The sequence below is a fragment of the Streptomyces sp. NPDC059455 genome, assembly GCF_042750115.1.
Taxonomy (GTDB): domain Bacteria; phylum Actinomycetota; class Actinomycetes; order Streptomycetales; family Streptomycetaceae; genus Streptomyces; species Streptomyces endocoffeicus.
Genome location: NZ_JBHYVB010000008.1, coordinates 4051 through 59690 on the forward strand (window position 1 = coordinate 4051; position 55640 = coordinate 59690).

The window sequence follows — 55640 nt, forward strand, 5'->3', positions numbered from 1 at the left end:
GGCGGCCCCCGCGCCCGCGGCCAGGTCGCGGACGCCGATGGTGACCTCGGCACCGGCGGCGGCCAGGACGCGTGCGGTTTCGCGCCCGATGCCGGAGGCCGCTCCGGTGACGATGGCTCGCTTGCCGGTGAGGTCGACGCCGTCCAGTACCTCGGCGGCGGTCGTCCGGGCCCCGAAGGGGGTGGTGATGAGGTGGTCGGTCATGACGCGCTCCAGGGAGATGGTGGCATGGGGGCGGGCGCGCGGCCGGTGGCGCGGTGGCGGTGGGCCGTCGTACGCTCGTATCCGGAACGGGTTCCGGTTCGCCTCTCGACGGTAAGCGGAACTGGTTCCGGTTGCAAGTGATGGCGAGAGGGGACCCGGATTGACCGGCATCGAGGGGAACGCGGCGCGGCATCGCAGGCCGCTGCGCGCCGACGCGCAACGCAACGAGGACCGGCTGCTGGAGACGGCGGCGGCCGTGTTCGCCCGCGAGGGAGCGGGGGCCTCGGTCAAGGACATCGCCCGCGAGGCCGGTGTCGGCGTCGGCACGCTCTACCGCCGGTTCCCGTCGAAGGAACTCCTGGTCGAGGCGGTCTACCGACAGGAAGTGCGGCGCCTGTGCGAGGCGGCGCCGCACCTCGCCGCCACACTGCCGCCGGTGGACGCGCTGCGGACCTGGATGGAGCGCTTTATCGACTTCATGGCCGCCAAGAGCGGGATGGCCGACGCGCTGAGAGTGGTGCTGACCGACGACAGCGAGCGGCTGCACACCCGGGCCCTGCTCGCCGAGGCGATCGGCCACCTGCTGTCGTCCGGGGAGGGCCGGTCGGTGGCCCGGCCGGAGGTCGACGCCCAGGACGTGCTGATGGCCCTCGGCGGGATCAGCCTCATGGCCGCCGACGAGGACCGGCGCGACCTGGCCACCCGGCTCATCGACCTGCTCCTGCGCGGCGTCGTGAGGAGCTGACACGGTCCGCGCCATCGGGACGACAGAGGCCCTTCGAATACTCGGCGGACCCGCACCGGGATCCCCGAGAGTCATTTCTGGCGCCTTCACGACCCTGTTTCGCACCCCTGACGTCGTACCGACGCGGATTGGGCCAAGATGAGCGAATGATCTACCCAGCCGATATAGACCGGTCGACCGCGGATCAGACACGGCTGTTACTGGTCGAGGACGACCGGGAAACCGCAGATATGCTGGCCGAATTGTTCAACTCAGAGGGGTACGACGTCGATGTCGCATTCGATGGCCAACGGGGGCTTCATCTCGCTCTGGGACGACAACATCAGGTGATGGTCATCGACCGGATGCTTCCGGGTATCGAGGGCCTGGACCTGGTCAAACGATTACGAAGGGTCGGTGTCACCACCCGGGTGCTGGTGCTGACCGCGCTGGGCGCACTCGACGAGCGTGTCACCGGCCTCGACTCCGGCGCGGACGACTACCTGGTGAAGCCCTTCGAAGTGGACGAACTGCTGGCGAGGGTAAGGGCGCTGCGCCGGCGCGACCTCGTCGACGCGGAAGTCCTTCCGCTCGGCGACGGAGAGCTCGACCTCCGGCGCCGCGAGGTGCGCCTGGCCGACGGCACGGGCGTCGAACTCTCCTTGCGGGAATTCGGACTGCTCCACGCGCTCGCCGAAGGCCCCAGGATCGTGTACGAGCGCGCACACCTCCGGGAGCGTGTCTTCCCCGACACCTCGGCGGAGTCCATCGTCGACACCTATGTCTACTACCTGCGGCGGAAACTGGGCCGCGACGTCGTCCGCACCGTGCGGGGACGCGGCTACCAGCTGGGGGCGCTGTGAAGGCGACGCCGATCCGTTTCCCGCGCCGCCCGGCGCGGAGCCCCGAGCAGCGCAGGCTCGCCGCCGCCCAGTGGACGATCACCTGGCGGATCTCGCTGGTGATGTCGGTGATCATGCTGATCGTCGGGGGCATCGTCTACACCGTCGTGCTGTTCGCCCAGCGCGCCGACGCGGAGCGGGAGACCCAGTGGGGCATCGACCACAACACCGTCGACAGCCCGCCGGTCTGTGTGTGGATGACCGTGGAGCGGGACGGAGCGGTCAGCAGCACCCCCGGCACCCCCGCCGGACTGCCCGTGAGATCCAGCCTGGCCGCGGTCCGCGCGGGCGCTCCTCCGGTGCTGGAACGGGTGGAGCGAGGCGGTGAGCAGTACACGGTGCGCACCGACCGGCGTGGCTCGGAGCTCGTCCAGGCGGCGTACGGGGAACGGTTCCAGCGCGCCGACCGCAACCATCTGCTGCTCGCCTTCGCGGCGGCCGAGGCGGTCGGTCTGCTGCTCGTCGCGGCCGCCAGCGGCATGCTCGCGCGACGGTCGATGGAGCCGCTCTCCGAGGCACTGGACCGGCAGCGGCGGTTCGTCGCGGACGCCAGCCATGAACTGCGCACCCCGCTGACCCAGCTGCACACCCGTGCCCAGCTGCTGGCCCGGCGCTCCGGCTCGGAGACCCCCCAGCAGCTGGCCACCGACCTCCAGCGCCTGGTGACCGGCACCCGGCAGCTCGGTGACGTCATCGACGACCTGCTGCTGTCCGCGCGGCTGTCCCAGTCGCCGGGGTCCCGCGATCCGGTCGACCTGACCGCGCTCGCCGAGGAGGCGGTGTCCGCCGAGGACGCCCGGGCCCAGGAGATGGGGCTGGCCGTGCGGCTGCGGCCCGGGCCGGGGCGGCCTGTGGTGGTGGGCACCGCGCCGGCCCTGCGCCGGGTGATCGCCGCGCTGGTCGACAACGCGATGGGGCACACCCCGCCCGGCGGGGAGGTGGTGGTATCGGTGGACGCCCCGCTTCCCGGCATCGTGTCGCTGTCCGTACGCGACACCGGAGTGGGGTTCGCACCGGAGGAGACCGCGCGCCTCTTCGAGCGGTTCGCCAGGGGTTCCGCCGGCCGCGGCAGACGGTTCGGGCTCGGACTGGCGCTGGCCCGCGAGGTGGTCGAGAGCCATGGAGGGCGGATCACCGCCGAGGGGCGGCCGGGGCACGGTGCGCTGTTCACCGTGGAGCTGCCGGCGGCGCGGGGTGGGGGAGGAGGTTCCGCGGGAGCGGACGATCGCGTCGTGCCTCTCCGTCGGAGGCAGACGGCCCGACGTTCCCGGGGGCTGAGCCGGTCGGGTCCACGGCCGGGCTCATGAGGCGTACGGCCGGCGCCAGTCGAGCGCGCCGCCGTCGAGGTCCTCGGCGAGCCCGGCCAGCGGCGACTCGGCGTCCCACACCAGCCGGGTCCGGCGCCACAGCCGGCCGTTCGCCAGCCGCTTCAACGAGACCCCCGGGCAGTGGTCGCCCGGTGCGAAGAAGGCCCCGATCGCGTTCCCCGCGCTCACGATGGCCGCCGCGGTCGTCTGGTCGGCGCCGAAGTACCGGAACCGGGGGGTGAACCCCGCACGCTCACAGGCGATCCTCAGGCTCAGGCCGAGACCGTCGGAGCGGTCGCCGGGCGCGACCCAGGTGTCCTCGGCCAGTTCCTCGAGGGTGATCAGCTGCCGGTGGGCCAGCCGGTGGCCGGAGGACAGCCCGATCAGCACCGGTTCGGTGTCGAGGTCGCGGACGGCGAACTCGCGGACCGCTGGCGGCACGACGTCCGGGAACTCGCTGATGACCGCGAGCGCGATCTTCTCGGTGCGCAGCAGCTCCAGTACGGCCTGGGACGAGGGCTCCAGATAGGTCAGCTGTTCATGGTGCGGCAGCCGCTCCCGGACGAGCGCGGCGATCAGAGGCACCCAGGGGTTGTCCACTCCGCCCAGTCCGACGGCCCGCGGCGGCTCGGCCGGCTGGGCCAGTGCCCGCGCCGTGGAGAGCAGATCGCCGAACTCGTCGAGCAACTGCCTGGCCCTCCCCAGTACATGGACGCCGAGCTCGGTCGGCACCACGCCGTTCGGGCGGCGGCGGAACAGCGGCCCGCCGAATTCCTGCTCAATGCGTCTGAGCTGTGTGGACAGGCCGGATTGGGCGATCTTCAAGGTGGCGGCCGCATGGCTGATGCTGCCCGATTCAGCCACGGTGAGCACGATTCGAAGATGGCGCAGCCCCATATCCACTTGCTGCCTCCGTCGTTGATGGTCGCGGCCGGAAATATCCGATGACGAGGACGGCACCGGCCAGGGACAGCAGCGCCGTCCACGCGGCGGTGACGTACATGGCGTGCAGATAGGCCCGGTCCGCGGCGGCGAGGAGCTCGGGCCGGTTCAGCGACCTCGCCACCGCCCGGGCGGCCTCCGCGGAGTCCAGGGCCTTCTCCCGCGGCCCGGGAGGCAGTTCGGTGAGGGCGGGCCGGACGGCCCCGCGATAGGCGGTGGCGAGGACCGAGCCGAGCACCGCGACGCCGAGTGTGCTGCCCACCGGCCGGGCCGCGGCGTTGATCGCCGCGCCGGCCCCGGTGTACCGCGGTGGCAGGGCGGCCATCATCTCCGCCGTCATGGGCGCGACCACCAGCCCGATACCGACGCCTTGCGCGAACAGCGTCCCGGCGATCCAGGCCACCGGGGTGTCCGCGTCGAAGAGCAGATAGCCGCCGAAGGTGGCGCTCGACAGGAGTATCCCGGCGACCGCGCACCAGCGGACGGTCAGCAGCCGCGACAGGGCGGGGGAGACCTGGTTGCCGAGGACGATGCCGCCCGCGGCGGCCGACATCACGGCCCCGGCGGCCAGCGTCGACAGTCCGTGCACCCCCTGCAGATAGAAGGCGCAGTAGAAGAGCTGCCCCGCCAGGCCGAAGAAGAGCAGCAGCAGGGTCACGCTGCCGCCCGCGAAGCGCGCCTCGGTGAACAGGCGCACATCGAAACCCGGCACCGCCCGGCGGCTCTGCGACACCACGAACGCCGCCAGCAGTACGAGGCCGAGCGCCACGGGCAGCAGCGCGGCCGGGCTCGTCCAGCCGGACGGGCGGCCGCCCCGGATGACGCCGTACACCACAAGGCCCAGCCCCAGTACGGAGAGCGTCAGGCCCAGTGGGTCGAGCACCCTGCGCTCGGCGTAGCGCAGCTCGGGCACCAGGAGAGCCACGCCGACCAGGCAGACCGCCACCACCGGAAGGTTGACCAGGAAAACCGAGCCCCACCAGAACCGGGTCAGCAGCGCACCGCCCACCACCGGTCCGAGCGCGACGGCGGCGCCGCCCGCGGAGGCCCAGACCGCGATCGCCCGGGTCCGGTCGGCCGGCGCGGTACCGCGGGTGACGATCGCCAGCGTCGCCGGTGTGATCAGCGCCCCGCCCGCGCCCATGAAACCACGGGTGACGATCAACTCCGTGGCCCCATCGGAGAACGCGGCCAGCGCGGAGGCGCAGGCCAGCAGCGTCAGCCCGGCGACCAGCGTGCGACGCGGCCCGTAGCGGTCGGCGAGCGCGCCACCGGCGAAGCTGCCCGCGGCGAAGACCAGCGAGTACGAGGCGTTGGCCCACGCCAGGTCCGCCGCGCTCGCCCCGAGCCCGTGGATCGGATCGGCGAGGGTTTCCATCGCCACGTTGAGGACCGTGTTGTCCAGCAGGACCAGCGTCTGCGCCAGGACCGCCACGGCCACGGTCCACCACTGCCGGGCGGAGGCGGCCACGGCATGGTCCTCGTCCCCGGCCGCGGCCGACGCGGCGGGTCGGTGGCTCACGACTCCAGCGCTCGTCTGCCCGCGACGACGGTCCGGGTGAGCTCCGCGACCCGGTGTCCGAGATGTTCCGCGGTGGCGAGGTCGGACTTGTGCACCGTCCCCGTTCTGTCGTCCACGGGGGACTGCGCGGCGGCGCCCTGGTAGAAACCGAGCCGGTTCAGGTCGAACTCGCCGCCGCCGGAGGAGTTCCAGCCGGGGGCCAGCCCGAGGCTGACCCAGAGCATGCCGTGCTGTGCGGCGAAGGTGGCGAAATAGCCCAGGGTGCCGGCCTTGTCCCCGGCCATCGAGCCGGAGTTGGTGAAACCCGCCGCCAGTTTGTCCTGCCAGCGGCGGGTGAGCCAGCGTCTGGCGCTCGCCTCCGCGAAGGTGTGGAAGGCCGATGAGGCCGTGCCCATATAGGTCGGGGCACCGAAGATGATCGCGTCGGCGTCGTCGAGCCGATGCCATTCCTGATCGGTGATCCGGTCGACCTGGATGGATGTGACCTCGGTGTGTGGAACCCGGCTCGCCCCGGCTCGTACGGCCTCACCCAGCCTGGCGGTGTGACCACGTCCGCCGTGACAGGCGATCGAGATGCGAACCGGGTCGGTCAAGGCGGTCAAACCAGCCTCCTGGAAAACGCGGTTTCGGCTCCGGCGGAATAGCCGTCGGACAGCCTGTCAGAGCAATCTCAGAAATTCCTCAGAGTCACATAACCGCAGAGTTATGGAGATTCGATATCCGCTCGCTTTTGCATAGCCGTGCCATTCTGTCTCCGCAATCCTCTGCGTTCGTTCGCCCCTTGGGAGAGGTGTGCCTGGCACATGACCGATATTGGTAAATCATTCCGGATGCGGAGGCTCTCGGTCGCGGGGGACGGAAGATATCTTTTCGTCCCGCTCGACCACAGTGTGTCCGATGGGCCGGTGGTGTCCCAGGCCCGCTGGAACGGACTGCTGAGGGCGCTGGTGGACGGCGGCGCGGACGCGGTCGTCGTCCACAAGGGCCGGGCGCGGGCGATCGCACCGGACATCCTGCGCCACTGCGCTCTGGTGGTCCACTTGAGCGCGGGCACCGTGCACGCGGCCGACACCGACGCCAAGGTGCTCGTCGGCGACGTCGAAGAGGCCGTACGGCTGGGCGCGGACGCGGTGAGCGTGCATGTGAATCTCGGCTCGGACACCGAGCACCGGCAACTCAGGGATCTCGGGACCGTCGCGGCCTCGTGCGACCTCTGGAACATGCCGCTGCTCGCGATGATCTACCCGAGGGGGCCGCGGATCGCCGATCCGCACGACCCGGCGCTGCTCGCCCATGCCGTCAACATCGCCGCGGATCTCGGCGCCGACCTCGTGAAGACCTCGATCGCCCTGCCGATGGAGCGGATGGCCGAGGTGGTGAACAGCTGTCCGCTGCCGATCCTCGCCGCGGGCGGCCCGCCCGACGGCTCGGACCTGGTCAGCCATGGGACCTCGTTGATGCTCGCGGGCTGCCGGGGCCTCGCGGTGGGCCGCCGGATCTTCTCCTCGCCCTCACCCTCCTCGCTGGTGGCACGGCTCGCCGCCGTTGTGCACGCCGCCGAAGCCGGAACGACCCCCCACCCCTCGACGATCGCGACAGGAGCCGCATGAAGTTCGCATGGATCGACCTCCGCACCGTTCCGCAGGCCCGGCTCGAATCCGTCGTGGACGCCGCCATCCACACCCGGATGCAGGGTGTGCTCTGCGATGACGAATCCGTCCTCAAGTCGCTGCCCCCGACCGTCACCGCCGTCACCACCGCGGCGGTGACCGAGGAGAAGCAGCTGTACGGCCTCGACGCCGACGCGGCCTGGGTCGATGTGCACGACGAACCGTCGCTGCGACTGGCGTGCGCCGCCGCGGTCGCGCTGCCCCACACCGTGGTCCGCTTCGCCGACCCGACCAAGATCCCCCTGGAGATCGTGCTCGCCGCGGCGGACCGCTCCGCCGGAAAGCTGATCACCGTCTGCGCGGACCTGGAAGAAGCCGCCACCGTGCTGGACGTGCTCGAACGCGGCTCGGACGGAGTCCTGTTGGCTCCCTCCGACGCCGGCGAGGTGTTCGCGCTGGCCCGGCTGCTGGAGGCCGGAACCTCCCCGCTGGAGCTGACCACGCTGACCGTCGACCGCATCGAGCACCACGGGCTCGGCGACCGGGTGTGCGTGGACACCTGCACCCACTTCGCCGAGGACGAGGGCATCCTGGTCGGCTCGTACTCGACCGGCTTCATCCTGTGCTGCAGCGAGACCCATCCGCTGCCGTACATGCCGACCCGTCCGTTCCGGGTCAACGCCGGTGCCCTGCACTCCTATGTGCTCGGCCCGGAGAACCGGACCAACTACCTGAGCGAGCTGGGCTCGGGCAGCACGACCCTGGCCGTCAACTCCGAGGGCCGGACCCGGCCGGTCACGGTCGGCCGGGCCAAGCTGGAGTCCCGTCCGCTGCTGACCATCACCGCGCGGTCGGCCGACGACACCGTGGTGAGCCTGACCGTCCAGGACGACTGGCATGTGCGGGTGCTCGGGCCCGGCGGCAAGGTCCTCAACGTCACCGAGCTGCGGCAGGGCGACGAGCTGCTCGGCTACCTGGCCACGGACCAGCGCCATGTGGGCTTCCCCATCGGCGAGTTCTGCAAGGAACACTGATGAGCGTCGGCATGCGGGAGCTCCTCGACACGCTGTTCGACGCCCATCCCGACGAGCTGCCCTACCTCGTCCACGGCGACCACCCGGTGAGCCGTGGCGAGGTCCGGGCCGCCGTGGACATGGAGGCGGCGGTCTTCGCCGGGCACGGCATCGGCGAGGGGCATACGGTGATGCTCCAGATCCCGCCGAGCTGCACCCAGATAGAGGTGCTGCTCGCGCTGTGGCGGCTGGGCGCCCAGGTGATGCTGGTCGACCACCGGCTCAAACCGTCCGAAGTGGACGCCCTGCGCGCGCTGTGCCACCCGCAGTTCCTCGTCGACGCGGGTACGGTGGGCCGCTCACCGCTCAAGTTCGAGCCCAGGTACGAGGTGGTCACCTCCCGGTACCCGGACGGTCGCCCGGCGACGACCGAGCACAAGCTGGTGCAGTTCAGCTCGGGCTCCACCGGGCTGCCCAAGGTGATCGGACGGACCGCGGCCTCCCTGTCGGCCGAGATCGAGCGGTTCACCCGGATCGAGGGGATGCCGGTCCTGGGCGAGCGGGTGCTGCTGCTGAGCTCGACCGCGCACAGTTTCGGCCTGATCGCCGGGGTGCTGCACTCCCTCGCCGCGGGCGTCTCGGCGGTCTTCGCGCCACGGGTGTCGGCCAAGGACATCCTCGGCGCCGCCGGGCGCCATGACGTCCACGTGATCTTCGGTACCCCGTTCCATTACGAACTGCTGAGCACCGCCCGGGACCTGCCCGCCCTGCCCGCCCTGCGCGCGGCGGTCTCCGGTGGGGAGATCATGCCGCCGCAGACCGCCGCGCGATTCGCCGAACGGTTCGGCACCGGGGTCGGCGAGTCGTACGGGACCACCGAGACGGGCGTCATCGCGATGGAGGTGAGCGGCGCCTCGCGGCCCTCGGTCGGCCGGGCGGCGCCCGGTGTGCTCTTGCGGATCCGCGAGGGCGAGCTGGACGTCTGTCTGCCGGACGGCTCACCGTATCTGCACGCCTCCGGCGGCGACCGGTTCGCCGACGGCTGGCTGCGCACCCATGACCGGGCCGAGCTGGACCCCTCCGGCGCCGTACGGCTGCTGGGCCGCGGCGACTCCCTGGTGGTCATCGGCGGCCTCAAGGTCGACCTGACCGAGGTGGAGGCCGTACTGCGCCGGCACCCCGGGGTCAGCGGGGCCGTGGTCGTGCACGCCGGTGCCACCGAAGCCTATGTCTCGGTCGCGGCGGACGGCCCCTCGACGAGGGAGTTGCTGCACTGGTGCCGGGACCGGCTGGCCGACTACAAGGTGCCCCGCGTCGTCCACGTACTGGCGGATCTGCCCCGCACCTCCAACGGCAAGCTGGTCAGGCGCCGCGATGCCCTGCTCGCCCGCGCCCCCGACCGCTGACCCGGCTGACCGCCCCTTGCCGACCACCCCGCAACGACCCCCTGTGGCACAGAAAGGTTGCACACCATGGAGACGCAGACGGCCTTGCAGAAGGAGATCCGAGAGTTCGTGCTCAGCACGATCAGCGAGGAGATGAACCATCCGCTCGCCGCGGACGAGATCAGCGATGACAGCCCCATGGGCACCGGTGGAATCGACATCGACTCACTGGGCCTGATCGAGCTGCTCCTCCGCCTGGAGCGCCGGTTCGATGTGAAGTTCCCCGACAGCGACATCGAGCAGGCCGGCGCGATGAACCTGGGCGACCTGATCAACGATGTGGTGGAGCGGGGCGCCACGGCATGACCGCGGAATCCGAAGCCCGGCCGAGGATCACCACCGACGCCGTCCGGGAGCTGCTGTCCGATCCCAAGATTTTCGCCGATCTGCCGCCCGGCCTGGACGACGACGCCGAACTCGCCCTGGACTCACTGGGGCTGGTGTGGTTCCTGCACCAACTGGAGCTGCGCTACGGCCTGGAGATCGAGCCGGCCGACGCCTTCCTCGCCGAATTCACCTCGATACGCCGGATCACCGACTACCTGGTGGGCGTTCATGGACCGTGAGGTGCTGCTGACCGGATTCGGGGTGCGCACGGCCTTCGGCACCGGGGCGGACGCCGTGCGGGAGGGCGTGTTCGACGGGCGGCCCGCCTTCGCGCCGATCACCCGCTTCGACACCGGCCCGTACCGAACGGGCCTGGCCGCCACCGGCGGCCCGGCCGCCCCGCTGCGGGAGGTGCTGGCCGAAGTCGGCGGGGCGGCGGTCGCCATGGCCGGGCTGCCGACGGGGGCCGAGGCCGCCGTCCTGGTGGGGACCGCGGGCGACTTCACCGGCCTGACCCGCTTCTGGCGCGCCGCGGACGCACCTGGCGCTCCCGGCGCACCTGGCGCTCCCGGGGCTCCCGGCTCACCCAGCTCATCCGGCGCTCCCGGGTCTTCCGGTTCTCCCGGCGCGGTGGACTCCGGCGGCGCCGCGGAGACCGTGCCCGCGTGGCAGGCCGAGGCCCTCGCGGACACCCTCGGCGTGCGCGGCCCCCGGCAGGCGTTCACCAGCGCGTGCGTCGCCTCGGCCACCGCGATCACACACGCCTGTCGGCTCATCGCCTCCGGCCGGGCCGACACCGCGATCTGCGCCGGGGCGTATCTGGTGGAGGAGGAGAACCTGGCCAAGTTCGACTCGGGATTCGCCCTTTCCCGGGACGGGATGGTGCGTCCGTTCTGCGCCGACCGCAGCGGTCTGCTGCTCGGGGACGGGGCCGCAGCCGTGGTGCTCGAATCCGCCGAAAGCGCCCGGCGCCGGGGAGCGCGTGCGCTCGGCGCGCTGACCGGCTGGGGCGCCGCCGGCGACGCCCACCACGTCGCCCGGCCCCATCCGGAGGGTGCCGGGCTGGTCATGGCCGCCCGCCGGGCGCTGCGGCGTGCGGGCGGCCCGCGGATCGACTATGTGAACGCGCATGGCACCGCCACCCGGTACAACGACCCCGCCGAGACTCGGGGCTTGCGCACACTCTTCGGCGCGGCGGCCGCCCGGACGCCGGTGAGCTCGACGAAGAGCACCACGGGACATCTGCTGGAGGCGTCCGGAGTCGTGGAACTCGTGATCACCCTGCTCGCGCTGCGGGACGGGGTGCTGCCGCCCACCGCCGGGTTCACCGAACCGGATCCGCACTGCGACCTCGACTATGTGCCCAACCGCCCCCACAAGGCCGAGCTCCGGCGTGCCCTCACCGTCAACGCCGCGTTCGGCGGTGCCAACACCGCGCTGGTACTGGAGCGAGCATGATCGCCGCGATGTCCGGACCCTCCGCGCCGCCGGTCGCCGGTTTCGTGGAGTCCGCCTTCAACCCGATGGTGTACCAGGCCGTCGAGCGATGCCTGACCGCCCGGCCGGGCGACGGCGACCGGACCGCCATGGTCCTGGCCAGCACGATGGGGGACGCCGCCACCCTCGACCTCGGCAGCCGTCTGCTCGTGGCCGGGCAGGTGCACAATCCGCTGCTGTTCATGCAGTCCACCGCGAACGCGGTCCTGGGGCAGCTCAGCCGCGAGTTCGCCATCACCGGGCCGCTGCTCTGCCTGTCCACCGTGACGGACCCGGCCGATGAGCTGCTGGCCGCCGCGGAACTGCTGCTGGAGGACGAGGAGCTGGACCGCGTCGTGCTCATCGGGGTCGAGCTGACCGGCACCGAGCGCACCACGGCGGCGTATCGCGAGCTTCGTACCGGCCCACCCGCCGCGGACCTGGCCGTGGCCATCGTGCTGGACCGGGACGATCCGCTCCCGCGCCCGCAGTCCGACATCCCGCCCGCCCCCTCGGGGGAGTACGGCACCCTTCGCGGCCTGGTCGAGCTGGCCGCCCGAATCCAAGGAACCACACCATGATCACCAAACAGGAACGCGCGCGGATCAGCGAGGACGCCGCCCTGGGGGCCGGGAATGTGATCCACCGGCTGAAGGCGTACGGCAGATCGCTCGACGAGCAGGTCCTGTGGACCGACGCCACCTGGCAGGCCCCGGACGGCGGCCACCCCGAGGTACTGACCCTGGGAGAGCTGCACGAGGCCGTGGAAATCTACGCGAGCTGGTACCACGCACAGGGTGTCGGGCCCCGCGACCCGGTGGCGATCCAGACCTGGTCCAGCACCGAGTTCGCCGTCAACTTCCTCGCCCTCACCTCCCTCGGCGCGATCCCCTCCTTCGTCAACGGCAACCTCCGCCCGGAGATCGCACGCGAGTACGTACGGCGCCAGGGCGCGGTCGGAGCCATCACCGACCAGGCCCACCACGAGGTCCTGGCCCGTGACCGGGCCGAACTGGGCCTCGGCTTCTGCGTCACGGCGGCCGACATCCGCACGGAGAACCGCGAGCCCCTCCCCGCGGCCTACCCGTACGCCCACCACGCCACCGACCCGATCATCATCTCCCACTCCTCGGGCACCACCGGTATGCCCAAGGCCGTACCGCACACCCATGAAACCCTGCTGTACGCGCAGTTGCACCGGCTGAAGCTGTCGGTCGGCTCCGCGATGGGCAGGCTGCTGGTCGCGCTGCCCGGCTCGCACAACGCCGCCATCTCGGTCATGCTGTTCGGCTTCCTGCTGCGCTCGCCCGTCCGCATGCTGTCCAGCCAGCGGGGGGTCGACGTCCTGGACGCCATGGAGTCGTTCCGCCCCACCACGGTGTTCGCGTTCGCCGGAACCTACGGGGAGATGGCGGCCCAGGATCTCTCCGTGCGCGATCTGTCCAGCGTGGAGGCGTGGTACAACACCGGGGACGCGGCGCACGAGACCCATATCAGGGCGCTGATCGAGCAGGGCAGCCATGAGACGGTCGGCCAGGACCTGAAGCGGCGCCGGATCACCGGATCCGTCTTCACCGACGGACTCGGGTCCTCCGAGACCGGCTACTCGCTCTTCCACAACGGACACCGGCCCGGCAAGTCGGCGTTCTCCCGCTGCGTCGGCAAACCGATGAGCTTCGCCGAGGCGGCGGTGCTCTCGGAGGACGGCACACCGCTGCCGCCCGGCGAGATCGGCCGCCTCGGTGTGCGCTCACCCACGCTCACCCCCGGGTACTGGAACGACTCGCTGACCTTCCACCGGCTGCGGCTCGGTGGCTACTGGCTCACCGGCGATCTGTCCTATCGGGACGAGGAGGGAAACTTCTACCACCTGGACCGCGCGCCGGACGCGATCCGCACCCCCGCGGGCATCGTGTTCAGCACCCGCACCGAGGAGTTGCTGCTGCGCGAGCTGCCCGAGCTCGAGGACTGCACGGTGGTGGCGGTCGCGCCCGAGGGCGTACGCGCGGACTGGGACGGCGACGGGACGGCCGACGCCTACGCCCTGCTGCAGGTGCGCGCGGACGCGGCGGATGCGGGGGACACGGCGCAGGCGGACAGCGACGACGCCCGATGGACGGCCGACGTCAACCGGGTGCTGGCCGCCGAGGGCTTTCCGCAACTGACCGGAGCGCTCCGGATGGACGCGAGCGAGGTGGTGAAGGGAGCCACCGGCAAGGTGCTCAAGCGGGAGATGCGCGAACGGTTCCGGGCCCGGGTGGCCGACGGCGAGCTGGACGGGAAGGTGCGATGACCGCGCTCGACCACACGAGTCCCGGCACGAGTCCCGGCACGAGTCCCGGCACGAGCCCCCGTCCGAGGACCATGGACGTGTACCGGCAGTGGTGGCTGCACGACGCGCGCTGGTACCAGGGCGTGGCGAAGAGGTTCGGACACGACGTGGCGAATGAGATCAACGCCGAGGCGCTGCGGTATGTGGCCGTCCAGGTGGGCAAGCGGATCCGCCGCCAGTTCGGCGGAAAACCGGCCGCCGACCTCGAGGAACTCCGCCGCCGGTACGACGCCTGCTCCGAGTGGATGTTCCCGAACGAACTGCGCGACGGCGGGACCGCGGTGCTCCCGGACGGCGATATCGAGCTGACCATGCGGCAGAACTTCGCCGTGACCATGGTCCGGATGGCCGGTTCGCTCGACGGCTACGAGTGCCCGTGCACCGACATCCACGCCGGCTGGTCGGAGGGGCTCGGGGTCGAACTCACCCGCAACTGCGCCACCGCGTGTCTGCGGGACGGCGATCCCGCGTGCCGCCTGCTGATGCGGGCCCAGGGAGGCGCGGCATGACGGCACGGGTCCTCGTCGCCGGGGCCACCGGGGTGATCGGCCGGGCGCTGGTCCCGCTGCTCAGCGCCCGCGGCCACCATGTCACCGCGCTGGTACGGGAGCCGTCCGGGGCGGCCGGGCTGGGCCTGGACGGCGTCGTGGTGGCCGACGCGCTGGACGCCGAGGCGGTGCGCGCGGCGGTGCTCTCGGCCCGGCCCGAGGTGGTGGTGCATCAGCTGACCGCGCTGCGCGGGCCCACCGCGGAGGGCCTGGAGCGCACCGCCCGGCTGCGCACCGAAGGCACCGCACATCTGATCGCGGCGGCCGAGGCGGCCGGAGCCCGACGGATGGTGGCGCAGAGCATCGCGTTCGCCACGGCCCCCCGCGGCGGGCCGGTGCTCACCGAGGACGCGCCGCTCCATGTCGACGCACCGGATCCGGGCTGGGCGCTCACCGCCCGCGCGATCACCGAACTGGAGCGCCGGGTGCTGGGCGCCGCGAACCTCTCCGGGACCGTCCTGCGCTACGGGACCCTGTACGGGCCGGGCACCCTCTACCACCACGGCGGCGCGATCCGCGGCGCGGTGGCGCGCGGCAGGCTGCCACTGCCCGAGCCCGCCACCGGCGTCACCTCGTTCCTCCACGTCGAGGACGCCGCACGGGCCGCGGTCCGTGCCGTCGAGGCGGATACCGACGGCGTGTTCAACGTGGCCGATGACGACCCGGCGGAGGCCGCGGTCTGGCTGCCCGAATACGCCCGACTGCTCGGAGCACCCCCGCCCCGTACGGTGCCGACGCCACTGGCCGAGCGGCTGCTGGGCTGGCTCACCGCCCACCAGCTGACCGCCATGCGCGGCGCCTCCAACGACCGCATACGGCAGGCGCTCGACTGGAAGCCCTCGATACCCAGCTGGCGGACCCGACTGGCCACCGACTGACCGGGCGCGGCCGGGCCCACCGCGGGGCCCGGCCGCGCGCCGGTGGAGGAACCCCGGCCCGCGGTCACGCGGCGACCACGCCGGCCGAGTGTGAGCCGCTCAGCGCCGCTGAGAACTGGTCGACGAGCCGTTCGAGCGCTTCCCGGGTGCTGGGGTCCACCACCACGCCCCCGTCCTTCCCCACCTCGATGTGCTTGTCCAGCACGAACCAGCCGGGTGTGATGTGCGCGGGGCCCATGGAGGCGAGCACGGGGCGCAACCCGTAGTCGATGGCCAGCACATGCGCGGTGCTGCCGCCGGTCGCCAGTGGCAGCACGGTCTTGCCCTCCAGCGCGAACTGGGGCAGGAGATCGAGCAATGACTTCAGCAGTCCCGAGTAAGCGGCCTTGTAGACCGGGGTGCCGATGACCACACCGTCGGCTCGGGCGACGAGCTCCGTGGCGCGCACGATCTCCGGATGCCCGAAGTCCGCGTGCAGCAGCGCCTCGGCCGGAAGCGTGCGGACGTCCAGTGGGATCACCTGGTGTCCCTGGACGGTGAGCCGGGAGTCCAGGCCGCGCAGGAGCCGGGCGGTGCGGGAGGTGGGGGAGGGGCTGCCGGAGATGGAGAGGATGGTGGGCATGGCGGGGTTCACCTCGAAGTTGTCAGTGCGGAAGGAGCGGAGACGAAGGGGGGAGAGGGGAGGGGACACAAGGACCAGTGCCGACCACCGGCACGACGGCCCCGGCCACGGTTGATCTCATAGCGCCTTGCCCGGGTTGAGGATGCCGTGCGGATCGAAGGCCGCCTTGAGGCGACGCTGGAGCGCGTGCTGGTCCGGGCCGAGCTCGTCGCCGAGCCAGCGCCGCTTGAGGGTGCCCACGCCGTGTTCGCCGGTGAGCGTGCCACCGAGGCGGAGCGCGGCCGTGAAGATGTCTCCCGCCGCCCGCCAGGCGGCGTCCGGGACGGCGGGGAGGGCCGGGTCGAGGACGAGAATGGGGTGGAGGTTGCCGTCGGCGGCATGGGCGAAGGTGAAGATCCGCACCCCATGCCGGTCCGCCGCGGCGTCGATCTCCCGTACGGCGGCCGCCAGTTGGTTCCTGGGAACGGCGATGTCCTCGATCAGCGGACGGCCCAGCCGCTCCAGCGAGGGCAGGGCGAGCCGACGCGCCGCGAGCAGCCGTTCCGCCTCGGCCGGGTCCCCGGTGACCTCGACCGAGGTGGCCCGTCCGCGCAAGCGCCGTACGGCCGCGTCGGCCTCGGCGGCCGCGCCGCGCCCGTCGCACTGCAAGAGCAGCAGGGCGCCGCCGCGCGACCGCAGATCCGTGCCCTGGGCGTCGTCCACCGCGCCCAGCACGGGGCCGTCGAGCAGCTCGGCCATGGCGGGCTCGATACGGGCGGCGGTGAGCGCGGAGACGGCCTCGGCTCCTTCGGCGAAGGTGGCGAAGTACGCGGCGACCGTGACGGTCTCCTCCGGTGCCGGGCGCAGCCGTACGGTCGCGGCGGTGATCACGCCCAGGGTGCCCTCGGAGCCGGTGAGCAGGCCCGTCAGGTCATAGCCGGTGACGCCCTTGACGGTGCGCCTGCCGGTCCGTATCGGCGTCCCGTCCGCCAGCAGCGCGTCCAGGCCCAGGACGGCGTCCCTGGTCACCCCGTACTTGGCGCAGCGCAGACCGCCGGCGTTGGTCGCGATGTTCCCGCCGACGGTCGAGATCGCCGCGCTCGCCGGGTCGGGCGCGTAGCGCAGCCCGAACTCGCCCGCCGCGCGGTCCAGGTCGGCGGTGATCACCCCCGGCTCGACGACGGCGATCTGCTCCTCGGGGCTCAGCTCCAGGATCCGGTTCATCCCGGAGAGATCGAGGACGACACTGCCCGCCCCAGCGCTCGCGCCGCCGGACAGTCCCGTCCCCGCCCCGCGCGGCACGACCGGCACCCGCAGGGTGTGCGCGTGCCGCAGCGCGGTCCGGAGGTGCTCGGTGCGGGTGGCGTGCACCACCGCGAGCGGGAGGCCCGCCGGGCGGCTTCCGGAGCGGTCGGTGGCGTATGGACCGGTGGCCTCGGGGCCGGTGCCCAGTGTCCCGGCGGGCAGGTCGCGGCGCAGCGCCGCCAGCAGCGCGGCGGCGGCATCCGTATCGGTGGCATGCGCGGGTGCGGAGCCGGTGCGGTCGGCCGTATCCGGATCGGACAGCGGGACGGTCATGTCGGCCTCTCACTTCGTGTGCCGAGCGCGGCCGTGCCGATGGCGAGCAGCGCCGTGTCTTCCTGCGGGGCGTGCACCGGGGCGCACTGGACGTCCCGGAAGTGGCGCTCCAGGGGGTTGTCGCGGGACAGCCCCGGATTCCCCAGCAGCCGCAACCCCAGGGCGACCGCCTCGGTGGCATGCCGGTCCGCCAGGACACGGGCGCCCAGCGCGTGTTCGGGGGAGTACGAGCCGTCGGCCGCATCGACCCGCTCCGCGCCCGTGAACACCAGATGCTCGGCGGAGTCCAGCCGCAGCGCGATCTCACCGGCCACGCGCCGGAAGCGCTCGGTACGGGCCACCGGATGGCCGAGGTTGGCGGGGATCCGCTCAAGGGCGAAGCGGTGGACATAACCCTGGGCGGCCCGCGCCACGCCCAGGTAGAGGGCCGCGAGCGGCAGGTGGAGGGCCGCGCCCGCGCGGTTGTCCTGCTCCGCCGCGGCGCCGTGCTCGGCCAGGTCGATGACGTTGCCCTTGGGAATCTCGACGTCGTGCAGCGCGATGTCATGGCTTCCGCTGGCGCGCAGCCCCAGATGGTTCCAGCGGTGGCTGATCTCGATTCCGGGTGCGGTGCCGGGCACCAGGAAGGTGCCGACCCGCGGCGTGGGCTCGTCCGTGGTGGCCCACACCAGCAGCCAGTCCAGCCCTTCCACCCCGGTCGCGAAGCGCTTGTGGCCGCTGAGCGACCAGCCGTCCGAGGTGCGCCGGGCCACCGTGGAGGGCAGCCCTCCCCGAGCGGGCGAGCCGAGCTCGGGCTCGACACGGATGTGGTTGAGCAGCACCGGCCGCGAAGCGGCCTCGGCCAGCACCTGCCCGTAGAGCTCTTCCGGCCAGTGCGGCCGCACGGCCTGGCGGCGGTGGACGGAGAGGCTCATGGCGGCGATCAGCGCCACCGACGGATCGCCTTCGCCGAGCGCGTGCAGGATGCGCGCGGTGGCCGCCACTCCGAGGGCGGGACCCCCGTACCGCTCGCCGACGGTGGCGGTGAGCAGCCCGGCCTCGTGCGCGGCGCGGATCCCCTCGGCCGGAAACGTGCCGTCGCGGTCGTACGCGGCCGCGGTGGTCGTGAGCCGTCGCGTCACGGAGGACAGTGAGGAGAGATCCGGGACGGGCAGCGATAGGTCAGTGGTCATGAGGCGAGGGCCTTCCGAAGTCGCGCGCTCAGCCGGTCGCTCCAGAATTCGCTCACCGTCAGCTTCCGCTTCACCGCCCCGAGGTCACCGAAGGCGTCGGCCACCTTCTGCTCGGAGGCGGTGGCCCCGGGGCTCACCGGCCGGATCCCGGTCCTGCGCTGGGCCTGCCCCTCTGTGAACTCCTCCAGCGCCTGATCCACCGGCTGGTGGGTGGCGGCGGCCATGACCTTCGCGTACTCCTTCTGGCGCCCGTCGCGCACATAGGCGTACGCCTTGTCGATACGGGCCAGCAGATCCGCCAGCGCTCCGCGCTCGGCCGCGCCGCCGAGGGTGTCGTCCGAGGCCGTCCACAGGAAGTTGCCGGAGAGGATGTCCTTGCCGGAACCGATGGTGCGGGCGCCCCGCTGATGGGCGGTGATGACCGCGTTGCCGTATCCGGCGAACGCGTCGATGGAACCGCCGTTCAACGCGGCGATCCCCTTGTCGGGATCCAGCGGGGCGGCCTCGATGTCGTCCCAGCCGAGCCCGGCCCGCTTCAGCAGTTCGTAGAGGAAATAGTGGGCGGTGGTGTTCTTGACGTAGCCGACCTTCTTGCCCCGCAGCTGCGACATCGAGGTGATCGAGGACCCCTTGGGGGCCACGACCTCCTGGTTGAGGGTGTTGCCGCGCCTCACGGCGACGACCTTGAAGTTCGGCTTTCCGTCGGCCGCCGCGAAGACCGGCGGGATCTCACTGGAACTCGCCACGTCCAGCGCACCGGCGCGCACCGCCTCCAGTTGCCTGTCGCCGCCCTGGAACAGGCTCCACTTCACCTGGTACGGAGTGTCGTCCAGGTGCGCGAACTTCAGCAGGGCCTCCTCCTCCTTCCAGCCGGTCGCACCGACCCGGAGGGTGACGGAGGATCCCTTCCCGTCCCCGTCCCCGTCCGCTCCCGCGGTGCCGCCACAGGCGCTCAGCGCACCGGCGGTCAGCGCCACGACGGCGGCGAGAGCGGTACGGGCGCGGGCGTGCCGGGAACGGGAGCGGGCCGGTGGCCTGGGCATTCGGATGATGCCTTTCATGAGGAGAACGGGAAGGAGACGGCGGTCGGACGTCAGGCGGCCGAGGTGGCGGCGCGGTGCGCCAGCTCCTGACGGACCAGCGGCAGGACGTGACGCCCGTAGTCGATGGCGTCGTTGAGCGGGTCGTAGCCGCGGATGGACAGCAGCTCGCAGCCGATGTCGACGTAGTCGAGCAGCGCCTTGGCGACCGTCTCCGGGGAGCCGACCAGGGCCGTGGAGGCACCGGCGGCGTTGGTGGCCGCGGCGGGCGCGGTCCACAGGCAGCGGTCGTGCACCTCGCCGCGCTCGGCGACGGCCAGCAGCCGCTGCGATCCGACGTTGGACGGGGCGCCCTGGCCGACGGCCGGGTAGTGGCGGCGCTTGGCCCGCTCGGCGTGATTGGCCTTGACCGCGCCCAGGGTGCGGTGGGCCTTCTCCCAGGCCAGCTCGTCGGTGGGGGCGATGATCGGCCGGAAGGAGACCCAGATGCGCGGCCGGGGACGGCCCGCGGCGTCCGCGTACGCGTTCACCGAGGCGATCTGCTCGGCGGTCTCCTTCAGCGGCTCGCCCCACAGCCCGAAGATGTCGCCCTGCCGCCCGCCCACCCGGTAGGCGTCCTCGGAGGAACCGCCCACCGAGATGGGGATGGTGCCGTGGTACGGGGCGACATCGGAGCGGAAGCCCTCGAAGCGGTAGTACGGGCCCTCGTGGGAGATCGGGCCGTCAGCCTCCCACACCGCGCGCAGGATTTGGATGTACTCGTCCGAGCGGGCGTACCGCTCGCTCTTGCTCAGATAATCGCCCTCGCGGCGCTGCTCCTCGTCGTTGCCGCCGGAGATGATGTGCACCACCAGCCGTCCGGCGCTGATCCGGTCCAACGTGGCCAGCGCGCGGGCCGCGTGGGTGGGGAAGACCACCCCGGGGCGGTGGGCGAGGACCGGTTTGATGCGCTCGGTGTGATGGGCGACGAACTGGGCCAGTTGCAGGGCGTCCGGGGAGGCCGAGTGGTAGGTGACGAGGGTGTAGTCGAAGCCGCCGTCGTCCAGGGCGCGGGCGTAGCGGCGGGCGTAGTCCACATCGATTCCGGCACCCGCGGTGGGGTCGCCCTCGGTGGCGGGGTTGGGGTGGACGGCACTGATGAACTCGACGGGCATGGTCGCGGTCACTCCTTGACGAGGCTGGTGTCGGCGTGGTCGGCGAGGACCGGCTTGGGGGTGAGGACACCGATGTCGTGCATGGTGTCGCCGACCTTCTGCACGGACCGGATCACCGGCTCGTTCACCGGCAGCAGCTCGCTGTTGGCCTGGTCGACCAGGGCCTTGGCGACCGTGGCCGAGGCTCCGTTGGTGCGCTGGATGGCCTTGGCGTACTCCGTGGGGTGCCTACGGGACCAGGCCAGCGCCTTGTCGAGGCGGCGCAGATAGTCGGTGATGGCCTTCTTCTTCGCCGGGACCTGAAGGGCCTTCTCGGAGGCTCCGATGAAGCCGTAGCCGCTCACTCGCCCGTTCGCCCCGTTGACCAGGAGGCGGCCCCCGTGCTGCTCGGCCACGGTCTTGTACACGCCGAACGTGGCCCAGACCTCGACCTTGCCGGAGGTGAAGGCGGCCTGGGCGTCGGTGGGCAGCAGATACTGCACATGGACGTCGGAGTAGCTCAGCCCCGCCTGCTCCAGGGCGTGCGCCAGCAGATACTCGGCGATGGACCCCTTGGCCGAGGAGACCACGACCTTCTTCCCCTTGAGGTCCTTGACGCTGTGCACCGGTGAGTTCTTCCGGACCACGATCCCGGTGTGTGTGCCGTCGTTGTGCAGCGCCGCGACGGCCTTCACCCGCACTCCGCCGGAGAGTGCCTGGAGCGTGGGCAGATCGGCGGCGTACGAGGTGTCGGCGGCCCCGGCCTGCACGGCCTGGAACAGCGGTGCGGCGCCCTCGAACTCGGCCCACTTCACCTTGTACGGCGTTCCCTCCAGGGTGCCGGAGGCATCGAAGAGCGTCTTCAGGTTCTTGGCCTGGTCACCGAGGGTCAGCGTCACCTTCGACGGATCGGTCTCGGTCGCCGCCTCGCTGTCCCCCGCGCAGGCACTGGTGGCGAGGAGGGCGGTCAGCGACAGCGCGGCGCCGAGCGCGCGCGCAGCGGCCGTGGCCCTGCGGTCTCCGGTGTGCGAGCGGTTCATGCGGTTCATGCGGTGCATGCGGTTCATGCGGTGCATGCGGTTCATGCGGTGCATGTGGTTCATGCGGTCACCTCTTCTCGATGGCGCGAATGCGCCGAGGCGTCGTCGACGCCCAGCCGTCGCAGGAGTTCGCCGCGCAATGCCACGAAGTCGGGGGAGCCGAGGTTGCGCGGGCGGTCAAGGCCCACCTCCGCCTCGTAGGCGATCCGCCCGCCGTCCATCACCAGCACCCGGTCGGCCAGCAGCAGCGCCTCCTCGACGTCGTGCGTGACCAGGAGGATCGAGCAGCCGTGCCGCTGCCACAGATCGGCCACCAGCCGCTGCGCCCTGCCGCGGGTGAGCGCGTCCAGCGCGCCGAACGGCTCGTCCAGCAACAGCAGTTCGGGCTCGCGCACCAGCGCGCGGGCCAGCGAGACGCGTTGGGCCTGACCGCCGGAGAGCGTCCGGGGCCAGGCACCCGCGTACTCCTCGATGCCGACCTCGGCCAGATAGCGCCCGGCGAGCGCGCGGTCTCCGGCCGGCAGACCGAGCACGACGTTGTGCCACACCCGCAGCCACGGCATCAGCCGCGGCGACTGGAAGGCCACCGAGCGCCGCTCCGGTACCTCCACCTCGCCCTCGGTCTCGCTGTCCAGCCCGGCGAGGATCCTCAGCAGCGTCGACTTTCCGCAGCCGCTCTGGCCGAGCAGGGCCACGAATTCGCCCGCACGGATGGTGAGGTCGAGCCCGTCGAGCACGGTCTTGTCGCCGAAGGCGCGGGTCAGTCCGCGGACCTCCACGCTGTCCGTGCCGTTCACCGGTGTCATGCTCCCTCCCCGTCGAACGAGGCCCGCCAGTCCAGCAGCCGCCGGGACAGCAGCCGCACCGCGAAGTCGCACAGCAGCCCCAGCACCGCGTACACGGCCAGGCACAGGACGATGACGTCCGTCTGGAAGTACTGCTGGGCGTTGCTCATCAGATAGCCGATACCGGCGTCCGCGTTGACCTGCTCGGCGAAGACCAGGGCCAGCCACGCGGTGGACAGCGCGTACCGCAGCCCCACCAGCGCCCCGGGCAGCGCGGACGGCAGGATCACGTACCGGATCAGCCCGATACGGCCCAGGCCGACCATCCGCCCGGCCTCGATCAGCTGCGCGTCGGCGGAGCGGATGCCGCCGTAGATGTTGAAGTACAGCGGGTAGGTGACACCGAGCGCCACCAGCGCGATCTTCGGTGTCTCGTCGATGCCGAACCAGACGATGAACAGCGGGATCAGGCCCACCCAGGGAATCGCCCGGAACATGCCCATGGACGCGTCGATGACGTCCTCGCCCAGCCGGAACAGCCCGGCGGTGAGCGACAGGGTGAGCGCCACGGCAGCGCCGATGAGGAAGCCGAGGGCCGCGCGCCGGCCGGAGGCGGCGATGGCCTGCGGCAGCTCACCGGTGCCGATGAGGTCCGCACCGCGCCGCACGACGTCGACGGGGGAGGCCAGCACGGTCTCGGGGAGCACGCCCGTGGCGGCGGCCAGGAACCAGAGCAGCAGCAGACCGACCGGCCCGGAGGCCCGGCGCACCCCGCGCGGGACCCGGAGGCGGGGCCGGGTGCGCGCGGCGGTGGGTCGGGATGTCCGCGCCGCGGCGGGTTTGGCGGGCGGCGTCGGGTCCTTCGCCGCACCGGGGGGTGGTGGTGCGGACGTGCGCGGGGGCGGTGAGGCCCCGGACACGGAGGAGTGCGGGGAGGGCATGGTGCGGCCTCTCGGTCGGGAAGTGTTCACAGGAGGTGTGCGGGCGGTGGATCAGCCCGCCGCCGCACCCACGGCCGCGGGGCGCGTGGTGTCGGAGGACCAGGCGGACCAGGAGCCGGGGTAGAGCGCGGCCGTGATGCCGACGCGGGCCAGGGCCGCGACCGTGTGGGCGGCCGTGACGCCGGAGCCGCAGTAGACACCGACCTCCGTCGCGCCATCGGCACCCAGCGCGGCGAAGCGCCGCGCGAGCTCGTCCACGCTGTGGAACGTGCCGTCCGGTGCCAGGTTGTCGCCCGTCGGGGCGGACCGGGCGCCGGGGATGTGCCCGGCGCGCGGATCGACCGGTTCGGTCTCGCCCCAGTACCGCTCGGCCGCCCGCGCGTCCAGCAGGACACCGGTACGTGCCACCTCGGCCGCCGCGTCGGCGTCCAGGACCGGGAGCCGCCCGGTGGTGAGCAGGACATCCCCCTCCGCCGGTGGGGCGGGCTCGCCCGTTTCGACGGGCAGTCCGGCCGCGCGCCACGCGGTCAGCGCCCCGTCCAGCAGCGAGACCCGTTCGACCCCGGCCCATCGCAGCAGCCACCAGGCGCGAGCGGCGGCGGTGTTGCCGTTGTCGTCGTACACCACCACCGGCCGGTCGGTGGTGAGTCCCCAGCGGCGCGCGGACCGCTGCAACCTGGCGGGGTCCGGCAGCGGATGGCGGCCGTCGGCCGGAGTGGGCGGAGCGGCCAGTTCGGTGTCGAGGTCGACGTAGCGGGCGCCCGGGATGTGCCCGGCGCGGTAGTGCTCATGGCCGTGCGGATCGCCGAGCCGCCACCGTACGTCCAGGACGACGGGCGCCGGACCACCGTGGAACAGCCGGGAGTACAGCTCGGCCGGAGTGGTGAGGACGGGGGCGGTCACGCGAGGGCCTCCGGCACGGCGATGGGCGTCAGGCCGGGATCCAGCCGCAGCCGCTCCAGGAAGAGGACCACGGTGGCGGCGGCGGTGCGGTGCGTCACGTCGTTGAGGACGTCGTGCCGGGTACCGGCCAGACTCACCAGCTCCGCGCGGGGCAGCTCGCGGAATACACGACGGACCTCATCGAGGGGGCTGACGGTGTCCTCGGCACCGTGCAGTCCGAGCACGGGAACGGAGATCCCCTCCAGCGTGGGCGGCCCCGGCGTCGGCGGGCCCGCCAGGGCACCGCGCCGGAACGCGGAGTCGGCGGTGAGCCTGCCCCGATGCGTGGGGCAGGCGGTGCGCAGCTCCAACTCCTGCTCCCAGTCCCGAGCGGCCGTTTCGGCGGGGCCCGGCCCGGTCGGCAGCCCGGCGAGGATGAGCCCGTCCAGCCCGGAGGCGTCGAGGGCGGCGAGCCGCACGGCGTGGGAGGCCCCGGTGTCAGAGCCGACCAGTACGCGGGGGCCCGGGAGCGTCTCGTCGCGCAACAGCTTGGTGGCCGCCTCGGCGACGGCCTCCGGGTCGGAGGAGGCGTCTCCCAGGGCGCGGACGCGATAGCCCTCGGCGGAGATCCGGCGGCCGAACCGCTCGTACACACCGCCGTGTTCACCCCGTCCGGGGAGAAGCACGAGGGTGCCGCGCGGGGCGATGCCCGCCGGTTCGTCCCAGGAGTGGACAGGCTGAGCAGAGGACATGAGAACTCGATTCATCGACAGCGGCGCCCGCCCGCACGCACAAGCGGGATGGAGCGGCCGTGCGGGTGCGAGGTGCGGAGGGGAAAGGACGAGGCGCAGGCGGGAAGCGCCTGCCGACGCGGAAGCGCGGAGGGGTGAACGGGCGGCGGCGAACGCGCGGCGACGGCGAGTGCGCGGCGACGGCGAGCGCGCGGCGACGGCGAGCGCGCCGGGAAAACCGTGAGTCAGTGACAGCGCATGGCGCCGGTGAGGCCGAAGTCGACCACGCGCCGCCGGGTCAGCCGGGCGCCCGTGGCGCGGCACACCGCCGGTCCGCCGGCCGACGGCCCGGATCCATTGCGGTGGGGGCGCGGCCCGCGGGCCGTCACGAACGCTGTACGCGGCATGACCTCAGGATGCACGAGGCCGGAGTCGGCCGTCCAACGATGATTTGCCATCAAAACCGATCGTGATTTCCGATCGATCGGTTGCTAGCCTGCGCACATGCGACCGGTATTGGACATCGTGGCGTTGCGCAGTCTCATTGCGGTCGCCGACTACGGAGGCTTCCACCGCGCCGCCGGCGCACTCGCCCTCAGCCAGTCCACCGTCAGTCAGCACATCCGGCGGCTGGAGAAGTCCCTCGGCCGCCCCATCGTCGAACGTGACGGCAGGAAGACCCGGTTCACCCCCCACGGCACCCGACTGCTGGAAGAGGCCCAGCAGATCGTCGGCGCACACGACGCGGCCCTTCGTCGGCTCCTGGGGGAGGGCCCGGCCGACGCGGCACCCGTCATCATCGGCGCCACCGAGCACGGCGCCGATCAGATCCTTCCCGTCCTGACCGCGGCCGTACGCGACACCCGGCCAGGCGCAGAGGTCCGGGTGCGCATCGACCGCTCGGCGCGGCTGACGGACGCCGTCGCCCGTGGTGAACTCGATCTCGCCGTCTACGTCACCGAGGCGGCGTCCGCCCCGGGCACTCCGGTGGGCGAACTCCCGCTGCGCTGGTACGCCGCGCCCGGCTGGGAACCACCCGCCGCACCGGCCCCCTTGCCCCTGGTGGCCATCAGCGATCCCTGCGTGATCCGCCGCCGCGCCCTGACCGCACTCGCTTCGCACCACACGGCCGCCACCGTGGTCGCCGAGGCCGGATACCTCGCGGGAGTTCTGGACGCGGCCCGTGCCGGGCTCGGCGCCGCCCTGCTCGCCGTCCCCGGCGGTCCGTACCCTGATGGCCTCACGCCACGCCATGACCTCCCCGCCGTTCCCCCGGTCCGTCTCAGCGCCCGAGCCCGCGGTGGCTGCGACCCCTCCCTGGCCGAAGCCACCATCGAGGCTGTACGAGCCCTCCTCGGCTTCCGCGAAACGGACACCGCGGGGACTCGATCCAGGGCCATGTAACGCGAACATGGCAGCCGTACGAAGTAGTCATTGCCGCCTTCCGGAAACGCGAACGCGCGCTTGACCCTTTCTTGACGTCGTGGGTAGCTTCAGCGGCATGCCGATCTCTCCGCGGTTCACGCAACGGCGCCCTGTCGATCTGATGCGCATCACCGTCGCACTGTGTAGCTGAAAACCAGCAGCGTAGCTGAAATCCAGCAGCGAACACCCCTCACTCGCGACGAATTCCCCCACGCGACATCAGTTCACTTCCGTACGCTCCGATGCCGTACGCCTTGCACCCGGGAATGTGTATGCCCAGGCTCGCGCCGCTCATCCTGACCGCTCTGACCTGCACATCGCTGCTGGTCGGCTGTGCGGACAACACCACCTCGTCGACTGCCGCCGACAGCAGGAACCTCGCCCACGTCAAGATTCCGGAGAAGGTGAAGGCGACTACGTCGATTACGGTCGGTGCGCCGGATACTCGGGTGGCGCTGAAGCTCTCGGGGCAGCTCGATAAGCTGCCCTTCAAGGTCAAGTGGGCCAATATCAGCGGCGGTCCGCAGTGCTCCGAGGCCTTCCGCGCGCATTCCCTGGATCTGTGCTCGGCGGCGGAGATCCCGTCCATACACGCCCACTGGACCGGTCTCGATACGAAGCTCGTGGCGACGGAATTCCGCAAGGACCCGTTGCGGCACCCCGTCTACGAACTCGGAATCGCTCCCGGGGCGGACGTCGACACCCTGGCGGATCTGCGCGGCAAGAAGATCGCCTACAGCCCGGGGCAGGCCCAGGGGGCGCTCGTGCTGCGGATCCTGGCCAAGGCGGGACTCACCAAGGACGATGTGCAGCTGGTCGAGCTGCCCAGCACGGGGGATGTGTACCCGACCGCGCTCGGCAGCCGCCAGGTGGACGTCGCGCCCCTCGGAGGCGTCAACATCAAGCGTTATCCGGCGAAATACGGCAAGGACGGCGGGAAGACCATCCAGCACGGGCTGCGTGACGACCCCGCACATCTGTGGGCGGTGACCGACGCCGTGAGCGATCCCCAGAAGGCCGCCGCGATCAGGGAGTTCATCACGTTCTGGGCGCGGTCGGAGGTCTGGGTCGAACAGCACCCGAAGCAGTGGATCGACGGCTACTACGTCAAGGACCAGGGCCTCACCCGCGCCGACGGTGAGTACCTGGTGAAGCAGAACGGCCATCCGGACATCCCGGCGGGCTGGACGCCGGCCATCGCGCGGCAGCAGAAGACCGTCGACCTGCTGGCGAAGGAGACGGGCAAGAAGAAGTTCGACGCGGGAATCCTCTTCGACCGCCGGTACGAGTCGGTCGCCGCCGACGCGGTCGCGGCAGCGCGGCGGCCGCGATGAGCACGGACGTCCCCAGCGAGCGGCTGTCGCTCGCCAAGACGACGAAGGCGGCCCCGGCCGCGGGGAACGCCGGGCGCCGTGTCGCCCGCCGGCGCCTCGGTCCCGGCCGGCCCATCCCGTACGGCCGGGCCCTCGGTCCCCTCCTGCTGCTCGCGGTCTGGTCGGCCGGCTCGGCCACCGGCCTCATCGACGCGCGCAATCTGTCCGCCCCCTGGACGGTGGTGACCACGGCGGGTGACCTCATCGCGGACGGCAGGCTCCAGTCCAATGTATGGACCTCCACCGGGCGAGCGCTGTCCGGTCTGGCGTATGGGACGGCCGCCGGGCTCGTGCTGGCGCTGATCGCGGGGCTCAGCAGGCTCGGCGAGGGGGTGATCGACGGCCCGGTGCAGATCAAGCGGGGCATTCCCTCACTCGCGCTCATCCCGCTGCTGATCCTGTGGTTCGGCATCGGGGAGTCCATGAAGGTCATCACGATCGCCCTCGGTGCCTTCGTCCCGGTCTACATCCACACCCACAACGGACTGCGCACCATCGACAGCCGGTATGTCGAGCTCGCCGAGACGCTGGGGCTGAGCCGCCCGCGCTTCCTGCTGCACATCGTGCTGCCGGGCGCGCTGCCCGGCTTCCTCCTCGGGATGCGTTTCGCGGTGACCGCGGCATGGCTGGCGCTGGCCGTCGTCGAACAGGTCAACGCCACCAGCGGGATCGGCTACATGATGGGGCTCGCGCGGACCTACGGGCAGACCGACATCATCATCGTCGGTCTCGTCGTCTACGGACTTCTCGGGCTGCTCTCCGACGGACTGGTACGGCTTGTGGAGAGGAAGGTCCTGTCATGGCGACGCACCCTGGCGGGCTGACGGTCACCGCTCCGGAGGCCGCGGTGGCCGTCCGTATCGAGGGGCTCGTGCGGGCCTTCGGCGGGCGCAAGGTGCTGGACGGGCTCGATCTGAGCCTGCGCGCCGGGGAGTTCGTGGCCATGCTCGGCCGCAGTGGCTCCGGAAAGAGCACCGTGCTGCGGGCGCTCGCCGGAGTCGACCACGACGCCGGTGGCGAAGGCGCGCTGAGCGCGCCCGCCCATGTGTCGGTCGTCTTCCAGGACGCCAGGCTCCTGCCGTGGAAACGGGTGCTGGCCAATGTGGCACTGGGGCTCACGGGCGGGGACGCCGACGAGCGGGCACGCACCGCGCTCGCTGAGGTGGGGCTGGCCGGGCGGGAGGACGCCTGGCCGGTGGAGCTGTCGGGCGGCGAACAGCAGCGGATCTCGCTGGCCCGCTCCCTGGTGCGCGAGCCCGAACTGCTGCTCGCGGACGAGCCGTTCGGCGCGCTCGACGCGCTCACCAGGACCCGTATGCACGCCCTTCTGGCCCGCCTGTACGAGCGGCACCGTCCCGCCGTGTTGCTGGTCACGCACGACGTGGACGAGGCCATCGCGCTCGCCGACCGGGTGCTGGTCCTGGACGGGGGCCGGATCGCCGCCGACCTCGCCGTGGAGGTTCCGGCGCCGCGTCGCCCAGCCGGTGCCGAGTACGCCGCGCTGCGCGAGCGACTGCTCGCCCGGCTGGGAGTGGACGCGGCCACCGAGCGGGAGGACGACCGTCCCGAGAGCCGCCACGCACCCCACGACTGACCTCGTCGAAGTCCCAATACCTTTCCAGGAGTTGCTGGTGAGCCCCTCAGCCACCCGACCGTTCATGCTCGCACTCGGAGCCGCGTCGCTGCTGGCCGCCTCGGCCGTGGGCCCGACCGCCGTCGCCGCGCCCGCCGAGCCCCGTCCATCGGTGGCGCTCGACTGGTACGACACCACGGCACAGACGATCGCGGCGGCCGGAGCGCCGACCCAGGTGACCAACAGCCGCACCTGGGCGGTGAGCTGGCTGGCCGGCGCACGGGCCGCCCGCGAGGTGCCCACGGGCGTCGATCGGGGCGACTACCAGGACGCGGCGCTGGCCTCCGCCGTGCACGGCTCCCTGGTCGCCCTCGTACCGACGCGCACCGAGCAATTGAACACCGCGTTCCGCCGCACCCTCGACGGGATCCCGGACGGCCCGGCCGAGGACCGGGGCGTGGCGGCGGGCGAGCGGGAGGCCCGGTCCGTCCTCGCCTCCCGGGAGGGCGACGGCCTGGACCCGGCATCGGTCGACGCCCCGTTCACCGTGCCCCCGGCCGCCCCCGGCGTCTGGCAGCCGACGCCGCCCGCGTACGCGCCCGCCACGCAGTACGGCAACCGCGTCGCGCGGCCGTTCGTGCTGGCGGCCCCCGACCAGTTCCGGCTCGGACCGCCGCCCGCGCCGGCCTCCCGGCGGTACCGGTCGGACCTGGCCGAAGTGCGTGCCTACGGCGCGGCGGACAGCACCCGGCGCACCGCCCACCAGACGGAGACGGCGAACTTCTGGTACGGCTCCTCGCTGACCCTCTACACCGAACCGCTGCGGGTCGCGCTGTCCCGCTCCGCAGGGTCGGTGGCGGTGCGGGCGAGGCTCGTCGCGCTGTTCCACATCGCCTCGGTGGACACGCAGATCGCGACCTCCGACTCCAAGTACGCGTATCTGCGCTGGCGTCCGGTCACCGCCATCCGCACCGGCGCCATCGACCCCGACCCCGACTGGACGCCCCTGCACAACACCCCGGCGCACCCGGACTATCCGAGCGGCCACAACACCTACGCGGGCGCGGCGGAGGGGATACTGTCCGCGCTCACCGGCCCGCGCACCGCGCCGTTCGAGCTGACCAGCCCCACCGCGCCGGGGGTCACCCGCACATACACGGACTGGCACCGGCTGACGGCCGAGAACGTCGACGCGCGGATCCTCTCGGGCATCCACACCCGCTCCGCGGACGAGGCCGGAGTCACCCTCGGCAAAAAGGTGGCCGGGTACGTGCTGCGCGCCTCCGGCCACCTCCTGCGGTGAGCCGCTGAGCCACTGAGCCCTTGTCCGGCGACCCGCGTCAGTCGCGTGTCGCCGGACGGCGGCGGGTGGCCGGGTCGGTGAGCGACGGGGGCTGGTAGCCCTCGTCGGCCGGGCTGATCGTGGTGCCGGGCGGCACGATCTCGTCGATCCGGTCGAGCACGTCCCGCGAGAGACGGACGTCGACGGCGCCGAGCTGGCTCGTCAGGTGCTCCTGGGTGCGCGGGCCGATGATCACCGTCGACACGGCCGGGTGCTCCAGCACGAACGCCAGCGACAGATGGATCAGCGACAGGCCCGCCTCGTCGGCCAGTTCGGCGAGGAGCTCCGCCGCCTCGCGCTTGCGCTTGTTGGCCGCCAGCTCCGGATCGTGCCGGTGCGGCTGGCGCTCCAGACGGCTGGACACGGTGTGTGCCGTGTCCCCCTTGCGGTAGCGACCGGACAGCCAGCCGCCCGCCAGCGGGCTCCACGGCAGGACTCCCAGTCCGTACCGCTCGGCGACGGGCAGCACCGCCCGCTCCGCCGCCCGGGCCAGAATGGAGTACGGAGGCTGCTCGGTGACGGGGCGCCGGCCGCGCAGGCGCTCGGCGATCCACTGGCCCTCGACGATCTGGTGCGGCTCGAAGGTCGTGGTGCCGAAGTAGCGGATCTTGCCCTGCCGTACGAGGTCGTCGAGTGCGCCGAGCGTCTCCTCGAAGTCGGTGGCGGGGTCGGGCCGGTGGACCTGGTAGAGGTCGATGTGGTCGGTGCCCAGGCGGCGCAGGCTGTCCTCGATGGCCCGGTGGATCCAGCGGCGTGAGTTGCCCTGGTGGTTCGGGTTGTCGCCGATCTGGCCGTGGAACTTGGTCGCGAGGAACACATCGTCGCGGCGGCCGCCCGCGAGCGCCTTGCCGACGATCTCCTCGTTCTCGCCCTGGGAGTACACATCGGCGGTGTCGATGACGTTGATGCCCGCGTCGAGGGCGCGGTGAATGATCTCGACGGCGTCGTCGTGGTCACGGTTGGCCCAGGCGCCGAAGTTCATCGCGCCGAGCGTCAGGGGGCTGACCTTCACGCCGGTACGGCCGAGGGTGCGGTACGTGGTCATCTCTTCGGTGTCTTCCTTCTTCTCTTTCGGGATGTTCGGTTCGGGACGTCAGGGAGGACAGGACAGGGGAGGGGTGCGGGCCGGCAGGTGGACCCTGGGAGCGTTCGTTCAGCCCGCGAGTTCCCCCAGGAGTGCCCAGGTGCGGCGCCGGGCGGCCTCACCGGCGGCCTCCGTCCCCGAGAACACCACCTCCGTCGCCCCGGCGTCCCGGTAGCGCCGCACCTCGGCGGCGACGGTCTTCTCATCGCCGATCACGGACACATCGACGGCCCGGGTGCCGCCGGAGAGTCCGATGACCCGCGCGTAGGAGGGGATCTGTTCGTAGAACGCGAGCTGTTCGGCCACCGTCTCGCGTACCGCGTCGGCATCGTCGGTGACCACACCGTGTACGAGCGCCACGACGCGGGGCGCGGGACGGCCGGCGGCCTCCGCCGCCGCGGTGACGGCGGGGACGATGTGCTCGGCCAGGGCCCGGGGCCCGGCGAGGTACGGCAGGATGCCGTCTGCGAGTTCCCCGCTGGCCCGCAGCGCCTGCGGGCCCATCGCGGCGACGAGCAGCGGTACTCCGGTCCCGGCACCCGGCACGCGGGCGGGGATCGGCGTGGTCGCGGTGAGCAGTTCGCCGTGGAAGTCGGCGGCGCCGGTTTCGGTCAACTGCCGCAGTGCGGTGAGGAATTCACGCAAGCGGGCGATGGGCCGTTCGAAGGGGATGCCGAAGCCCGCCTCGGTCAGGAGCTTGGTGCCGAGAGCGAGCCCCAGGTGGTATCGGCCGTGCGTGGCCGCCTGTGCGGTCTGGGCCTGGCTGGAGACGAGCAACGGGTGACGTCCGAAGACCGGGATCGCGGATGTGCCCACCTGCAGATCCGGTACTTCGCGCCCGACGATGGCCGCGAGCTGGGGCGAGTCGGCGCCGAAGGTCTGCCCGAACCAGGCGGACCGCAGTCCGGCGGCTGAGGCTTCCCTGGCGAGGCGCACGGTGGCATCGATCTGGTTGTCCGCGTCTGCCGCGGTGAGTGCGACTCCTACAGTCATGTCTGGGTGAACTCCTGGGGTCGGCCGCACATGCCCATTCGGATGTGACGGCTGTGTGTCGGCGGTGTTCTTCCCCGCGGCGCGTGCGCCACGGTGGCGTACCGTCCCTGGTCATCGGCCGCCGGGATTCGGGGCCCCCTCGACCAGGGCGACCTTCGACGGGGCCAGGCCTTCGACGAGTCCAAGTCCCGGAGCCGGGACCCACCGGGCAGCCGGCGTGAGCGGGGGCTCAGAAGAACCCCGTCAGCGGTGGCGGTTCGCCATTGAGGAGGTGGTTGCCCACCACACGTGCCTTGTGGGCGATCGGATCGTGGCTGACCAGGTGCGGGCGTTGCGCCAGTGGCGGTCGAAGTTGAACTCGCGTCGGGTGGCCGAGGCCCCGCCCACGTCGTACAGCCGCTCCGCCGCCCGCAGGGCCGCCTGGGCGGCCACCACCTGCGCCTGCGCCACCTCGGTGGCCACCTCGGCGAGCGCCGGTTCGCCGCCCGCGACGCCGTCCTCGCCGCGGGGGCCGGCGAGGGCACGGTCGATGGCCGCTGCCGCGCGCTCCACGGTGGCCTCGGCCCCGTACTCGAGCGCCGCCATCTCGCCCACGGTGTGCTGCACGAACGGGTCCTGGACCGCGTGGTCGACGCCGCTGTGCCGGACCGAGCGGGCCCGGTCGCGGGCGTAGCCGATCGCGTCGCGCACCGCGTTCTTGGCGATGCCGGTCTCCACGGCGGCGAGGAAGAGCTGGTGGAACGCGCCGAGATGGGTCCGGCGCACCCCCACGGCCTCGTCCACGACGACCTCGTGCGGGTACACCGCCACGTCGTCCAGCTCCGTGGTACCGCTCGCCGTCATGCGCTGGCCCATGCCGTCCCAGTCGTCGATCAGCCGAAGCCCGGGGCGGCCGTGCGGGAGCACCACGCGGACCCGCTCGTCGAGGTGGTTCTTCGCGGCGATGACCACCCAGTCGGCGAACAGGCTGCCGGTGCTGTAGTACTTCGTGCCGCTCAGCCGGTAGCGGTCGCCGTCGGGCACCAGCGCGGTGTGGATGTCGCCGGGGTGCTTGGCGGTGGCCTCCCCGGTGTGTTGCCGAAGAGCTCGCCCGCCAGCGCCGCCCCGAACCACCGCTCGCGGTCCTCCCTCCCACTGTCGCTGATGAGCTTCTCGAGGAAACCGAAGTGCGGCCGGAGCGCCTGTGCCACATTGGCGTCCGCCTCCGCGAGGTCGATGATGGTCCGGAAGAGGTCCACGAGGCTCGCCCCCGGACCGCCGTACGCCACCGGGACCCGCAGAGATCCGATGGCACTCGCCCGCACCGCGTCCATGGACCCGTACGGCAGTTCCCGCTCGGCCTCGCGGCGCGCCGTGTCGGCGGCGAGGGAGGCGGCCAACTCCGGTACGCGGGCGCGGACTTCTCGTAGTGTGACGGTCCGCCGGGCCGTGGTGGTGTTCATCGGGCCGTGGCCCCTTTCTGCCCGGAAGGCTCGTGTGACGGTGCCGGTGTGGGGAGTCCCAGGTGGTCGCGGAGGGTGGTGCCCGTGTAGCCGTGGCGGAAGACGCCGCGTTTCCGCAGGATCGGCACGACGTGGTCGACGAAGGTGTCCAGGCCGTCGGGCAGCGCGTCGGGCAGCAGGGTGAAGCCGTCCACCAGACCGGCCGACCACCAGCCGGTGATGTCGTCCGCGATCCGTTCGGGGGTGCCGACGACCGACCGGTGGCCACCGATGGCGCGGGCGGCGAGCCCGGACAGGGACAGTCCCTCCCGGCGGGCGATCTCGGCATGGGTGCGGAAGAACCCGGTGGGCAGCCGGTCGGGCGGCGGTCCCGACAGCTGGGCCTCGGCCAAAGGTGCTTCGGGGTCGGTGGTGGCGGGGTCGAGCCCGAGCGTACGGGTCACCCGGGCGAGCTGCCGCGCGTCCTGGTGTACGCCCGCCTCCAGCTCGGCGAAGCGCGCACGGACCTCCGCCTCGGTGCCGCCGATCACCGGGGTGAGGCCGGGCAGCAGCCGGATGCCGGACACCTCACGTCCGTACCGCCGCGCCTGTCCGGCGAGCCGGGCGCGGTAGCCGCGCGCCGCCTCGCGGTCGAGCAGCGGGGTGTAGACGGCCTCGGCGAAGCGTCCCGCGAGGGCCACGCCCGGTGGCGAGGCCCCGGCCTGGACCGTCACCGGGCGGCCCTGCGGGGAGCGCGGCACATTGAGCGGCCCCGCGACGTCGAAGAACTCGCCGGTGTGGCTGGCTGCGCGAATCCGGCCGGGGTCGGCGAAGCGCGCTCCGTCGGTGTCCGCGATGAGGGCGCCGTCCCCCAGGAATCCCACAGCCGGTGCACCAGACCGATGAACTCCTCCGCCCTGCGGTAGCGGGTGCCGGGGTCGAGCACGGTGTCGAGACCGAAGTTCCGCGCCGCCCCGGGGAAGAAGGTGGCGACCGCGTTCCATCCGGCGCGCCCCCGCGAGGCGTGGTCGAGCGAGAGGACCCGGCGGGCGAGGTTGTAGGGCTCGTTGAAGGTGGTCGACCCGGTGAAGACGACCCCGAGGCGCTCGGTGGCCGCGGCGAGGTAGGTCAGCAGCATCGAGGGTTCCAGGGCCTGCCCGGGGCCGTGGCCGACGTCGCCGTGGAGGGCGGGGATGTCGGCGAGGAACACCCCGTCGAGGGCGCCGCGCTCGGCGGTACGGGCCACCCGCAGATGGTGGTCCGGGTCTACGTAGGCGTCCGGGGCCCGGCCGGGCAGGGTCCAGGCCCCGGGGTGGTTTCCGGCGCCGGTGATGTTCACCAGCAGACTGAGCCGGCGTGTCATCGGACCAGCACCTCCGCCGTGTCGGGCGCGTGCCGGGCGACCGGGGGCCGGGCCGGGCCGAAGTGGTCGCGCAGCGTGGCGCCCGCGTAGTCGTCCCGGAACAGTGCCCGGCGGCGCAGCTCGGGGATGACGTGTTCGGCGAAGGCCGCGAGGCCGCCGGGGAGCGCGTCGGGCCAGGTTGAAGCCGTCGGCCGCTCCTGAGGTGAACCACTCCTCGATGGTCTCGGCGATGTCGGCCGGGCCGCCCGCGACGACGCGGTGTCCGAGTCCGCCGCCGAGCCGCCGGATCAGCTGCCGCGCGGTGAGCCGCTCGCGCCGGGCGAGGTCGGGGGTGACGGTGAAGAAGGTCTGCAGCCCCTGGACGTTCTCGGCGGGGCCGATGAGGTCCCACGGCAGTTCCGCGTCCGGGTCGAGGGCGTCGGCGTCGATGCCGAGGAGGGCGGCCAGCCGGTCCAGACCGTAGCGGAGCGGAATGAGGTCCTGGAGGCCGTTCAGCCGCTCCAGCGCCTCGTCGCGGGTGGCGGCTACCACCGTCGACAGCCCCGGCAGCACCACGATCCCGCCGGTGTCGCGGCCGAGCGCGGCGGCGCGGGACTTGACGGCGCGGTAGTACGCCTTGCCCTCGTCCAGGGTCTGGGCGGCGCTGAAGACGGCCTCGGCGTGCGCGGCGGCGAGTTCGATGCCGTCGGGCGAGCCGCCCGCCTGGACGAGGACGGGGCGGCCCTGCGGCGAGCGCGGGGTGTTCAGCGGCCCCCGGACGCGGAAGAACTCGCCCTGGTGGTCGGTGGCGTGGACACGGGCCGGGTCGGCGAACACACCGCGGGCGGAGTCCCCGATGAACGCGTCGTCGTCCCAGCTGTCCCACAGCGCGCCCACGACGCCGACGAACTCGGCGGCGCGCCGGTAGCGGTCACGGTGGGCGGGCGCCTGGTCAAGACCGAAGTTGCGGGCGGCGGCGGGACCGGCCGCGGTCACCGCGTTGAACCCGGCGCGGCCCCGGCTGAGCTGGTCCAGCGCGGCGAACCGGCGGGCGATGTTGTAGGGCTCGTTGTAGCTGGTGGAGGCGGTGGCGATCAGGCCGATACGACTGGTGTGGGCCGCGATCCCGGCCAGGATCACGGTGGGTTCCAGCGCGTATTCGGGGCGGTGGGCGATATCGGGGGTGAGGACGGGGGTGTCGGCGAGGAAGACGGCGTCGAGCTTCGCGGCCTCGGCGATCCGGGCGGTGGTGATGTAGCGGTCGAGGGAGAAGGCGGCGCGCGGGTCGCCGTCGGGGGCGCGCCACGCACCCGCGAAGATCCCGGACTGGAAGATGTTGACGTTGAGGTGCAGGTGTCGCCTGCCGGGCGAGAGGGTCATGGGGCGGCTCGCTGACGCTGGTCGGCGGGGATCTTGGCGGGCTGTGTTTCCACATCGAGGTCGTTCCTGATGAACCGGGCCACCCGGGGGTCGGCGAACGCGGCCTTGAGCCGGGTGATGGCGGGGTCGTCGGCGTAGGCGTCGCCGACGACGAGCTGGATGGCGAAGCGTTCGTCGGCTGGGGGCAGCAGGATGCGCTGTTCGATCGGGATCTTGGCGACCCGGAATTTGTAGGCGTAGTTGATGGCGGCGTCGACGTCCGGGAGGGAGCGGGCGATGGCGTCCAGGGACACCTCGTGCCAGTGGAAGTCGTGCGGGTTCTCGGCGATGTCGCCCAGCTGTGCGGTGAGCGGGTCCACATCCTGCTTGAGCTTGATCAGCCCGATCTTCTGGAGGACCAGCAGCGCCTGGGTCTGGTTCGCCGGGTCGTTGGGCAGGGTGATCCGCGCGCCGTGCGGCAGTTCCCGCACACTGCCGTACTTCTGCGAGTAGAGGGCGAACGCCTGGGTGAAGACGGGCTGGACGGCCTTCGCCTCGTAGCCCTCGTTGGCCACGATGACCTTGAGCCACTCGGCGTGCTGGGTGATGTTCGCGGCGAGCGTGCCGTCCGCGGTCGAGCCGTTGACCTGGTTGGCGTCGTTGACGGGGTAGGGCTCGACCCTGATGCCATGGTCCTGGTCGACCTTGTCGGCGATGTACTTCACGATGGCGCTCTGCGGAACGCTCCCCTGGTTGTAGCCGACCTTCAGGGTCTTTCCCAGGGGCGGGTGGTCCTCGCCGCCGACCCGCGCGGCGACCAGCGAGCCGATGGCGAGGGCGACGGCGCCGATCGCGGCCGTGATGGCGATGCGGCGGGGCAGTCTGGACTTCAGCTCGAAGCCGTGGTCATGGACGAAAGGCATGGGTGTTTCCCCGGTGGGGTGAGGAGGTTCGGGATGCGGTGGGCTCAGCGGCCTCAGTGGGCCAGGCGGCGCACGATGCGGTCGCCGGTGAACTGGATCACCTGCACCATGACGATGAGCGTGACGATCGTGGCGGTCATGACCGTCGTGTCGAAGCGCTCGTAGCCGTAGCTGATGGCCAGGTAGCCGATGCCACCGGCGCCGATGGTCCCGGCGATGGCGGAGAATTCCAGCATGCCGACGATCGCGATGGTCAGGCTTCCCGCGAGCGCCGGCAGCGCCTCCGCCAGCTGCACGGACACGATCACCTGAAGGCGTGAGCCGCCCGCGGCGCGCCCCGCCTCGGTGGCCTCGCGGTCCACCTCCCGCAGGGCCGTTTCCACCAGCCGGGCGAAGTAGGGGATGCCCGCGAGTGACATCGGCACGATCGCCGCGGACACCCCGATGGTCGTGCCCGCCACGTACCGGGTGAACGGAATGATCGCGGCCATCAGGATCAGAAACGGCAGCGAACGGCCCAGGTTGACCACCCAGCTGAGCGTGGCCCGCGGCACCCGGTGCGGAAACAGCGCGCCGGGCGAGGAGTTGTGGAGCACCACGCCCACCGGGGTGCCCACGGCGATGACGATGAGCATGACGGCCGCGACCATCTGCAGGGTCTGCCCGATCGCGGGGAGGAGCAGCGGCCACAGCTGATCGAGGTCGGTGCTCATACGACCGCCCCCTCGACCGTCTCCGCGGCCGACTCGGACGCCGGTCCGGAGGCTGCCGGTTCTTCGGCCGGGGTGCTGTGGTCCGGGGGCAGCGGTTCGGGCAGTGGTTCGGGCAGTGGTTCGGCGTGGATGCCCCAGCCGTCCAGGGCGGAGGTCAGCTCGTCCGCCCGGTCGTGGCCGACCGCGACGATCGCACGGCCCGCGGCCCGCCCGGCGATCTCCTCCACCGTCGCGGACAGCAGATGGACATCGAGCCCGTGGTCCGCACCGAGCTGCGTCAGCCAGTCCGTGGGCACCGCGTGCCCCTGGTAGGTGAGCCGCCACGTACCGAGCCCCTGCCGGTCCAAGGAGACGGGCCGGTCGGGGAGCAGCGCGTTGCCCAGCGCGGAGTGCGGGTCGGCCACCAGCTGGTGGACGGGCCCCGACTCGACGACACGCCCCTCGCGCAGCAGGGCGGCGGTGTCCGCCACTTCGCGGACCACCTCCATCTCGTGGGTGATCAGGAGGATGGCCAGATCCAGGTCGGTGCGCAGCTCGCGCAACAGGGCGAGGACGGACCGGGTGGCGGCCGGGTCGAGCCCGGAGGTGGCCTCGTCGGACAGCAGCACCCTGGGCCGCAGGGCCAACGCCCGTGCGATGCCCACGCGTTGGCGCTGGCCACCGGAGAGCTGGGCCGGGTAGTCGTCGGCCCGGTCCGTGAGACCGACCCGCTCCAGCAGTTCGGCGACGCGGCGCTTCTCCTCCCGCGCGGTCACGCCGAGATAGCGCAGTGGCATCGCGACGTTCTGCGCCGCCGTACGCCGGCGCAGCAGATTGGCCGACTGGAAGATCGTTCCGATGGCCCGCCGCGCATGGCGGAGTTCCCGTTCCGGAAGGTCCGTCACATCGGTTCCGGCCACCCATACCCGCCCGGATGTGGGGCGTTCGAGCAGATTCACGCAGCGGGCCAGGGTGCTCTTCCCCGCGCCACTGGGGCCGACGACGGCGCCGATGGTGCCCTGCGCGATGTCCAGGTCGACTTCATGGAGCACCGGCCGCGCACGGGTACCGGTACCGAAGGTCTTGTGCAGTTTCTCTACACGGATCACCGTGTGTACTCCTCGACGCTCTGGGGAGGGTGCGGGCGGGCGCGCCGAAAGGAAACAGGAAGACGACAGGCCGGCCCCGAGCGGGAATGAGGTCAGTGAGAGAAACAGGCGGCACTGGTGATCACCATGTGATCGACCGTGCGGCGGCGCGTGGAGAGAAGAGTCCGCGACATGAGAGGGGATGCTCACACCGCTGTCTGCCGAGGTCAACAGCGGACCGCATGGTGAGATGCGCGGTGTGTCCGGCGGCCGTCCGCTGTTCCGGATGCTGGTCGCCGCTTGACCAGGGCACGAACGCCGGTGTTGGGTGTCGCCCATGGCCTCCACGCTTCTGGTGCACCGCCACCACATCGACCTCGGTCGAGTGGTGAGCGCGCAGTGTTGTTGAGGCATTGACGGCTGCCCGCCGGGGCGCCTTCTCCCAGCTGTTTCTCGCGTGTGATCCGTCTGCCCGTACGGGGCCGAACCCCCGTACGCCGTGCGGCGTGACGACACGTCAACTTGTCTGCGCCGGCTCCGAAGAGCCCACGCATCTCATGAGGAAACCACCGTGACTCACACGACGCACGCGATCGCGTCCCCCGCCGGGAATCCCGACTCCGACCCGGCGCCCGCTTCGCCGGACCGGGTCCGCTGGGCGGCCGTGGGCTGGGACGACCCGGCGGCCGCCGAGCTGAGGACCCTGATGGACGCGGAGATCAAGCCCCGCTACGCCGCCTTCGGGCCGCGTCCGCATCTGCCGCCCCCGCCCACCGCCGACGAAGTGGCCGTCACCTGGATCGCCTTCACCGGCTCCGGCGAACCCGTCGCCACCGCCTCGCTGCGCGCGCTGCCCGGCGACCGGTGGGAGATCAAGCGGGTGTTCGTCCGTGCCGACCACCGCGGTCGCGGGCTGGCCGCGGTGGCGCTGGCGGCCGTCGAGGCGTCCGCGGCCGAACGGGGCGTCGCGGAGCTGATGTTGCAGACGGGCGTCCGGCAGCCGGAGGCCGCCGCCCTATACGCACGCGAGGGCTGGTACCGCATCCCGCCCTATCCGCCTTACTCCCGCGACCCGTACAGCGTCTGCTTCGCCAAGTGGCTGCCCGCCACCGGCGGTGCGGAGCGGGGGAGCCATGCGTGACCCCCGGCGTCGCAGCAGGGCGAGGGTGATCGCGACGCGCAGCGAATGCGGGCACCCCGGTGACAGATACACCTCGTACCGGTGCGGTGCCGGATAGAAACCGCCGGCGAGTCGGTCCCGATGCGGCTGCGGATGCGGTGGGGCGATGCGGGTGGGACGAGGGGTGTTTCGTGAGGTGAACGGAGTGCGTTCGTCTCGGGCATGACTCTCCAGGCGCGTGGCGGGGCCCCGGGCGGCTCGAGGCCCGGGGCTGGACGGTGGATGGGGCCGGTGGCTGAATGCCCCCGGGCCCCTGAGACGATGGCCGCGCCCTCCGAACGGCCGCGATCAGAGGGGCTGAGGGCCTGCTGGGCTGTAGGAGCTGGAGATCCGCAGCAGGTCGATGTGCAGCCGCCTGGTCAGGGAGCGAGGACGGAGCGGGTGCGTCGGGCGCGAATGCCGACGGGCCCATGCCCGCGTGTCGTCAGTCCGGAACATCTCCACCGATCCCGTCATCGGGGTACCGCGCGTCAGCGAGGTCGCCCACACTTTCGTCGGGTTACCCATGGGCGTCGGGGAATATGCCGCAGCCCCGTCCGAGTTGACGATTGCGTGAGGTCACCGGCCTCACGTAGCGTTCCGAGATATCAGCCAGGGCCCGAAGGCCCGTCGGGAACGGGAACGGGAGGCGATGGTGTCGCGGCCGATGACCTGTCCGCCCGCGCCGGCTCCGGCCCTCCGTGAGGGTGTCCGCCTGTACTCCCGGCACCACATCGACCTGCTGCGCGTGGCCGGCGCGCTCTGTCGCCGCTGACCTGATCACCTCAAGGATACCGCGCCCTCCCGATGAGGCGCGGTGATCACCCATGGCCGACCAGGGAGGCACCCTTCGTGTCCGAGTCCTCATCCACGTCCTCGTCCACCCTCCTGCATCTCGCCGCCGCTCTCGACGGGGCCGGCTGGCATCCGGCCGCGTGGCGCGAGCCGCACGCCCGGCCCACGGAGCTGTTCGACGCCGCGTACTGGACCGATGTCGTCACCGAGGCCGAACGCGGGCTGCTCGACTTCGTGACCTTCGAGGACGGGCTCTCGCTCCAGTCCTCGCACCGCACCGAGCCCGACGGCCGCACCGACCAGGTGCGCGGGCGGCTGGACGCGGTGCTCATCGCCTCCCGGGTGGCGCCGCTGACCCGGCACATCGGGCTGGTGCCGACCGTCGTCGCCACCCACACCGAGCCGTTCCACATCTCCAAGGCGATCGCCACCCTGGACTACGTCAGCACCGGCCGCGCCGGGCTGCGGCTCAGGGTGTCCAGGCGGAGCCACGAGGCGGAACACTTCGGCCGCCGCGCCATTCCCCGCTTCGGCCCCGAGGATCTGGACACCCCGGTGGTCCGGGAGCTGACCGCCGAGCTCTTCGAGGAGGCCACCGACTACATCGAGGTGGTACGCCGCCTCTGGGACAGCTGGGAGGACGACGCCGAGATCCGGGACGTCGCCACCGGCCGCTTCATCGACCGCGGCAAGCTGCACTACATCGACTTCGAGGGCAGGCACTTCAGCGTCAAGGGCCCCTCGATCACCCCCAGGCCACCCCAGGGACAGCCGGTCGTCAGCGCGCTGGCCCATCAGAGCGTGCCCTACCGGCTGGTGGCGACCTCCACCGACATCGGCTACATCACCCCGCACGACACGGACCAGGCCCGCGCCACCGTCGCCGAGATCCGCGCCGCCCAGGCCGCGGCGGGCCGCGCGGCGGAGCCCGTGCACCTCTTCGGCGACCTGGTGGTGTTCCTCGACGACGAACCGGGTGCGGCGGCCGCCCGGCTGGAGCGCCTGGACGCCCTCGCGGGCTACCCGTACACCAGCGACGCCAAGGTGTTCACCGGGACCCCTGCACAGCTCGCGGATCTGCTACTGACCTGGCGGCGGACCGGACTGTCGGGCTTCCGGCTGCGCCCCGGTGTGATCGGCCACGACCTCGAGGCGATCACCCGCGGCCTGGTGCCCGAACTCCAGCGCCGCGGCGCCTTCCGCCGGTCCTACGAGGCCGACACCCTGCGCGGGCTGCTGGGCCTCGCCCGCCCCGCCAACCGCTACGCCACCGTCTGAGCCGGAGGGACCACCGACCATGAGCACACCGCTCAAGCAGATCCACCTGGCGGCCCACTTCCCCGGTGTCAACAACACCACGGTGTGGAGCGATCCGGAGGCGGGAAGCCATATCGAGTTCAGCTCGTTCGCACACTTCGCGCGGACCGCCGAGCGTGCCAAGTTCGACTTCCTGTTCCTCGCCGAAGGGCTGCGGCTGCGCGAACAGGGCGGCCAAATCTACGACTTGGACGTGGTGGGGCGGCCGGACACCTTCACCGTCCTGTCCGCGCTCGCCGCCGTCACCGACCGTCTCGGCCTCACCGGCACCATCAACTCCACCTTCAACGAGCCCTACGAGGTGGCCCGCCAGTTCGCCAGCCTCGACCACCTGTCGGGCGGGCGCGCCGCGTGGAACGTCGTCACCTCGTGGGACGCCTTCACCGGGGAGAACTTCCGCCGCGGCGGCTTCCTTCCGCAGGACGAACGGTATTCCCGGGCCAAGGAGTTCCTGGCCACCGCCACCGAGCTGTTCGACTCCTGGCGGGGCGATGAGATCGTTGCCGACCAGGCATCCGGCACCTTCCTCGGCGACGCGCGGGCCGGAGCCTTCGCCCATCAGGGACAGCACTTCGACATCGCCGGGCAGTTCAACGTCCCGCGCAGCCCACAGGGCCGCCCCGTGATCTTCCAGGCCGGTGACTCCGAGGAAGGCCGGGAGTTCGCCGCGGCCGGCGCCGACGCCATCTTCAGCCGGTACAGCACCTTCAAGGAGGGGCAGGCTTTCTACACGGACGTCAAAGGCCGCCTCGCCCGCCACGGCCGCACCCACGACCAGCTGCTGATCCTGCCCGCCGCCACCTTCGTCCTCGGCGACACCGACGCCGAGGCGCGGGAGCTGGCCCACGAGGTACGCCGCCAACAGGTCAGCGGCGCCACCGCGATCAAACACCTGGAGTTCGTCTGGAACCGCGACCTGTCCTCGTACGACCCGGACGGCCCGCTGCCCGACATCGACCCCGACCCCGGTGAGCACACCATCGCCCGCGGCCGCGCCCAGGTGCGGATGTACCGCGATCCGCTGGCCGTCGCCCGGGAGTGGCGGGAGCTGGCGGCGGCGAACAAGTGGTCCATCCGTGACCTGGTCATCGAGACGGGCAGCCGCCAGTCGTTCATCGGCTCCCCGGCCACGGTCGCCGAGACCATCAACTCCTTCGTCCAGGCCGATGCCAGCGATGGCTTCATCCTCGTACCGCACATCACCCCCGGCGGGCTGGACGTCTTCGCGGACACCGTCGTCCCGCTGCTGCAGGAGCGTGGCGTGTTCCGCACCGAGTACGAGGGCACGACCCTGCGCGACCACCTCGGCCTGGCCCACCCCGGCACCGAGGTGCACCAGGACCGGGCCGCGTCATGAAGTTCCTGGCCATCACCCTCATCGTGCACGCCCCGGACCCGGTGACCGGGATACAGAAGCCGACCGGTGAGCGTTTCCGCGAGGTGATCGACAACGCGCTGCTGGCGGAGGAACTCGGCTTCGACGGCTTCGGCGTCGGCGAACGCCACGAGCGGCCGTTCATCTCCTCCTCGCCACCGGTCGTGCTCAGCCACCTCGCCGCACTCACCTCGCGGATCCGGCTGTTCACCGCGGTGACCACCCTCAGCCTGCTCGATCCGGTGCGCGCCTACGAGGACTACGCCACCCTGGACCACCTCTCGGCCGGTCGCCTCGAGCTGATCATCGGCAAGGGCAACGGGACCGCCCAGCGCGAGCTGTTCCAGGTCACCTCCGAGGATCAGTGGGACCGCAACGCCGAAGGCTACGAGCTGTTCCGCCGCATCTGGCGGCAGGACAAGGTGACCGCTGCACCGCGCTTCCGACCCGCGCTGACCGACGCCGAGGTGTGGCCGAGACCTCTCCAGCGGCCCGTCCGGGTCTGGCACGGCAGCGCCACCAGCCGGGAGTCGGTCGACCTCGCCGCCCGCTACGGCGACCCGCTGTTCTCGGCCAACGTCACCCACCCCATCGAGCCGTACACCAAGCTGATCCGCCACTACCGGGAGCGCTGGGAGGCATACGGCCACGACCCCGCGCGCGCCGTGGTCGGCGCCGGGACGGCGGGCTACTACGCGGCCCGCACCTCACAGGAGGCGATCGCCGCCTACCGCCCGGTGTTCGAAGGCCGACTCGCCTTCCAGAAGCAGCTCGGCGTGGAACCGGTGTTCTCGACCCTGGAGGACTTCGTCGAGCGCAGCTCGGCCCTGATCGGCAGCCCCCAGCAGGTGATCGAGAAGGTGCACCGCTACCACGAGGAGTTCGGACACACCGTGCTGCACCTGCACGCGGACGCGGACGGGCTCACCGACGCCCGGCACCGCGCTTCGCTCGAGCTCTTCCAGTCCGACATCGCGCCCGTACTGCGACGTGACATCCCGGATCCGCCATTCGACTGGGCCCCGGTGCTCGGCACGCCCGAACCCGCCTCCCTGTCCGCCGACCGCTGAGGAGAACTCCGACCGTGTCCGGCATCCCCCTCGCAGTCCTCGACCTCGTGCCCATCTCCTCCGGCTCCACCGCCACCGAGGCACTGCGCAACAGCATCGATCTCGCCCAGCGGACGGAGCGGTTCGGCTACGCCCGCTACTGGTTCGCCGAGCACCATCTCAACCCGGGCGTGGCCGGGACCTCGCCCGCCGTCGTCCTGGCCCTGACCGCCTCCGCCACCTCCACGATCCGCCTCGGCTCCGGGGCCGTACAGCTCGGCCACCGCACCGCCCTGTCCACGGTCGAGGAGTTCGGCCTGGTCGACGCCCTGCACCCCGGACGGCTGGACCTCGGGCTCGGCCGCTCCGGCGGACGCCCCACCGAGCGCACCGACGACGCACCACCCACCACGACACCTGTCATCGACGGACGCACGCCGAACGGCCTGCGCATCCCACCCAAGTTCTCCTCCCAGAGACTGCTCGGGTCGCCACGTATCGCGCTCCAGCGGCGGCTCCTCCAGCAGCCGGGCGCGGAAGCGCAGGACTACGGCGAACAGATCGACGACATCCTCGCGCTCCTGCGCGGCGACTACCGCTCCGCCGACGGCGTCGAAGCACACGCGATCCCCGGCGAAGGCGCCGATGTGCAGGTGTGGATCCTCGGCAGCAGTGGCGGGCAGAGCGCCCAGGTCGCGGGCCGGGGCGGGTTGCGCTTCGCCGCCAACTACCATGTCAGCCCGGCCACCGTCCTGGAGGCCACCGAGGCGTACCACGCCGCGTTCCAGCCATCCGATGTGCTCGACAAGCCGTACGTCAGCGTCTCCGCCGATGTCGTGGTCGCCGAGGACGACGCGACCGCCCGTGATCGCGCCACCGGCTACGGTCTGTGGGTCCGCAGCATCCGTACCGCCGAGGGCGCCATTCCCTTCCCCACCCCCGAACAGGCTCGCGCCCACCACTGGTCCGACGCGGACCGGGAGCTGGTCGCCGACCGCGTGGACACCCAGTTCGTCGGCTCACCCGCGCGCGTCGCCGACCAACTGGAACAACTCCAGGAAGCCACCGGCGCGGACGAGTTGCTCATCACCACCATCACCCACCGCCACGCCGACCGGGTGCGCTCCTACGAACTGCTCGCCGAGGAGTGGCGACGCCGCTGAGCCGAGACGGAGACGGACGGCGGAAGCGCACCGGTGTCTCGTAGGTGGAAGACGTGTCCTGGCGGCACGATCTCGTCGATCCGGTCGAGGAGGGCGGCGGTGAGTCTCACATCCAGCGCCCCCAGGTAGGTGTCGAGGTGTTCACGGGTCCGCGGGCCAATGATCACCGAGGAGACGGCCGGGTGGTTCAGGGCGAACGCCACCGAGAGATGGACCAACGGCAGTCCGGCCTCCTCGGCGAGCGTGGCCAGGGCCTCGGCGGCAGCGAGCTTGTCGGCGTTGTGCGGCGCCGCGATGTCGTAGCGGTCCGGGATCCAGTCCTTGCGGTAGGACTCCGGCTGCCGGGCCCCCGCCCGGTACCTGCCCGACAGCCACCCCGCCGCCAGGGGCCCGTAGGTGAGCACGCCGAGGCCGTACTTCTGAGCGAGCGGAAGCACCTCGCGCTCGTTGGACCGGATCAGCAGCGAGTACGGGATCTGTTCGGAGACGGGCCGCAGGAACCCCCGTCGCTCGGCGGTCCACTGGCCTTCCACGATCTGCGCGGGGGAGTGGACCGACGTCCCGAAGTAGCGGATCTTGCCCTGGCGGACGAGATCGGTGAGCGCCCCGATGGTCTCCTCGAAGTCGGCCGACTCGTCGGGCCGGTGAGCCTGGTACAGGTCGATATGGTCGGTGTTCAGACGGCGCAGGCTGTTCTCGACGGCCTTGACGATCCAGCGGCGGGAGTTGCCCTCGTGGTGGGGGTTGTCGCCCATCCGGCCATGGAACTTGGTCGCGAGGAACACTTCGTCGCGCCGGCCGCCCGCGAGGGCCCTGCCCACGATTTGCTCGCTCTCGCCCTGGGCATAGACGTCGGCGGTGTCGATGACATTGATGCCCGCGTCCAGGGCGCGATGAATGATCTCGATGCCGTCCTCGTGATCGGGATTGCCCCGTGCGCCGAAGTTCATGGCGCCGAGGGTCAGCGGGCTGACCTTCACGCCCGTACGGCCGAGGGTCCGGTACGTCGTCATCGCTGGTGCCTTCTTTCGTGGTGCCCGCTCGACAGGCCGGTTACGGGGCGGAATCGCGCAGCAGGGGCAGCAGTTGGTCACCGATCCGGCTGATCTCCCGCTGGTAGGGGGTGTCGGACAGGACGAAGTGGGTGATGCCGAGCTTGCGGTAGCCGTGCAGCGCCCGGGCGACGTCGTCGGCGGAGCCGACCAGCCAGGTGGTCCCCGCTCCGCCACCGCCGAACTTGCCCGGGGTGGTGTACAGGCAGGTGTCGAGCACCTCTCCGCGCTGGGTGAGATCGAGGAGCCGCTGCTGTCCGACCGCCGTCCTGCGATTCCCCGTCCACACGGTCTTGCCGGCACCGGACGCCATCTTCGCGACCTTCTCCTCGGCCGCGCTCCATGCTTCCTCGGTGGTGTCACGCACCAGCGTCGTGATCCGCAGCCCGAACTCCAGCGGCTTGTGGCGTCGGCCCATCTGCTCGCTCAGCGTCTTGAGCCGGTCGACGCGTTCGGCGATCCCGTCGAGTGGTTCACCCCAGAAGAGCTGGACATCGGCCTCGGCCGCCGACACCCGCTCGGCGGCCGGGGAGGCGCCGCCGAAGTAGAGCGTCGGATGCGTCCTCCCGCCGGTGGGGTATGGGCGTGGAGCGACGGTTGAGCCGCTGACCTGGAAGTGATCGCCGTGGAAGGTGACGTCCTCCTCGGTCCACAGGCGCCGCAGGAGATGCAGGAACTCCTGGGTGCGGGCGTACCGTTGCGGGGGTTCGACGTTGGTGTCGCCGTACGCGGCCGGGTTGTCCAGCCCGCTGACGATGTTGACGAGGACGCGTCCCCGGCTGAGCTGGTCGAGCGTGGCCGCCGCACTGGCGAAGTTCGCCGGGTGCCAGTAGCCGGGACGGATCGCGATCAAGGGTTTGAACGTCGTGGTCCGAGCGGCAAGCGCCGTGGCGACGGTGAAGGTGTCCGGGCGCCCCCATCCGGTGCCGAGCAGCGCCCCGCTCCAGCCGTGGTCCTCTGCCAGCCGGGCGAGGTCGGTCGAGTACTCGATGGACCCCCAGCCGGATGTCGTGTCGTCACCGCGATGGCCCGGTTCGACGGTGTTGGGTATGTACCAGAGAAATTCCAGGCTCATGATGGTTCCGATCGCTGCTTGGCTTGTGTGGGCACGACACGAACCGGGCCGGTCATGGAGGGGGGCGGCCGGAGGGCGGTGGCCCGGTCGAGTTCGGTGCCGCCGTATGTGAAGGTCCTCGCGGGTCAAGGGGAACGCGGCGGAACGTGAACGGAGCGTTGCTTCAGGTCCGGAGGAGTGCGGCGGCGCGGCGGAGCGGATGAAGAATCAACACTGCGCGCTGGACACGCGAACGAGGTCAACACATCGCTCGCTGGTCAGGAGCAGGACCTCACACATGTGATCGAGTCTCTGTGTGGGCGTTCAGAATGTCAATGAGCCTTTTACGGCCTCGGTCCGGCGTCACCCGGTGCGATGAGGACGGCCGCGGCCCCGCGATGGTTTACCCGTCCGTATTCCAAGACGCGGTTGACAGGGGTGGTGGGCCACCACAGACTCTGTCCCCATGACTTCGGATCCGTTGCTGACCAGCGAACGCTGCGTCGACCTGCTCCGGGTTTCCAGCGCGCGGTGTTGATGGCCTGGGCGGTTTGAGCCCCCAGGAATCAGATTCCTGACGCTTCACCCATCTCAATCGCTGAGATGCGGGTTTGGTCCTGACGTGGTCGGCCGGTAATGCCTTTCACCTGACAGCAAGGTCGAAGAGATTCGGTGCTGCCCACTATCGCCTGCCCCTGGCATGGCGCGCGGCCCGTCGTGGACGTACTCGTAGTGATCGGCCTCGTCACCGTCTCATGTCCCCGTGGGCCTCTGCGTTGCCCTTGTCCGGCAACGCGCATCACCACCATGTCCTTGGAAGGAAATCCGGCTGTCATGAAACTCTCTCAACGCCGGGCGCTTTCGCCCCGCAGCGCCGCCCTGGGGGCGGCAGTCCTGCTGCTCTCGGCCTGCAGCGGCGGCACACAGAACACCGCGAACTCGTCGGGTGACGCGGGGAAGCCACAGTACGGCGGAACACTGAAGTTCTACGACCCGGTGAGCTACAAGGCATGGCAGATAACGAACACCTTGTGGTCGAACAGCAATGTGACCACCAACCTCGCCGACCGACTGACGTGGCAGAATCCGAAGACCGGGAAGATCGAGCCCTGGCTCGCCAAGAGCTGGACGATCAGCCCGGACCATCTGACCTACACCTTCAAGATCCGCTCCGGTGTGACGTTCAGCGATGGCAGCAAGCTGGACGCCAAGGTGGTCAAGCACAACCTCGACCAGCACGCCTTCGGCGACAAGAAGCTCGGCGTCGCACCGGATGAGTTCTTCGCGAACTACGCCGGCACAAAAGTGGTCGACCCACAGACCGTCCGGGTCACGTTGTCGAAGCCCAATGCCGGTTTCCTCCAGGTTCTCTCGATCTACCGGACCGGCATTCTGGCCGAGTCCTATCTGAGGAAGAACTGGAACGACAAGGGCAAGCTCACCAGTCTGATCGGATCAGGTCCGTTCGTCGTCGCCGGAGGCAATGGCACGACCAATGTGGTTCTCAAACGCCGCGACGACTACAACTGGGCGCCGAAGAGCTTCGAGCACCAGGGCAAGGCGTATCTATCGGAAATCCGCTACACGACGGTTCCGGAGCAGAGCACCGCTGTGGGCGCCCTGCAATCGCAGCAAGCCGATGTCGTACGCAACATCGCGCCGGATGACGAGGAAACGGTCAAGAGCTCCGGCGGCCAGGTCAAAGCGTTCCCGGCGCAGGGAGAAAGCAACGCACTCCACGTCTCGTTGGCGGCGAACGCGCCCACCCGGGACATCGAGGTGCGGCGCGCACTCCAGGCGGCGACCGATCGCGAGGAGATCAACGACATCGCGCTCTCGCCCAGTTACGGGGTCGCCAAGAGCATCCTCGTCCACGGCACACCGAAGCGGCCGGATGGCAGCGCGTATCTGAAGTACGACCCGGCCAAGGCCAAACGGCTCCTGGGGGCGGCCGGCTGGAAGACGGGCTCCGACGGAATCCGGACCAAGAACGGTAAGCGGCTCTCGTTCACGCTCTATGTCACGCCGTACTACCAGGTTTCCCAGGCCGTGGTCGAAGTGCTGCAGTCGCAGTGGAAGAAGGCCGGGGTCGAGGTGAAGCTCAAGAGCCCGTCACTGAGCCAGTACGAGGCGGAGATCGGCAAGAACACCGTCTTCACACAAAGTCAGCTTTCCCGGGCCGAGCCCGATGTGCTGCGCTCCGAGTGGCACAGCGAACTCGCCGATTCGACCTACACCAAGCTCCCCGAACTGAACAAGTTGCTCGAGGCCCAGGTCGCCGAGTTCGACCCGGCGAAGCGTACGGCGGACATCAAGGCTGTCCAGGACTATGTCCTCAAAAACGCCCTCGCCATTCCGCTGTACGACGAGACGCAGGTCTTCGGCCTGCGGTCGAACGTCCAGGAATTCCAGACCGAGGCCGTGGCCCGGTCGCGGTTCTACAACACCTGGTTGTCCTGACTCATGGCCCGCTACGTCCTCAAGCGCTTGGTGCACACCGTCCTGGTTCTCTGGGCGGCCTATACACTGGCTTTCATCCTGCTCACCGCGTTGCCGGGCAACGCGATCTCCAATTTGATCAACAATCCGCAGAACCAGTTGACGCCGGAGGACGGCAAGCTCCTCAAGGCGTTCTACGGGCTCGACCATCCGGTGGTGGTCCAGTACGTTCACGCGCTGGACGCCCTGCTCCACGGGAACCTCGGGTACTCGCTGAGCAGCGGGGCGAGGGTGGCGGATCTGCTCGGTGACGCACTGCCCGGCACCTTGCGGCTGACGGCTCTCGGTTTCGTCTTCGGAGCGGTCATCGCTGCCGGGGTGGGAGTCGGCGGGAGCTATGCACGGTGGAACTGGCTGCGGACTCTTCTGCAGTCCTTCCCGGCCCTGGCCGCCTCCGTGCCGAGTTTTGTGATCGGAATCCTGATCCTCTACTACTTCTCGTTCCAGCTGCATCTGATCCCCGCGGTCGACAACGGAACCTTCCTGGCCTTGGTGGGGCCCGCGGTCACCCTGGGCATCATGATCTCGGCACCCCTGTCCCAGGTGTTCGGCGCCTCGATCGCGGCGACCCGGCGACAGCCCTTCGTGCATGTGCTCCACGCAAGGGGAGCCGGGGAGCGGTACATCTTCGGACGCGGCGTCCTGAGGAACTCATCCTTGCCGGTGCTCACCATGCTGGGCCTGGCCGTGGGCGAGTTGATCGCCGGCTCGGTGGTCACCGAAGCGGTGTTCGCACGGAACGGCATCGGTCAGATCACCCTCAACGCCGTCAACACTCAGGACCTGCCCGTCGTCCAGGGCGTGGTGCTGGTCGCCACCACGGGCTACGTCCTGGTCAACCTCGTGATTGACGTGGTCTACCCGTTCATTGATCCGCGCATCCGGGCCGACATTCTCGCCGCGCGCGCGAAGAGGACCAAAGGCTCGGAGAAGGCTCCCTGGCTCCCGGAAGAGGTGGCGGCGCGATGACAACGACCATCGAGAACGCGACACCGCCGGTGGAAGTGCGGCAGACCGGGCAGCCCGGGAAGGCGCCGCGAGGCCGCGCCGTCACGATGCTGCTGTGGTCGATCCGTCACTGGTCGGTCGTGGTGGCGGGAGCGGTCCTCGTGGTGGCGGTTCTCTGGGCGCTGGTCCCCGGATGGTTCGCCCATTCCAGCCCGACGGCGATCGGGGCGACGGACAAGCTGCTGCCGCCATCGAGCGCGCACTGGTTCGGCACCGACCGGCTCGGCCGCGACCAGTACACCCGTGTCGTCTACGGCGCCCGCGCGTCACTGTCGGGCTCGGTGGTGGCCGTGGCTCTCGGTGTCGCGGTGGGCTCGGTCTTCGGCGCCCTCGCCGGCTGGTTCGGCCGCTGGGTCGACGCCGTCGTGATGCGACTGATCGACGTCGTGCTGTCCATTCCGGGTTTCCTACTGGCCATCACCATCGTGGTCGTCCTCGGCTACGGGATCCTGCAGGCGGCCGCCGCTGTCGGCCTGACATCGTCGGCGGCGTTCGCCCGGCTCATCCGCTCCGAGGTGCTGCGCGCCAAGGCGAGCCAGTACGTGGAAGCGGCGGTCGCGAGCGGCGCCCGCTCGTCGACGGTCCTGCTGCGCCATGTGGTCCCCAACTCGCTGGGTCCGACGCTGTCGCTGGTCACCATCCAGTTCGGCATCGCGATCATCTGGATCGCGTCACTGAGCTTTCTCGGGCTCGGTGCGCAGCCGCCGAGCCCGGAGTGGGGCCGCCTGGTCGCCGATGGCCGCAACTTCATGGCGAGCAAGCCCTATCTGGTGGTCTACCCGGCACTGACCGTCGCCGCGGTCGTGCTGGCCGGCAACCGCCTTGCCCGCCACTTCGCAGAGAGGCAGAAGCGATGAGCAGCGACGTGGCACCACGGGCCGCCCGAGACATCACCGCACCGTCCGGTCCGGTCCTGGCCGTGGAGGATCTGAGCGTTGGCTATCAGGTCGGGCGCGACACCAAGACGGCTGTCGAGCACATTTCGTTCGAACTCGAACCGGGCCAAGTCCTCGCTCTCGTCGGTGAGTCCGGCTCCGGCAAGTCCACGATCGGACACGCCATCCTGGGACTGCTGCCCACCAACGGCCGACTGCTCGGCGGCTCGGTCAGATATCAGGGGCGCACCATCAGCGACCTGCCCGGTGGCCGGCTGCGGGAGCTCCGGGGGCGCGCGATCAGCCTGATCCCGCAGGATCCCACGGTCTCCCTCGACCCGGTCCGTCGCGTGGGCCCGCAGGTCGAAGACGTCCTGCGCCTGCACACCAGCCTCGGCACCGAGGCGCGGCGGCAAAGAGTCCGCGAACTCTTCGAGCTGGTGGGTTTCGACGACGTCGAGCGGCGCTACCGGCAGTTTCCCCACGAGTTGTCGGGCGGCATGCGGCAACGAGTGCTGATCGCGGCCGCCGTGGCCGCCGAGCCCGATGTGATCGTCGCCGACGAGCCGACCTCCGGCCTGGACGCGACCGTCCAGGCCCAGGCGCTCGATCTCATCGATGACCTGCGCCGCCGCGGCGGCACGTCCGTGGTGCTGATCACCCACGACCTGGGTGTGGCCGCGGACCGCTCCGATCTCGTAGGTGTGCTGCGTGACGGACGGCTGGCCGAACTCGCGCCCACGGCGGCGTTCGTCCAGAGCCCACAGGACAAGTACAGCAGGCACCTGCTGGACAGCGTGCCCGCACGGTTGAGCTTCACCAGGGGCAGGGCCGGCGGAACTCCCTCCGAGGACCCCGAGCCCGCGGTCGAGGTGGCGAACCTGAGCAAGCGCTACGGGGGACACACCGCGGTCGACGACATCTCCTTCACCGTGGGACGCGGCCAGACCTTCTCGATCGTCGGGGAGTCCGGCAGCGGCAAGTCGACAACGGCACGTGTCCTCACCGGCCTCACACAGCCGACGGCGGGTCAGGTCTCACTGCTCGGAACCGAGGTCGGCACCCTGAACACCAAGGCGTTCCGCCCATTGCGACGCGACGTCCAGATCGTCTTCCAGAATCCGTACGCCTCGTTCGATCCGCGATTCGACGTCCTCTCGGTGGTCGAGGAGCCTTTGCGGTCCTTCCAGCCGGCGGGTTCCGCTCGGCGTCGCCGGCGGGAGAACCGTGACCGGGTGGTCGCCGCGCTGGAGGCGGCGTCGTTGCCGGCCTCGTTCCTCCATCGTCACCCCCGCGAGTTGTCCGGGGGACAGCGTCAGCGGGTCGCGATCGCGCGAGCACTCGTGCTGGAGCCGAAGGTCGTGGTACTCGACGAGCCGATCTCGGCGCTCGATGTGTCCGTTCAGGCCCAGATCCTCGAGCTGCTGGTCAAGCTGCAGAGCGAGCTCGGCCTGACGTATGTCTTCATCTCGCACGACCTGGCCGTCGTGCGGGCGATCTCCGACCGGGTCGCGGTGATGCGGCGCGGCAGGATCGTGGAACAGGGAGGGATCGCCCAGGTTTTCGAGAGCCCCGCCTCCCCTTACACCGCCCAACTGCTCGGTGCCATGGCCGGCCGACAGCTTGCCGACCGCTGATCCACGAAGGAGCCCCATGACCGACCTGTCCCACGCGCTGGAAGAGGCCGTGGCCGAGTTCCGCAGGATCTTCGAGCGGCTGGAAGCGGAGGCCGGTGTCCGCGACCAGTCCCGCAAGCACCCGTACGAGTTCGTTCGCGAACTGGCCGACGCCGGGTTCGGCCGTCTGCGCGTGCCGATCGCACAGGGCGGCTTCGGCGTCGACCTGCCCACCCTCTTCCGCCTGCTGGCCGAGGCAGGCAAGGCCGACTCCAACATTCCGCAGATCCTGCGGGGCCACTTCACGGCGGTGGAGATCCTGCGGCACGCGGACGATCCCGAGGTCGGCGACTACTGGCTCCGTAAGATCGCGGAAGGCGCCGTGTTCGGCAACGCCCAGTCCGAGGCGGCGGGCAGCAGCCCGGACTTCGGCATTTCGACACGCGTCCACGAGGTGGACGGCCGCAAGGTGGTCAGCGGGACCAAGTTCTACTCCACCGGTTCTCTGTTCGCCGACTACATCCGCGTCGCGGTCGCGGACGACGACGGCAACCGCTGGTTCGCCGTGGTTCCCGCGCGGCATCCAGGCGTTGCGCACGCAGAGGACTGGGACGGGATCGGGCAGCGTCTCACGGGGAGCGGTACGACCGTCTTCGACGGCGTCCCCGTCGAGGAGAACGGGGAACTTGGGCGGTTCAAGGAGAACCTGCGCTCCCTCCCGTCGTTCGTGCAGCTCGTACACCTGGCCAACCTCGTCGGCATCACCCGCAGCCTGGTCGACGAGACCGTCGCCGTGGTGAAGTCCCGCCCCCGCACCAGCCTGCACGCGCTGTCCGAACAGGCCACCGAGGACCCCGAGGTGCTGGGTGTCGTCGGTCGCCTCCACACCCGCGCCTTCACGGTGGACTCCCTGCTCGGGACGGTCACCGA

55 protein-coding genes (1 of these 55 running past the window's edge) are annotated in these 55640 nt (G+C 71.2%); 29 read left to right on the forward strand and 26 right to left on the reverse strand.

The features are described 5' to 3' along the window. Window positions 1-204: SDR family NAD(P)-dependent oxidoreductase (locus ACFXB5_RS04335; RefSeq protein ID WP_385202228.1), on the reverse strand; the 204-nt coding region annotated here is incomplete at its 3' end. 160 nt (window positions 205-364) lie between these two features. Between ACFXB5_RS04335 and ACFXB5_RS04340 the strand changes: the two genes are divergently transcribed. From ACFXB5_RS04340 to ACFXB5_RS04350, 3 genes are all read left to right on the forward strand, one after another. Then, window positions 365-949 carry a TetR/AcrR family transcriptional regulator gene (locus tag ACFXB5_RS04340; RefSeq protein ID WP_385202230.1) on the forward strand — a complete coding sequence of 195 codons (585 nt, stop codon included), beginning with the start codon at window positions 365-367 and terminating at the stop codon, window positions 947-949. A gap of 146 nt (window positions 950-1095) precedes the next feature. Next, on the forward strand, window positions 1096-1791 hold the full coding sequence (locus tag ACFXB5_RS04345) for a response regulator transcription factor (RefSeq protein ID WP_385202232.1): 696 nt from the start codon (window positions 1096-1098) through the stop codon (window positions 1789-1791). Further along, entirely contained in the window at window positions 1788-3137 is a 1350-nt protein-coding gene (locus ACFXB5_RS04350; protein ID WP_385202234.1) for a sensor histidine kinase, read from the forward strand. Before ACFXB5_RS04345 ends, ACFXB5_RS04350 begins: the two co-directional genes overlap by 4 nt. On the opposite strand, the gene ACFXB5_RS04355 is transcribed toward ACFXB5_RS04350, so the two are convergent. Genes ACFXB5_RS04355 through ACFXB5_RS04365 form a run of 3 tightly spaced genes read right to left on the reverse strand, consistent with a single transcriptional unit; the run spans window position 3132 to window position 6194 of the window. Next, the gene (locus ACFXB5_RS04355) at window positions 3132-4010 is read right to left on the reverse strand and encodes a LysR family transcriptional regulator (RefSeq protein WP_385202236.1); all 879 of its coding nucleotides are present in this window, start codon (window positions 4008-4010) and stop codon (window positions 3132-3134) included. The two genes, ACFXB5_RS04350 and ACFXB5_RS04355, sit on opposite strands and share 6 nt — an antisense overlap. Beyond that, entirely contained in the window at window positions 3994-5601 is a 1608-nt protein-coding gene (locus ACFXB5_RS04360; RefSeq protein ID WP_385202238.1) for an MFS transporter, read from the reverse strand. Before ACFXB5_RS04360 ends, ACFXB5_RS04355 begins: the two co-directional genes overlap by 17 nt. Beyond that, window positions 5598-6194: a flavodoxin family protein gene (locus tag ACFXB5_RS04365; RefSeq protein WP_385202401.1), complete on the reverse strand. Its 597-nt coding sequence runs from the start codon at window positions 6192-6194 to the stop codon at window positions 5598-5600. The genes ACFXB5_RS04360 and ACFXB5_RS04365 overlap by 4 nt, the downstream gene beginning before the upstream one ends. A 210-nt stretch (window positions 6195-6404) precedes the next feature. On the opposite strand from ACFXB5_RS04365, the gene ACFXB5_RS04370 reads away from it, so the two are divergent. The 10 genes from ACFXB5_RS04370 to ACFXB5_RS04415 all read left to right on the forward strand — a co-directional run bounded on the left by ACFXB5_RS04370 (window position 6405) and on the right by ACFXB5_RS04415 (window position 15230). Further along, window positions 6405-7211, forward strand: a complete 807-nt coding sequence (locus ACFXB5_RS04370) for a 2-amino-3,7-dideoxy-D-threo-hept-6-ulosonate synthase (protein WP_385202240.1) — start codon at window positions 6405-6407, stop codon at window positions 7209-7211. Continuing rightward, a complete protein-coding gene (locus ACFXB5_RS04375) occupies window positions 7208-8245 on the forward strand; it encodes a 3-dehydroquinate synthase II family protein (RefSeq protein ID WP_385202242.1) in 1038 nt (345 codons plus the stop codon). Before ACFXB5_RS04370 ends, ACFXB5_RS04375 begins: the two co-directional genes overlap by 4 nt. After that, window positions 8245-9630: a class I adenylate-forming enzyme family protein gene (locus tag ACFXB5_RS04380; protein WP_385202244.1), complete on the forward strand. Its 1386-nt coding sequence runs from the start codon at window positions 8245-8247 to the stop codon at window positions 9628-9630. The genes ACFXB5_RS04375 and ACFXB5_RS04380 overlap by 1 nt, the downstream gene beginning before the upstream one ends. 66 nt (window positions 9631-9696) lie before the next feature. Beyond that, window positions 9697-9975 carry a phosphopantetheine-binding protein gene (locus ACFXB5_RS04385; protein ID WP_198276827.1) on the forward strand — a complete coding sequence of 93 codons (279 nt, stop codon included), beginning with the start codon at window positions 9697-9699 and terminating at the stop codon, window positions 9973-9975. After that, entirely contained in the window at window positions 9972-10235 is a 264-nt protein-coding gene (locus ACFXB5_RS04390) for a phosphopantetheine-binding protein (protein WP_191063597.1), read from the forward strand. Before ACFXB5_RS04385 ends, ACFXB5_RS04390 begins: the two co-directional genes overlap by 4 nt. After that, on the forward strand, window positions 10225-11454 hold the full coding sequence (locus ACFXB5_RS04395; RefSeq protein WP_385202245.1) for a beta-ketoacyl-[acyl-carrier-protein] synthase family protein: 1230 nt from the start codon (window positions 10225-10227) through the stop codon (window positions 11452-11454). Before ACFXB5_RS04390 ends, ACFXB5_RS04395 begins: the two co-directional genes overlap by 11 nt. A gap of 8 nt (window positions 11455-11462) precedes the next feature. Continuing rightward, window positions 11463-12053, forward strand: coding sequence for a hypothetical protein (locus ACFXB5_RS04400; RefSeq protein ID WP_385202247.1), 591 nt, complete (start codon window positions 11463-11465; stop codon window positions 12051-12053). Beyond that, window positions 12050-13765, forward strand: coding sequence for a class I adenylate-forming enzyme family protein (locus ACFXB5_RS04405; protein ID WP_385202249.1), 1716 nt, complete (start codon window positions 12050-12052; stop codon window positions 13763-13765). The genes ACFXB5_RS04400 and ACFXB5_RS04405 overlap by 4 nt, the downstream gene beginning before the upstream one ends. Further along, window positions 13762-14313 (forward strand): hypothetical protein, encoded by a 552-nt coding sequence (locus ACFXB5_RS04410; protein WP_385202250.1) that lies wholly within the window; start codon window positions 13762-13764, stop codon window positions 14311-14313. The genes ACFXB5_RS04405 and ACFXB5_RS04410 overlap by 4 nt, the downstream gene beginning before the upstream one ends. Beyond that, the gene (locus tag ACFXB5_RS04415; protein WP_385202252.1) at window positions 14310-15230 is read left to right on the forward strand and encodes an NAD-dependent epimerase/dehydratase family protein; all 921 of its coding nucleotides are present in this window, start codon (window positions 14310-14312) and stop codon (window positions 15228-15230) included. The genes ACFXB5_RS04410 and ACFXB5_RS04415 overlap by 4 nt, the downstream gene beginning before the upstream one ends. A gap of 64 nt (window positions 15231-15294) precedes the next feature. Here ACFXB5_RS04415 and ssuE read toward each other — a convergent pair whose 3' ends face one another. The 11 genes from ssuE to ACFXB5_RS04470 form a co-directional block, all read right to left on the reverse strand. Then, window positions 15295-15852 (reverse strand): NADPH-dependent FMN reductase, encoded by a 558-nt coding sequence (ssuE, locus tag ACFXB5_RS04420; protein ID WP_385202254.1) that lies wholly within the window; start codon window positions 15850-15852, stop codon window positions 15295-15297. A gap of 117 nt (window positions 15853-15969) precedes the next feature. After that, window positions 15970-17409, reverse strand: a complete 1440-nt coding sequence (locus tag ACFXB5_RS04425) for an FAD-binding oxidoreductase (protein WP_385202256.1) — start codon at window positions 17407-17409, stop codon at window positions 15970-15972. Continuing rightward, on the reverse strand, window positions 17406-18581 hold the full coding sequence (locus tag ACFXB5_RS04430; RefSeq protein WP_385202257.1) for an acyl-CoA dehydrogenase family protein: 1176 nt from the start codon (window positions 18579-18581) through the stop codon (window positions 17406-17408). Before ACFXB5_RS04430 ends, ACFXB5_RS04425 begins: the two co-directional genes overlap by 4 nt. Then, complete coding sequence (locus ACFXB5_RS04435; RefSeq protein ID WP_385202260.1) at window positions 18578-19642, reverse strand: ABC transporter substrate-binding protein; 1065 nt, start codon at window positions 19640-19642, stop codon at window positions 18578-18580. Before ACFXB5_RS04435 ends, ACFXB5_RS04430 begins: the two co-directional genes overlap by 4 nt. 32 nt (window positions 19643-19674) lie before the next feature. Next, entirely contained in the window at window positions 19675-20775 is a 1101-nt protein-coding gene (locus ACFXB5_RS04440; RefSeq protein WP_385202262.1) for an LLM class flavin-dependent oxidoreductase, read from the reverse strand. Between the two features lie 8 nt (window positions 20776-20783). Beyond that, on the reverse strand, window positions 20784-21857 hold the full coding sequence (locus ACFXB5_RS04445; protein ID WP_385202264.1) for an ABC transporter substrate-binding protein: 1074 nt from the start codon (window positions 21855-21857) through the stop codon (window positions 20784-20786). After that, on the reverse strand, window positions 21854-22600 hold the full coding sequence (locus ACFXB5_RS04450; protein ID WP_385202266.1) for an ABC transporter ATP-binding protein: 747 nt from the start codon (window positions 22598-22600) through the stop codon (window positions 21854-21856). Before ACFXB5_RS04450 ends, ACFXB5_RS04445 begins: the two co-directional genes overlap by 4 nt. Further along, the gene (locus ACFXB5_RS04455) at window positions 22597-23520 is read right to left on the reverse strand and encodes an ABC transporter permease (protein ID WP_385202268.1); all 924 of its coding nucleotides are present in this window, start codon (window positions 23518-23520) and stop codon (window positions 22597-22599) included. The genes ACFXB5_RS04450 and ACFXB5_RS04455 overlap by 4 nt, the downstream gene beginning before the upstream one ends. A 51-nt stretch (window positions 23521-23571) precedes the next feature. Further along, a complete protein-coding gene (locus tag ACFXB5_RS04460; protein WP_385202270.1) occupies window positions 23572-24423 on the reverse strand; it encodes a sulfurtransferase in 852 nt (283 codons plus the stop codon). Then, window positions 24420-25154 (reverse strand): alpha/beta hydrolase, encoded by a 735-nt coding sequence (locus ACFXB5_RS04465; RefSeq protein ID WP_385202272.1) that lies wholly within the window; start codon window positions 25152-25154, stop codon window positions 24420-24422. The genes ACFXB5_RS04460 and ACFXB5_RS04465 overlap by 4 nt, the downstream gene beginning before the upstream one ends. A gap of 224 nt (window positions 25155-25378) precedes the next feature. Next, window positions 25379-25540 (reverse strand): hypothetical protein, encoded by a 162-nt coding sequence (locus ACFXB5_RS04470; RefSeq protein ID WP_385202274.1) that lies wholly within the window; start codon window positions 25538-25540, stop codon window positions 25379-25381. Window positions 25541-25637: 97 nt separating this feature from the next. On the opposite strand from ACFXB5_RS04470, the gene ACFXB5_RS04475 reads away from it, so the two are divergent. The 5 genes from ACFXB5_RS04475 to ACFXB5_RS04495 all read left to right on the forward strand — a co-directional run bounded on the left by ACFXB5_RS04475 (window position 25638) and on the right by ACFXB5_RS04495 (window position 30807). Then, window positions 25638-26537: a LysR family transcriptional regulator gene (locus ACFXB5_RS04475; protein WP_385202276.1), complete on the forward strand. Its 900-nt coding sequence runs from the start codon at window positions 25638-25640 to the stop codon at window positions 26535-26537. Window positions 26538-26830: 293 nt separating this feature from the next. Beyond that, a complete protein-coding gene (locus ACFXB5_RS04480) occupies window positions 26831-27892 on the forward strand; it encodes an ABC transporter substrate-binding protein (protein ID WP_385202277.1) in 1062 nt (353 codons plus the stop codon). Beyond that, window positions 27889-28755: an ABC transporter permease gene (locus ACFXB5_RS04485; RefSeq protein WP_385202279.1), complete on the forward strand. Its 867-nt coding sequence runs from the start codon at window positions 27889-27891 to the stop codon at window positions 28753-28755. Before ACFXB5_RS04480 ends, ACFXB5_RS04485 begins: the two co-directional genes overlap by 4 nt. Continuing rightward, on the forward strand, window positions 28731-29525 hold the full coding sequence (locus ACFXB5_RS04490) for an ABC transporter ATP-binding protein (protein ID WP_385202280.1): 795 nt from the start codon (window positions 28731-28733) through the stop codon (window positions 29523-29525). The genes ACFXB5_RS04485 and ACFXB5_RS04490 overlap by 25 nt, the downstream gene beginning before the upstream one ends. Before the next feature lie 37 nt (window positions 29526-29562). Then, window positions 29563-30807: a vanadium-dependent haloperoxidase gene (locus ACFXB5_RS04495; RefSeq protein ID WP_385202282.1), complete on the forward strand. Its 1245-nt coding sequence runs from the start codon at window positions 29563-29565 to the stop codon at window positions 30805-30807. A gap of 37 nt (window positions 30808-30844) precedes the next feature. Here the strand turns inward: ACFXB5_RS04495 and ACFXB5_RS04500 are convergent, their stop codons facing one another. The 9 genes from ACFXB5_RS04500 to ACFXB5_RS04540 form a co-directional block, all read right to left on the reverse strand. Further along, on the reverse strand, window positions 30845-31891 hold the full coding sequence (locus ACFXB5_RS04500; RefSeq protein WP_385202284.1) for an aldo/keto reductase: 1047 nt from the start codon (window positions 31889-31891) through the stop codon (window positions 30845-30847). Window positions 31892-31999: 108 nt separating this feature from the next. After that, window positions 32000-32923, reverse strand: a complete 924-nt coding sequence (locus ACFXB5_RS04505) for an LLM class F420-dependent oxidoreductase (RefSeq protein ID WP_385202287.1) — start codon at window positions 32921-32923, stop codon at window positions 32000-32002. Between the two features lie 243 nt (window positions 32924-33166). Beyond that, entirely contained in the window at window positions 33167-33946 is a 780-nt protein-coding gene (locus tag ACFXB5_RS04510) for an acyl-CoA dehydrogenase family protein (RefSeq protein ID WP_385202289.1), read from the reverse strand. After that, complete coding sequence (locus ACFXB5_RS04515) at window positions 33919-34365, reverse strand: acyl-CoA dehydrogenase family protein (protein WP_385202291.1); 447 nt, start codon at window positions 34363-34365, stop codon at window positions 33919-33921. Before ACFXB5_RS04515 ends, ACFXB5_RS04510 begins: the two co-directional genes overlap by 28 nt. Then, window positions 34362-35105: an LLM class flavin-dependent oxidoreductase gene (locus tag ACFXB5_RS04520; RefSeq protein ID WP_385202293.1), complete on the reverse strand. Its 744-nt coding sequence runs from the start codon at window positions 35103-35105 to the stop codon at window positions 34362-34364. Before ACFXB5_RS04520 ends, ACFXB5_RS04515 begins: the two co-directional genes overlap by 4 nt. Then, window positions 35075-37066, reverse strand: coding sequence for an NtaA/DmoA family FMN-dependent monooxygenase (locus tag ACFXB5_RS04525; protein ID WP_385202295.1), 1992 nt, complete (start codon window positions 37064-37066; stop codon window positions 35075-35077). Before ACFXB5_RS04525 ends, ACFXB5_RS04520 begins: the two co-directional genes overlap by 31 nt. Next, a complete protein-coding gene (locus ACFXB5_RS04530) occupies window positions 37063-37968 on the reverse strand; it encodes a MetQ/NlpA family ABC transporter substrate-binding protein (RefSeq protein ID WP_385202297.1) in 906 nt (301 codons plus the stop codon). The genes ACFXB5_RS04525 and ACFXB5_RS04530 overlap by 4 nt, the downstream gene beginning before the upstream one ends. 53 nt (window positions 37969-38021) lie before the next feature. Next, the gene (locus ACFXB5_RS04535) at window positions 38022-38681 is read right to left on the reverse strand and encodes a methionine ABC transporter permease (protein ID WP_385202299.1); all 660 of its coding nucleotides are present in this window, start codon (window positions 38679-38681) and stop codon (window positions 38022-38024) included. Continuing rightward, a complete protein-coding gene (locus ACFXB5_RS04540; RefSeq protein WP_385202301.1) occupies window positions 38678-39769 on the reverse strand; it encodes a methionine ABC transporter ATP-binding protein in 1092 nt (363 codons plus the stop codon). The genes ACFXB5_RS04535 and ACFXB5_RS04540 overlap by 4 nt, the downstream gene beginning before the upstream one ends. Before the next feature lie 550 nt (window positions 39770-40319). Between ACFXB5_RS04540 and ACFXB5_RS04545 the strand changes: the two genes are divergently transcribed. From ACFXB5_RS04545 to ACFXB5_RS04570, 6 genes are all read left to right on the forward strand, one after another. Next, a complete protein-coding gene (locus ACFXB5_RS04545) occupies window positions 40320-40889 on the forward strand; it encodes a GNAT family N-acetyltransferase (protein WP_385202302.1) in 570 nt (189 codons plus the stop codon). Between the two features lie 685 nt (window positions 40890-41574). Further along, on the forward strand, window positions 41575-41682 hold the full coding sequence (locus tag ACFXB5_RS04550; RefSeq protein WP_344311742.1) for a putative leader peptide: 108 nt from the start codon (window positions 41575-41577) through the stop codon (window positions 41680-41682). Between the two features lie 77 nt (window positions 41683-41759). Beyond that, window positions 41760-42980, forward strand: a complete 1221-nt coding sequence (locus tag ACFXB5_RS04555; RefSeq protein WP_385202303.1) for an LLM class flavin-dependent oxidoreductase — start codon at window positions 41760-41762, stop codon at window positions 42978-42980. A gap of 19 nt (window positions 42981-42999) precedes the next feature. Beyond that, window positions 43000-44376, forward strand: a complete 1377-nt coding sequence (locus ACFXB5_RS04560; RefSeq protein WP_385202304.1) for an NtaA/DmoA family FMN-dependent monooxygenase — start codon at window positions 43000-43002, stop codon at window positions 44374-44376. Continuing rightward, window positions 44373-45464, forward strand: a complete 1092-nt coding sequence (locus ACFXB5_RS04565; protein WP_385202306.1) for an LLM class flavin-dependent oxidoreductase — start codon at window positions 44373-44375, stop codon at window positions 45462-45464. Before ACFXB5_RS04560 ends, ACFXB5_RS04565 begins: the two co-directional genes overlap by 4 nt. Window positions 45465-45478: 14 nt before the next feature. Next, window positions 45479-46606 carry an LLM class flavin-dependent oxidoreductase gene (locus ACFXB5_RS04570; RefSeq protein WP_385202308.1) on the forward strand — a complete coding sequence of 376 codons (1128 nt, stop codon included), beginning with the start codon at window positions 45479-45481 and terminating at the stop codon, window positions 46604-46606. Here ACFXB5_RS04570 and ACFXB5_RS04575 read toward each other — a convergent pair. Together ACFXB5_RS04575 and ACFXB5_RS04580 are read right to left on the reverse strand one after the other, a co-directional pair. Beyond that, the gene (locus ACFXB5_RS04575; RefSeq protein ID WP_385202310.1) at window positions 46570-47619 is read right to left on the reverse strand and encodes an aldo/keto reductase; all 1050 of its coding nucleotides are present in this window, start codon (window positions 47617-47619) and stop codon (window positions 46570-46572) included. The two genes, ACFXB5_RS04570 and ACFXB5_RS04575, sit on opposite strands and share 37 nt — an antisense overlap. Window positions 47620-47659: 40 nt before the next feature. Beyond that, window positions 47660-48733 (reverse strand): LLM class flavin-dependent oxidoreductase, encoded by a 1074-nt coding sequence (locus ACFXB5_RS04580; protein WP_385202312.1) that lies wholly within the window; start codon window positions 48731-48733, stop codon window positions 47660-47662. Window positions 48734-49546: 813 nt separating this feature from the next. Between ACFXB5_RS04580 and ACFXB5_RS04585 the strand changes: the two genes are divergently transcribed. The 5 genes in view from ACFXB5_RS04585 to ACFXB5_RS04605 are tightly spaced (at most 16 nt apart) and all read left to right on the forward strand, a layout consistent with a single transcriptional unit that may run on beyond the window. Beyond that, a complete protein-coding gene (locus ACFXB5_RS04585) occupies window positions 49547-51172 on the forward strand; it encodes an ABC transporter substrate-binding protein (RefSeq protein WP_385202314.1) in 1626 nt (541 codons plus the stop codon). A 3-nt stretch (window positions 51173-51175) separates the two neighbouring features. After that, complete coding sequence (locus ACFXB5_RS04590) at window positions 51176-52180, forward strand: ABC transporter permease (RefSeq protein WP_385202315.1); 1005 nt, start codon at window positions 51176-51178, stop codon at window positions 52178-52180. Then, a complete protein-coding gene (locus ACFXB5_RS04595) occupies window positions 52177-53076 on the forward strand; it encodes an ABC transporter permease (protein ID WP_385202317.1) in 900 nt (299 codons plus the stop codon). Before ACFXB5_RS04590 ends, ACFXB5_RS04595 begins: the two co-directional genes overlap by 4 nt. Further along, entirely contained in the window at window positions 53073-54731 is a 1659-nt protein-coding gene (locus tag ACFXB5_RS04600; RefSeq protein ID WP_385202318.1) for a dipeptide ABC transporter ATP-binding protein, read from the forward strand. Before ACFXB5_RS04595 ends, ACFXB5_RS04600 begins: the two co-directional genes overlap by 4 nt. A gap of 16 nt (window positions 54732-54747) precedes the next feature. Further along, window positions 54748-55640, forward strand: the 5' portion of a protein-coding gene (locus ACFXB5_RS04605) for an acyl-CoA dehydrogenase family protein (RefSeq protein ID WP_385202320.1). Its footprint extends 313 nt past the window's final position; only the first 893 of its 1206 coding nucleotides appear in the window; it begins with the start codon at window positions 54748-54750; its stop codon lies beyond the right edge, outside the window.

Bases quoted from the DNA above. Each gene is read 5' to 3' on its own strand.
- ACFXB5_RS04345 (WP_385202232.1), top strand. From the start codon at position 1,096: ATGATCTACCCAGCCGATATAGACCGGTCGACCGCGGATCAGACACGG.
- ACFXB5_RS04370 (WP_385202240.1), top strand. From the start codon at position 6,405: ATGACCGATATTGGTAAATCATTCCGGATGCGGAGGCTCTCGGTCGCG.
- ACFXB5_RS04375 (WP_385202242.1), top strand. From the start codon at position 7,208: ATGAAGTTCGCATGGATCGACCTCCGCACCGTTCCGCAGGCCCGGCTC.
- ACFXB5_RS04380 (WP_385202244.1), top strand. From the start codon at position 8,245: ATGAGCGTCGGCATGCGGGAGCTCCTCGACACGCTGTTCGACGCCCAT.
- ACFXB5_RS04385 (WP_198276827.1), top strand. From the start codon at position 9,697: ATGGAGACGCAGACGGCCTTGCAGAAGGAGATCCGAGAGTTCGTGCTC.
- ACFXB5_RS04390 (WP_191063597.1), top strand. From the start codon at position 9,972: ATGACCGCGGAATCCGAAGCCCGGCCGAGGATCACCACCGACGCCGTC.
- ACFXB5_RS04395 (WP_385202245.1), top strand. From the start codon at position 10,225: ATGGACCGTGAGGTGCTGCTGACCGGATTCGGGGTGCGCACGGCCTTC.
- ACFXB5_RS04400 (WP_385202247.1), top strand. From the start codon at position 11,463: ATGTCCGGACCCTCCGCGCCGCCGGTCGCCGGTTTCGTGGAGTCCGCC.
- ACFXB5_RS04405 (WP_385202249.1), top strand. From the start codon at position 12,050: ATGATCACCAAACAGGAACGCGCGCGGATCAGCGAGGACGCCGCCCTG.
- ACFXB5_RS04410 (WP_385202250.1), top strand. From the start codon at position 13,762: ATGACCGCGCTCGACCACACGAGTCCCGGCACGAGTCCCGGCACGAGT.
- ACFXB5_RS04415 (WP_385202252.1), top strand. From the start codon at position 14,310: ATGACGGCACGGGTCCTCGTCGCCGGGGCCACCGGGGTGATCGGCCGG.
- ssuE (WP_385202254.1), bottom strand. From the start codon at position 15,852: ATGCCCACCATCCTCTCCATCTCCGGCAGCCCCTCCCCCACCTCCCGC.
- ACFXB5_RS04425 (WP_385202256.1), bottom strand. From the start codon at position 17,409: ATGACCGTCCCGCTGTCCGATCCGGATACGGCCGACCGCACCGGCTCC.
- ACFXB5_RS04430 (WP_385202257.1), bottom strand. From the start codon at position 18,581: ATGACCACTGACCTATCGCTGCCCGTCCCGGATCTCTCCTCACTGTCC.
- ACFXB5_RS04435 (WP_385202260.1), bottom strand. From the start codon at position 19,642: ATGAAAGGCATCATCCGAATGCCCAGGCCACCGGCCCGCTCCCGTTCC.
- ACFXB5_RS04440 (WP_385202262.1), bottom strand. From the start codon at position 20,775: ATGCCCGTCGAGTTCATCAGTGCCGTCCACCCCAACCCCGCCACCGAG.
- ACFXB5_RS04445 (WP_385202264.1), bottom strand. From the start codon at position 21,857: ATGAACCACATGCACCGCATGAACCGCATGCACCGCATGAACCGCATG.
- ACFXB5_RS04450 (WP_385202266.1), bottom strand. From the start codon at position 22,600: ATGACACCGGTGAACGGCACGGACAGCGTGGAGGTCCGCGGACTGACC.
- ACFXB5_RS04455 (WP_385202268.1), bottom strand. From the start codon at position 23,520: ATGCCCTCCCCGCACTCCTCCGTGTCCGGGGCCTCACCGCCCCCGCGC.
- ACFXB5_RS04465 (WP_385202272.1), bottom strand. From the start codon at position 25,154: ATGTCCTCTGCTCAGCCTGTCCACTCCTGGGACGAACCGGCGGGCATC.
- ACFXB5_RS04470 (WP_385202274.1), bottom strand. From the start codon at position 25,540: ATGCCGCGTACAGCGTTCGTGACGGCCCGCGGGCCGCGCCCCCACCGC.
- ACFXB5_RS04475 (WP_385202276.1), top strand. From the start codon at position 25,638: ATGCGACCGGTATTGGACATCGTGGCGTTGCGCAGTCTCATTGCGGTC.
- ACFXB5_RS04480 (WP_385202277.1), top strand. From the start codon at position 26,831: ATGCCCAGGCTCGCGCCGCTCATCCTGACCGCTCTGACCTGCACATCG.
- ACFXB5_RS04485 (WP_385202279.1), top strand. From the start codon at position 27,889: ATGAGCACGGACGTCCCCAGCGAGCGGCTGTCGCTCGCCAAGACGACG.
- ACFXB5_RS04490 (WP_385202280.1), top strand. From the start codon at position 28,731: ATGGCGACGCACCCTGGCGGGCTGACGGTCACCGCTCCGGAGGCCGCG.
- ACFXB5_RS04500 (WP_385202284.1), bottom strand. From the start codon at position 31,891: ATGACCACGTACCGCACCCTCGGCCGTACCGGCGTGAAGGTCAGCCCC.
- ACFXB5_RS04505 (WP_385202287.1), bottom strand. From the start codon at position 32,923: ATGACTGTAGGAGTCGCACTCACCGCGGCAGACGCGGACAACCAGATC.
- ACFXB5_RS04515 (WP_385202291.1), bottom strand. From the start codon at position 34,365: ATGAACACCACCACGGCCCGGCGGACCGTCACACTACGAGAAGTCCGC.
- ACFXB5_RS04525 (WP_385202295.1), bottom strand. From the start codon at position 37,066: ATGACCCTCTCGCCCGGCAGGCGACACCTGCACCTCAACGTCAACATC.
- ACFXB5_RS04530 (WP_385202297.1), bottom strand. From the start codon at position 37,968: ATGCCTTTCGTCCATGACCACGGCTTCGAGCTGAAGTCCAGACTGCCC.
- ACFXB5_RS04535 (WP_385202299.1), bottom strand. From the start codon at position 38,681: ATGAGCACCGACCTCGATCAGCTGTGGCCGCTGCTCCTCCCCGCGATC.
- ACFXB5_RS04550 (WP_344311742.1), top strand. From the start codon at position 41,575: ATGACCTGTCCGCCCGCGCCGGCTCCGGCCCTCCGTGAGGGTGTCCGC.
- ACFXB5_RS04560 (WP_385202304.1), top strand. From the start codon at position 43,000: ATGAGCACACCGCTCAAGCAGATCCACCTGGCGGCCCACTTCCCCGGT.
- ACFXB5_RS04565 (WP_385202306.1), top strand. From the start codon at position 44,373: ATGAAGTTCCTGGCCATCACCCTCATCGTGCACGCCCCGGACCCGGTG.
- ACFXB5_RS04575 (WP_385202310.1), bottom strand. From the start codon at position 47,619: ATGACGACGTACCGGACCCTCGGCCGTACGGGCGTGAAGGTCAGCCCG.
- ACFXB5_RS04580 (WP_385202312.1), bottom strand. From the start codon at position 48,733: ATGAGCCTGGAATTTCTCTGGTACATACCCAACACCGTCGAACCGGGC.
- ACFXB5_RS04585 (WP_385202314.1), top strand. From the start codon at position 49,547: ATGAAACTCTCTCAACGCCGGGCGCTTTCGCCCCGCAGCGCCGCCCTG.
- ACFXB5_RS04590 (WP_385202315.1), top strand. From the start codon at position 51,176: ATGGCCCGCTACGTCCTCAAGCGCTTGGTGCACACCGTCCTGGTTCTC.
- ACFXB5_RS04595 (WP_385202317.1), top strand. From the start codon at position 52,177: ATGACAACGACCATCGAGAACGCGACACCGCCGGTGGAAGTGCGGCAG.
- ACFXB5_RS04600 (WP_385202318.1), top strand. From the start codon at position 53,073: ATGAGCAGCGACGTGGCACCACGGGCCGCCCGAGACATCACCGCACCG.